The 57,671-nt window shown below is 46.2% G+C and carries 53 protein-coding genes and 1 pseudogene (1 of these 54 running past the window's edge); 30 read left to right on the top strand and 24 right to left on the bottom strand.

Going from position 1 to position 57,671, the window contains the following annotated elements:
* A partial coding sequence (locus AC2VDX_RS23205; protein WP_378171940.1) for an IS1 family transposase occupies positions 1-410 on the top strand: 410 nt, incomplete at its 5' end.
* On the opposite strand, the gene AC2VDX_RS23210 is transcribed toward AC2VDX_RS23205, so the two are convergent.
* Together AC2VDX_RS23210 and AC2VDX_RS23215 are read right to left on the bottom strand one after the other, a co-directional pair.
* A complete protein-coding gene (locus tag AC2VDX_RS23210) occupies positions 309-1,208 on the bottom strand; it encodes an integron integrase (RefSeq protein WP_378171938.1) in 900 nt (299 codons plus the stop codon). The two genes, AC2VDX_RS23205 and AC2VDX_RS23210, sit on opposite strands and share 102 nt — an antisense overlap.
* 267 nt (positions 1,209-1,475) lie before the next feature.
* Complete coding sequence (locus AC2VDX_RS23215) at positions 1,476-2,060, bottom strand: TetR/AcrR family transcriptional regulator (protein WP_378171936.1); 585 nt, start codon at positions 2,058-2,060, stop codon at positions 1,476-1,478.
* 124 nt (positions 2,061-2,184) lie between these two features.
* Here AC2VDX_RS23215 and AC2VDX_RS23220 point away from each other — a divergent pair, with 124 nt between their 5' ends.
* Together AC2VDX_RS23220 and AC2VDX_RS23225 are read left to right on the top strand one after the other, a co-directional pair.
* Positions 2,185-2,661, top strand: a complete 477-nt coding sequence (locus AC2VDX_RS23220; protein ID WP_378171934.1) for a GNAT family N-acetyltransferase — start codon at positions 2,185-2,187, stop codon at positions 2,659-2,661.
* A gap of 218 nt (positions 2,662-2,879) precedes the next feature.
* Positions 2,880-3,362, top strand: coding sequence for an AAC(3)-I family aminoglycoside N-acetyltransferase (locus AC2VDX_RS23225; protein WP_378171932.1), 483 nt, complete (start codon positions 2,880-2,882; stop codon positions 3,360-3,362).
* A 114-nt stretch (positions 3,363-3,476) separates the two neighbouring features.
* Here AC2VDX_RS23225 and AC2VDX_RS23230 read toward each other — a convergent pair whose 3' ends face one another.
* Positions 3,477-3,626, bottom strand: a complete 150-nt coding sequence (locus AC2VDX_RS23230; protein WP_378171930.1) for a hypothetical protein — start codon at positions 3,624-3,626, stop codon at positions 3,477-3,479.
* Between the two features lie 626 nt (positions 3,627-4,252).
* Here AC2VDX_RS23230 and AC2VDX_RS23235 point away from each other — a divergent pair.
* Complete coding sequence (locus AC2VDX_RS23235) at positions 4,253-4,450, top strand: DNA-binding protein (protein ID WP_378171929.1); 198 nt, start codon at positions 4,253-4,255, stop codon at positions 4,448-4,450.
* Positions 4,447-4,833 carry a type II toxin-antitoxin system death-on-curing family toxin gene (locus AC2VDX_RS23240; RefSeq protein WP_378171946.1) on the top strand — a complete coding sequence of 129 codons (387 nt, stop codon included), beginning with the start codon at positions 4,447-4,449 and terminating at the stop codon, positions 4,831-4,833. The genes AC2VDX_RS23235 and AC2VDX_RS23240 overlap by 4 nt, the downstream gene beginning before the upstream one ends.
* 112 nt (positions 4,834-4,945) lie before the next feature.
* Here the strand turns inward: AC2VDX_RS23240 and AC2VDX_RS23245 are convergent, their stop codons facing one another.
* The gene (locus AC2VDX_RS23245) at positions 4,946-5,101 is read right to left on the bottom strand and encodes a hypothetical protein (RefSeq protein ID WP_378171948.1); all 156 of its coding nucleotides are present in this window, start codon (positions 5,099-5,101) and stop codon (positions 4,946-4,948) included.
* Between AC2VDX_RS23245 and AC2VDX_RS23250 the strand changes: the two are divergent.
* Positions 5,077-5,595, top strand: a pseudogene (locus AC2VDX_RS23250) (IS630 family transposase); the annotation flags it as partial. The gene AC2VDX_RS23245 and the pseudogene AC2VDX_RS23250 overlap by 25 nt on opposite strands.
* Positions 5,596-6,076: 481 nt before the next feature.
* Here the strand turns inward: AC2VDX_RS23250 and AC2VDX_RS23255 are convergent.
* Positions 6,077-6,556 (bottom strand): hypothetical protein, encoded by a 480-nt coding sequence (locus AC2VDX_RS23255; RefSeq protein ID WP_378171927.1) that lies wholly within the window; start codon positions 6,554-6,556, stop codon positions 6,077-6,079.
* Between the two features lie 157 nt (positions 6,557-6,713).
* Here AC2VDX_RS23255 and AC2VDX_RS23260 point away from each other — a divergent pair, with 157 nt between their 5' ends.
* From AC2VDX_RS23260 to AC2VDX_RS23280, 5 genes are all read left to right on the top strand, one after another.
* Positions 6,714-7,298, top strand: coding sequence for a thioredoxin family protein (locus AC2VDX_RS23260; RefSeq protein WP_378171925.1), 585 nt, complete (start codon positions 6,714-6,716; stop codon positions 7,296-7,298).
* Between the two features lie 111 nt (positions 7,299-7,409).
* Positions 7,410-8,378 carry a molybdopterin-dependent oxidoreductase gene (locus tag AC2VDX_RS23265; protein WP_378171923.1) on the top strand — a complete coding sequence of 323 codons (969 nt, stop codon included), beginning with the start codon at positions 7,410-7,412 and terminating at the stop codon, positions 8,376-8,378.
* Positions 8,379-8,642: 264 nt separating this feature from the next.
* Entirely contained in the window at positions 8,643-10,061 is a 1,419-nt protein-coding gene (locus AC2VDX_RS23270; RefSeq protein ID WP_378171921.1) for an adenylate/guanylate cyclase domain-containing protein, read from the top strand.
* Positions 10,062-10,970: 909 nt separating this feature from the next.
* The gene (locus AC2VDX_RS23275; protein WP_378171919.1) at positions 10,971-12,596 is read left to right on the top strand and encodes a ferredoxin--nitrite reductase; all 1,626 of its coding nucleotides are present in this window, start codon (positions 10,971-10,973) and stop codon (positions 12,594-12,596) included.
* Positions 12,597-12,674: 78 nt separating this feature from the next.
* The gene (locus AC2VDX_RS23280; protein WP_378171917.1) at positions 12,675-14,921 is read left to right on the top strand and encodes a molybdopterin oxidoreductase family protein; all 2,247 of its coding nucleotides are present in this window, start codon (positions 12,675-12,677) and stop codon (positions 14,919-14,921) included.
* Positions 14,922-14,980: 59 nt separating this feature from the next.
* On the opposite strand, the gene AC2VDX_RS23285 is transcribed toward AC2VDX_RS23280, so the two are convergent.
* Positions 14,981-15,214: a hypothetical protein gene (locus tag AC2VDX_RS23285; RefSeq protein WP_378171916.1), complete on the bottom strand. Its 234-nt coding sequence runs from the start codon at positions 15,212-15,214 to the stop codon at positions 14,981-14,983.
* A gap of 996 nt (positions 15,215-16,210) precedes the next feature.
* Here AC2VDX_RS23285 and AC2VDX_RS23290 point away from each other — a divergent pair.
* From AC2VDX_RS23290 to AC2VDX_RS23320, 7 genes are all read left to right on the top strand, one after another.
* Positions 16,211-17,713, top strand: a complete 1,503-nt coding sequence (locus tag AC2VDX_RS23290) for a NarK family nitrate/nitrite MFS transporter (RefSeq protein WP_378171914.1) — start codon at positions 16,211-16,213, stop codon at positions 17,711-17,713.
* 394 nt (positions 17,714-18,107) lie between these two features.
* Complete coding sequence (locus AC2VDX_RS23295; RefSeq protein ID WP_378171912.1) at positions 18,108-19,490, top strand: chloride channel protein; 1,383 nt, start codon at positions 18,108-18,110, stop codon at positions 19,488-19,490.
* Between the two features lie 153 nt (positions 19,491-19,643).
* A complete protein-coding gene (locus AC2VDX_RS23300; protein ID WP_378171910.1) occupies positions 19,644-20,114 on the top strand; it encodes a nitrate reductase associated protein in 471 nt (156 codons plus the stop codon).
* A gap of 155 nt (positions 20,115-20,269) precedes the next feature.
* Entirely contained in the window at positions 20,270-21,199 is a 930-nt protein-coding gene (locus AC2VDX_RS23305; protein WP_378171908.1) for a peptidoglycan recognition protein family protein, read from the top strand.
* A 344-nt stretch (positions 21,200-21,543) separates the two neighbouring features.
* Positions 21,544-22,428, top strand: a complete 885-nt coding sequence (locus AC2VDX_RS23310; RefSeq protein WP_378171944.1) for a TIGR02587 family membrane protein — start codon at positions 21,544-21,546, stop codon at positions 22,426-22,428.
* The gene (locus AC2VDX_RS23315) at positions 22,425-22,853 is read left to right on the top strand and encodes a TIGR02588 family protein (RefSeq protein ID WP_378171906.1); all 429 of its coding nucleotides are present in this window, start codon (positions 22,425-22,427) and stop codon (positions 22,851-22,853) included. Before AC2VDX_RS23310 ends, AC2VDX_RS23315 begins: the two co-directional genes overlap by 4 nt.
* Before the next feature lie 84 nt (positions 22,854-22,937).
* Entirely contained in the window at positions 22,938-23,537 is a 600-nt protein-coding gene (locus tag AC2VDX_RS23320) for a DJ-1/PfpI family protein (protein ID WP_378171904.1), read from the top strand.
* A gap of 225 nt (positions 23,538-23,762) precedes the next feature.
* Here the strand turns inward: AC2VDX_RS23320 and AC2VDX_RS23325 are convergent, their stop codons facing one another.
* Positions 23,763-24,152, bottom strand: a complete 390-nt coding sequence (locus AC2VDX_RS23325; RefSeq protein ID WP_378171903.1) for a hypothetical protein — start codon at positions 24,150-24,152, stop codon at positions 23,763-23,765.
* A gap of 392 nt (positions 24,153-24,544) precedes the next feature.
* Here AC2VDX_RS23325 and AC2VDX_RS23330 point away from each other — a divergent pair, with 392 nt between their 5' ends.
* Positions 24,545-26,083, top strand: coding sequence for an FAD-dependent oxidoreductase (locus AC2VDX_RS23330; RefSeq protein WP_378171901.1), 1,539 nt, complete (start codon positions 24,545-24,547; stop codon positions 26,081-26,083).
* 131 nt (positions 26,084-26,214) lie between these two features.
* Positions 26,215-27,075, top strand: coding sequence for an SDR family oxidoreductase (locus AC2VDX_RS23335; RefSeq protein WP_378171900.1), 861 nt, complete (start codon positions 26,215-26,217; stop codon positions 27,073-27,075).
* Positions 27,076-27,568: 493 nt separating this feature from the next.
* Here AC2VDX_RS23335 and AC2VDX_RS23340 read toward each other — a convergent pair whose 3' ends face one another.
* Both AC2VDX_RS23340 and AC2VDX_RS23345 read right to left on the bottom strand, forming a co-directional pair.
* A complete protein-coding gene (locus AC2VDX_RS23340) occupies positions 27,569-28,615 on the bottom strand; it encodes a hemerythrin domain-containing protein (protein ID WP_378171898.1) in 1,047 nt (348 codons plus the stop codon).
* A 543-nt stretch (positions 28,616-29,158) separates the two neighbouring features.
* Entirely contained in the window at positions 29,159-30,196 is a 1,038-nt protein-coding gene (locus tag AC2VDX_RS23345; protein ID WP_378171896.1) for a hemerythrin domain-containing protein, read from the bottom strand.
* A gap of 458 nt (positions 30,197-30,654) precedes the next feature.
* On the opposite strand from AC2VDX_RS23345, the gene AC2VDX_RS23350 reads away from it, so the two are divergent.
* Positions 30,655-31,401 (top strand): LmeA family phospholipid-binding protein, encoded by a 747-nt coding sequence (locus AC2VDX_RS23350; RefSeq protein WP_378171895.1) that lies wholly within the window; start codon positions 30,655-30,657, stop codon positions 31,399-31,401.
* 119 nt (positions 31,402-31,520) lie between these two features.
* The gene (locus AC2VDX_RS23355; RefSeq protein ID WP_378171893.1) at positions 31,521-32,039 is read left to right on the top strand and encodes a DUF2231 domain-containing protein; all 519 of its coding nucleotides are present in this window, start codon (positions 31,521-31,523) and stop codon (positions 32,037-32,039) included.
* 110 nt (positions 32,040-32,149) lie between these two features.
* On the opposite strand, the gene AC2VDX_RS23360 is transcribed toward AC2VDX_RS23355, so the two are convergent.
* Positions 32,150-32,551: a hypothetical protein gene (locus tag AC2VDX_RS23360; protein ID WP_378171891.1), complete on the bottom strand. Its 402-nt coding sequence runs from the start codon at positions 32,549-32,551 to the stop codon at positions 32,150-32,152.
* A 376-nt stretch (positions 32,552-32,927) separates the two neighbouring features.
* On the opposite strand from AC2VDX_RS23360, the gene AC2VDX_RS23365 reads away from it, so the two are divergent.
* Positions 32,928-33,344: a ribosomal maturation YjgA family protein gene (locus AC2VDX_RS23365; protein ID WP_378171889.1), complete on the top strand. Its 417-nt coding sequence runs from the start codon at positions 32,928-32,930 to the stop codon at positions 33,342-33,344.
* A gap of 111 nt (positions 33,345-33,455) precedes the next feature.
* Here the strand turns inward: AC2VDX_RS23365 and AC2VDX_RS23370 are convergent, their stop codons facing one another.
* Positions 33,456-33,755, bottom strand: coding sequence for a hypothetical protein (locus AC2VDX_RS23370; protein ID WP_378171887.1), 300 nt, complete (start codon positions 33,753-33,755; stop codon positions 33,456-33,458).
* 368 nt (positions 33,756-34,123) lie between these two features.
* Between AC2VDX_RS23370 and AC2VDX_RS23375 the strand changes: the two genes are divergently transcribed.
* The 3 genes from AC2VDX_RS23375 to AC2VDX_RS23385 all read left to right on the top strand — a co-directional run bounded on the left by AC2VDX_RS23375 (position 34,124) and on the right by AC2VDX_RS23385 (position 36,436).
* Complete coding sequence (locus AC2VDX_RS23375) at positions 34,124-34,348, top strand: DUF167 domain-containing protein (RefSeq protein ID WP_378171886.1); 225 nt, start codon at positions 34,124-34,126, stop codon at positions 34,346-34,348.
* Positions 34,349-34,572: 224 nt separating this feature from the next.
* Positions 34,573-34,962 (top strand): response regulator transcription factor, encoded by a 390-nt coding sequence (locus AC2VDX_RS23380; RefSeq protein WP_378171884.1) that lies wholly within the window; start codon positions 34,573-34,575, stop codon positions 34,960-34,962.
* A 19-nt stretch (positions 34,963-34,981) separates the two neighbouring features.
* A complete protein-coding gene (locus AC2VDX_RS23385) occupies positions 34,982-36,436 on the top strand; it encodes a HAMP domain-containing sensor histidine kinase (protein WP_378171882.1) in 1,455 nt (484 codons plus the stop codon).
* Positions 36,437-36,576: 140 nt separating this feature from the next.
* On the opposite strand, the gene AC2VDX_RS23390 is transcribed toward AC2VDX_RS23385, so the two are convergent.
* From AC2VDX_RS23390 to AC2VDX_RS23415, 6 genes are all read right to left on the bottom strand, one after another.
* Positions 36,577-37,026 (bottom strand): hypothetical protein, encoded by a 450-nt coding sequence (locus tag AC2VDX_RS23390; RefSeq protein ID WP_378171881.1) that lies wholly within the window; start codon positions 37,024-37,026, stop codon positions 36,577-36,579.
* Positions 37,027-37,253: 227 nt separating this feature from the next.
* A complete protein-coding gene (locus AC2VDX_RS23395) occupies positions 37,254-38,261 on the bottom strand; it encodes a hypothetical protein (protein ID WP_378171879.1) in 1,008 nt (335 codons plus the stop codon).
* Between the two features lie 364 nt (positions 38,262-38,625).
* The gene (locus tag AC2VDX_RS23400) at positions 38,626-39,168 is read right to left on the bottom strand and encodes a hypothetical protein (RefSeq protein ID WP_378171877.1); all 543 of its coding nucleotides are present in this window, start codon (positions 39,166-39,168) and stop codon (positions 38,626-38,628) included.
* 198 nt (positions 39,169-39,366) lie between these two features.
* Complete coding sequence (locus AC2VDX_RS23405) at positions 39,367-39,957, bottom strand: retron system putative HNH endonuclease (protein ID WP_378171876.1); 591 nt, start codon at positions 39,955-39,957, stop codon at positions 39,367-39,369.
* Positions 39,954-41,231 (bottom strand): AAA family ATPase, encoded by a 1,278-nt coding sequence (locus AC2VDX_RS23410; protein WP_378171874.1) that lies wholly within the window; start codon positions 41,229-41,231, stop codon positions 39,954-39,956. Before AC2VDX_RS23410 ends, AC2VDX_RS23405 begins: the two co-directional genes overlap by 4 nt.
* 8 nt (positions 41,232-41,239) lie before the next feature.
* Entirely contained in the window at positions 41,240-42,190 is a 951-nt protein-coding gene (locus AC2VDX_RS23415) for a metallophosphoesterase family protein (RefSeq protein ID WP_378171872.1), read from the bottom strand.
* 144 nt (positions 42,191-42,334) lie between these two features.
* Here AC2VDX_RS23415 and AC2VDX_RS23420 point away from each other — a divergent pair, with 144 nt between their 5' ends.
* On the top strand, positions 42,335-43,357 hold the full coding sequence (locus AC2VDX_RS23420; RefSeq protein WP_378171870.1) for a hypothetical protein: 1,023 nt from the start codon (positions 42,335-42,337) through the stop codon (positions 43,355-43,357).
* A 90-nt stretch (positions 43,358-43,447) separates the two neighbouring features.
* Here AC2VDX_RS23420 and AC2VDX_RS23425 read toward each other — a convergent pair whose 3' ends face one another.
* Complete coding sequence (locus tag AC2VDX_RS23425; RefSeq protein ID WP_378171868.1) at positions 43,448-43,603, bottom strand: hypothetical protein; 156 nt, start codon at positions 43,601-43,603, stop codon at positions 43,448-43,450.
* A 213-nt stretch (positions 43,604-43,816) separates the two neighbouring features.
* A complete protein-coding gene (locus AC2VDX_RS23430) occupies positions 43,817-44,518 on the bottom strand; it encodes an N-acetylmannosamine-6-phosphate 2-epimerase (RefSeq protein ID WP_378171866.1) in 702 nt (233 codons plus the stop codon).
* A 123-nt stretch (positions 44,519-44,641) separates the two neighbouring features.
* Here AC2VDX_RS23430 and cobN point away from each other — a divergent pair, with 123 nt between their 5' ends.
* A complete protein-coding gene (gene cobN, locus AC2VDX_RS23435; protein WP_378171864.1) occupies positions 44,642-48,814 on the top strand; it encodes a cobaltochelatase subunit CobN in 4,173 nt (1,390 codons plus the stop codon).
* 98 nt (positions 48,815-48,912) lie between these two features.
* Complete coding sequence (locus AC2VDX_RS23440) at positions 48,913-49,647, top strand: Uma2 family endonuclease (protein ID WP_378171863.1); 735 nt, start codon at positions 48,913-48,915, stop codon at positions 49,645-49,647.
* A 44-nt stretch (positions 49,648-49,691) separates the two neighbouring features.
* Here AC2VDX_RS23440 and AC2VDX_RS23445 read toward each other — a convergent pair whose 3' ends face one another.
* The 4 genes from AC2VDX_RS23445 to AC2VDX_RS23460 form a co-directional block, all read right to left on the bottom strand.
* Positions 49,692-50,009 carry an EAL domain-containing protein gene (locus AC2VDX_RS23445; protein ID WP_378171861.1) on the bottom strand — a complete coding sequence of 106 codons (318 nt, stop codon included), beginning with the start codon at positions 50,007-50,009 and terminating at the stop codon, positions 49,692-49,694.
* A gap of 62 nt (positions 50,010-50,071) precedes the next feature.
* Entirely contained in the window at positions 50,072-51,874 is a 1,803-nt protein-coding gene (locus tag AC2VDX_RS23450) for an ATP-binding protein (RefSeq protein WP_378171859.1), read from the bottom strand.
* An 11-nt stretch (positions 51,875-51,885) separates the two neighbouring features.
* A complete protein-coding gene (locus AC2VDX_RS23455) occupies positions 51,886-52,782 on the bottom strand; it encodes a phosphate/phosphite/phosphonate ABC transporter substrate-binding protein (protein ID WP_378171858.1) in 897 nt (298 codons plus the stop codon).
* Positions 52,783-53,375: 593 nt separating this feature from the next.
* Positions 53,376-56,072, bottom strand: coding sequence for a PAS domain S-box protein (locus AC2VDX_RS23460; protein WP_378171856.1), 2,697 nt, complete (start codon positions 56,070-56,072; stop codon positions 53,376-53,378).
* Positions 56,073-56,866: 794 nt separating this feature from the next.
* Between AC2VDX_RS23460 and AC2VDX_RS23465 the strand changes: the two genes are divergently transcribed.
* Complete coding sequence (locus AC2VDX_RS23465) at positions 56,867-57,367, top strand: DUF4149 domain-containing protein (RefSeq protein WP_378171855.1); 501 nt, start codon at positions 56,867-56,869, stop codon at positions 57,365-57,367.
* A 95-nt stretch (positions 57,368-57,462) separates the two neighbouring features.
* Here the strand turns inward: AC2VDX_RS23465 and AC2VDX_RS23470 are convergent, their stop codons facing one another.
* Positions 57,463-57,671, bottom strand: partial view of a DnaJ C-terminal domain-containing protein gene (locus AC2VDX_RS23470; protein ID WP_378171853.1) — the final stretch only. The gene runs 784 nt beyond the window's last position; 209 of the gene's 993 nt are visible here — the last part of the coding sequence; the start codon falls outside the window, past its right edge — the gene reads right to left on this strand; it ends in the stop codon at positions 57,463-57,465.

Raw genomic sequence — 57,671 nt, forward strand, 5'->3', positions numbered from 1 at the left:
CCTGGCTATGGACAGCAGTAGACCACTTTAAACCAGGTATTTTAGGATGGGTTTTAGGCGACCATAGCGCCAAAACTTTTGAACCACTATGGGGTCTTGTTAGTAAATGGAAATGCTATTTTTATGTGACAGATGGGTGGAAAGTTTACCCGAATTTTATTCCGGAGGTCGATCAAATTATTAGCAAAACCTATATGACAAGAGTTGAGGGTGAAAATACAAGACTTAGACATTATTTGGCTCGGCTCAAACGAAAAACTCTTTGTTATTCTAAGTCTGAACAAATGCTACGACATTCAATTCGATTACTAATTCATTATCTCAGATTTGGAGATGTTCCAATTCCCTATCAAAATCAAAGAAATCATTTTCGGCTCCCCTCTCGCATTCTCGCTCGCATCATACCCTAATTCAGCAACGCCCTTTGTGCCCCGCACTGCTTGCTTGACTGCTTTTTGCACACTGCTCTCATGTAGGTGATGCCGACACATCAAATCACCACGCGGATCTTTGGCGATCTGGCTAGAGGGGAACACAAACTGCCATACCCAGTCTCGATTTGCATTCGGATACTTGCGATCTAAGGCATAGGGCAACGGCACGGCTCCAAAGCCTCGCCCTAAGTCTTGCTGATGTTGCCGCTTGACCCTAACGAGATGATCGCGCAGTTCCTCACTCACGCTGATAGGTAGCATCGTGACACGGCTTTTACTGCCCTTGCCATCTCGCACCAGAATCTGATGTTGAGCAAAATCGACATCCTTAACCCGCAAACGTAGCCCTTCACACAACCGTAATCCACCGCCATAAAGCAATTTCACCACCAACTGCTGAACGCCGCCGATGTTTTGAATGACTGCCCTTGCCTCTTGTGGGGTCAGAACTGTGGGGAGATATTGAGTGCGTTTTGCCCGAATCGCATTGACCTCAGCCACCTCTAAGTTCAACACTTCTCGGTAGAGAAACAGAATGGCGTTGAGAGCTTGATTCTGAGTGGAAGCAGCAACCTGCTGTTGGACTGCCAGGTCGGTCAGAAATGCCTCAATCTCTGCTCGTCCCATCTCACGCGGATGACGCTTTTCATGAAAGAGGATATATCGTTTTACCCACTGCACGTAGGTTTCTTCCGTCCGGTAGGCATAATGCTTAAGCCGAATCACGTCACGCAGTTGGTCTAAGAGCTTTTTCGGGCGAGGTTCCGTCACCATCCAGGCACAATACTAAATATGTGCTTGATGATACTCGTTGTTTTATCCGTACACATCTGAAGATATGAGGAAAGTTTCCTCAGATCCACCCAGATCGGCGTATTATGAAGAAACTTTCCTCAGATCCACCTGATTTAGGAGGATCGCAAGAAAAAATCTGCCTATCCACCTGTTTTGGGGTGGATCTGAGGGAAAAATCTGTCTAATAACAAGTTAGCTAGCTTCGTTGACATGTGGTGGCACTAGTTTAAAACTTATCGTCAGTGTTCAGGATGATGCCAGTAAGATATTGATATGTCGCCGCACAAGGTATTGCTGTTGCTCTGCCGAGAATTGTTCAGGACAGATGACAATCCCAGTGCCAATACCATCCACTAGCGCGACAAGTGCATTGGCTTCGAGGGTTAGATCAAGATCGGCTCGCAGCAGATTAGCGGTTTGTAAGTCAGCTAACGCTTGAGTAAGCATTTGTCGTAAACAGTCATAACGTTTTCGATGTTTCTGAACTAAATGCTCGCGCCCGATCGAATAGCCCAAAAACGCCACCCAAACCTTCCAATCGTCTTTGTCGCGGTTCTCCAGAGGGAGGGCTGTAAAAAGCATTGCTTCTAGCCTGTCAATGCCTTGCTCCTTCTGAGTACAGCCTTTCATTTCGTCTAGAACGTTTTCAAACACTCGTTCTAGGGCAAATAAGATCAGGGCTTCTTTATCTCGAAAGTAATGGGTCACAACTCCAGTTGAGGAGCCAAGCTCCTGCGCGATCGCTCGCATACTAGTGCGATCCAATCCTTCCCGAATAATTACCCGCCATGCCGCATTAGCGACTTCAATGCGGCGATCGTCAAAATTCATAGCGCGTCCCTAGTTTGCAGCGATATCAAACAATCATCTTGACATTTATCATAACAGTTGTTATGTTTTTACCGTAACATAACAACTGTTGTAATTTTTCTCCTTTACACTGCTGGAGTTCGCGATGATCCGACCAATCCTGCCCGATGATGCAGAGGCGCTGATTGCCTTAGCTGGCTCTATGGAACTCTTTTCGTTAGACGAACTAGAGGAGTTGCGTCAGATGTTGACCGCTTCGTTAAGCAAAGATGGAGACATCCATCCATTCTGGCTTACAGACGATGATGACGGACTTGTGGCATTAGCCTACTGCGAACCGGAACGCATGACGAACGGAACCTGGAACCTGCAACTGATTGCCGTCCACCCAACCCATCAAAGGCAAGGACGCGGTGCGAAACTGCTACGCTTTGTAGAGCAGACTTTGGCAGACCGAGGTGCAAGGCTCTTATTGGTTGAGACGCTGGGCACGCCAGATTTTGAGTATGCACAAGCGTTCTATCACAAAAACGGTTACGAAAAGGAAGCGCGTATACGCGAGTTCTACGCGGAAGGTGCAGACAAGATCGTTTTCCGCAAAGCACTGTCTAGCCAGGGGTAATGAGCTTTTGCACTAGACTAGCTATCGCCGCCAACTGGGAGCCATCTTTATGCAATTGCTCAATTCAGATTGCGTCTAATGCCAGCCAGCTAACACGGCGTTGGAGCGGCAAACGGAGTTTTTGCGCTTCGTTTCAAATCTCTTCGTCGCCGCTCAACTGTGTCGTTATCCATCGTAGATTGCACACTTCCATACTAGATTTGCATTCAGACTAAGCTATGTCATTTTCACGCCCATTTAGTATTCGCTTGCTTAAGTCTGAAGACTTAGCGCTGATGGAATCCATGATGACGACCTTCGGCAAGGCGTTCGACGATGTAGAAACCTATACAGCGTCTCGTCCAAGTAATGCCTATCTTCAGCGGTTGCTCAGCAGCGATTACTTCATTGCGCTTATAGCGATGAAGAATGGCTCGGTAGTGGGTGGAATCGCTGCGTACGAACTCCAGAAGTTTGAGCAGGAGCGCAGTGAAATCTATATTTATGATCTGGCTGTTGCACAAGCGCATCGGCGCGAAGGCATCGCGACAGCGTTGATTCAAGAACTCAAGAAGATTGCAGCGGCACGTTCATCCTATGTCATATTCGTGCAGGCAGACATCGGAGATGAGCCAGCGATTGCGCTCTACACGAAGCTGGGAGTTCGTGAAGAAGTGCTGCACTTCGATATCGCAGTTGCAGGCGATGATAGCATTGCATAACAACCCCAATGCACACCGACCGCCGAGAGGTTATCGGTTGAAATTCGAGGTTGTCTGTGGCGGGTGATTGGGGACGTTATGCTTATCCTGAAAAGTCCTCTCAGGATGAGAAAGTTATAACTGGTTTGTATCCAGGGAGATTACCTGATCGGGTGCCAGAATACCTCCGGCTGTAATCACTTCCAGTCTTCCAGTTTCCTGGGGATACTGTGTCTTGACTTTGGCGCTCTCTATCTGAATATCTGCTCTGATCCAGGTAGTCAATGCAGATCAACGAACTGGAATGTGTGCAAACATCAACGTTCTCAATTCAAACGTGACTCGCGAGAGAGAGTTTAGGAGAATCGTGACCGATAGAATCAGAGCAGGAAAGACGTATCGGGTCTGTCTTGTAGCTGACAACACGCCGACGGGTGCAGGGCGTTGGGTCACTTGCCAAGATCTTAGAGCTTTTGTCCCATCGTCTGGGCAATCGATCGTCATTAACTTACAACAGGCATCGCTACGATTCTTACGCCCTAATCCCTAATTGCAGTGCGATCGCATATCGCGTAGGGTGAGGAGAGCGATAGCGTAACGCACCATCCCAAAAGCTAGCCTAACTTATATTACTCACCCACAACGTTGTTCGGGATGACAGGCATTTGATGGAGCCGTTCTCAAACGGCACACCAAGCGTAAAGCTCTTTTAATAGCTTGAGCAATTAGATGCTGCCAGTGCGACGAGCAATGAATTTTCCTCATTGCTCGTTTCCTGGTAGAATGCTGACCAAAACTCAATTTAACTTTGACTATTAGCTGTTTTTGCTTCCGGGTTGGGAGTATACAAAGAACTTTCAGTCCATTGTAAATGTTAAACTTTACTCAAAACTACTAGGAGTGAGATCGCTATGGCTTCTATTATGATTGACCTTTCAGATAGCCAATTTCAAAAACTACAAGATTTGGCAAGAGTGCATGGAATTGTGCTTGAAGTTCTATTAAAGGCTAGCTTAGAGGATTGGCTCAATTCTCAAAAGAGCGAATTTGTTGATGCAGCTAATCAGGTGCTGACGAAGAACACTGAACTGTACCGACGCTTAGCATAATGCGCTTTTTGACGTTAATCGAGGTGTTAGAACTGCATCGTAGAGTCATTGAGCAATCTGGTGGAGCATTAGGTATCCGAGATGTGGGTTTGTTGGAGTCAGCGATCTCGCAACCTCGAATGACCTTTGGTGGGGAAGAATTGTACGCAGATTTGCTTGAAAAGGCAGCAGTAATAGGGTTTTCCATCATCATGAATCATCCGTTTGTGGATGGGAACAAGCGTACAGGTCATGCTGCGGCAGAGACTTTTCTTGTCCTGAATGGAATGGAAATTAATGCCTCTGTGGATGAGCAAGAGCGTGTGGTGTTGGCGATCGCATCGGGTGAGTTAGGGCGCGAAGCATTTACAGAGTGGTTGCAACAGCACACAACCGCCAGCTAACAAGTCGATGAAGCGGACGGTTGAGAGACCCTAGTGGAGTGGTCGAGGCTATTTGCCGCCGCTTATCTTAGTCGTTATGCTCATCCTGGGAACTTCTCTCAAGATGAGAACGTTATAACAACTTTATATCCAGAGAGATTACCTGATCGGGTGCCAGAATACCTCCGACTGCGATCGCTTCCAGTTTCCTGGGGATGCTGAGTCTTGACTTTGGCGATCGCCCGATTTGCAGAAGGAGGCTTACGGGATGAAGAAAAACGACAGGCATTTTTAACGCAGTTATCCACACTAGCTCCTGAGAAGATTGTTTACCTCTCCGGAGTCGGGGGATGGATAGTCGAGATCAGTATGATTATGGTTGAAATGATCAAGGGCAACGCTTCCATGCCCCTACATCGAGGCGTGAAGGGCGGATAAATATGATTGCCGCCTTGTGCAACCAAAATTTGATAGCTCCCTTCACTATTGAAGGGGCGTGTAATCGAACAGTATTTGAAACCTGGTTGGAAAATTGTTTGCTTCCCTCACTCACAATTGGACAGGTTGTGGTGATGGATAATGCCACTTTCCACAGAGGTGGGCGCATCTCGGAACTGCCACTCGAATGCCGGCTGTAAACTGCTATATTTACCCCCTTATTCACCAGACCTTAACAAAATTGAGCAATGTTGGTCTTGGTTAAAAAGTCGCATCCGCAAAAAACTGGAGCAGTTTGATTGTCTACGAGATGCCATTGAAGATGTGCTTCGCACAGTGTCCTAACCGCCTTGGCGGTTGCTATATAATAATTCTGGATTTTATTTAATCCACATTCCTAAACATACTGCTAAGGGTTAATTGCTAATACCTAGTTTCCCTTAAACCCTGAACAATTACCCATTACTCCTCTTTTACCTGTGCCTTTGTTGATTTCTGCCTAAGTGCTGATCAATAGAATATAAACTCAGTTCCTCTTTTAGGGATAAGGGGAAATTTTTTGTTTTCAACCCTAGACTTCACTCAGTTTTTTATGATATGATGAGTTTGACGAGGAAGAACTATCATTAAATATTTATTTGGCACAGATTTCGATTATTTAATAATAGCACCAAACCCAAGAAATTTGTAGTAGTTTCGACACCATTTCCTAAATTTCAGTTACTTGCGCGTAGTTTATCGCGATCGCTCGCAGCAATAGCCATTGATAGTAGCCCCAGGCTCTGATCCTGGGGCGTATATTTGCTTTAATAGACACTTAAAGCTCTCAGCTGCGTTTTTTTCGGGTTCGTCGCCGCAGTTTCTGTGCCAGCGACGCGGCTTCCCGTTCAGCTTTGTATAGATCGATAGATCGAGCCGTCAGCACTAACGATCCATCGAGCTTTTGTCCTACGTAGGGTACACTCGTTACTTTATACTCGCAAATGTCAGCATTGCCCCGAAGGGATTTCAAGTCTGTATTGACTTGAGCTGAGATTGCCTTGAGTTCCTGTATTGCTGCCTCTAGCTCCGCTGAAAGCCGATTGATTTGGGTTGCTTGCGCCTCTAGGTGTTTTAATTTTTCATTCAGATGTTCCTGTAGCAGTTCCTGGTAGGTCTTAACCCGTAGTGACGGAATTAACCTGCCTGAGTCGGCTGTCTTTAGAGGTCGCAGAAGGCGCTTGTTGGCATCACACCTTACAGCTTGGCGGTTTAGTTCGCCGCGTTTTGTCTGGACTACTTTGAGGCTGGCTTGCAGTTTTGTCATGTCGATGGCTGGATGGCTACCTAACGACTGGGATGCGGAACGCAATTAGTACAATTGTACTATATCAAGAGCGATCGCTACTGGCGCTGGTTTTTTTTTCAGTGGTAGAGCAATATAAGTGGGAGCACAGTCTACCAAAACGTAAGGAGTGCATACAATGGCGCGAACCGCCTCAACCATGTTGGCTCTGGGAACTACAGCCCCAGATTTCCAGTTGCCGGATGTGGTATCTGGTCAAACCATTTCCCTTGCCACGTTTGCCGATAAGCAGGCATTGCTGGTCATGTTCATCTGCAAGCATTGCCCCTTTGTGAAACACATCCAGGGAGAACTCGTGCAGCTTGGCAAGGATTATGTAGGACAAGAGATGGGAATTGTGGCAATTAGCGCCAACGATGCCAGCAACTATCCAGATGACGCCCCCAACTCACTCAAAGCAATGGCGAATCAGCTGGGATTCACCTTTCCTTTGTGCTACGACGAAACTCAAGAAACTGCTAAAGCTTATACCGCTGCTTGTACGCCAGACTTTTTCCTATTTGATGCCAACCAAAGTTTGGTTTATCGCGGTCAATTAGATGACAGTCGCCCCGGTAACGATCGACCAGTCAACGGCAAGGATTTACGAGCCGCGATGGATGCAGTGTTAGCAGGTCAATCAATCCCCTCAGACCAGAAGCCTAGCATCGGCTGCAACATTAAGTGGAAGCCGGGGAATGAACCGACGTATTTTCCTGATTAATCGCAGCAACAGGGACTTGTGGAAGGATGCAGCACCAAGGTTTAAGGTTATAAAAATGAAATGATATCTTCCCCAATCCCTCTTACCTGCTGCCTCTTCCTGCTTGCCTTCATGAGCGGATGTCAAAATCAGAAACCAACCAATGCCCAGATGGAGGAGTGGAGAAATGAGGCGATGCAAAAAAACGCCGCAATGGTTGCCGCTCATACAAACAATCGACAGCGGCAACAGTGGAATCTAGAAATTCAGGGGAAAACGACGGCGGGAAAATCCGTGCGATTGACCATGCAAGAACTAGACGCGATCGCCACCACCCATATACGGACGCGATCGCCCCATAATACAAGCAACAACCCCGATCGGATTTTTGACTTCCGTGGTGTTGCTGTCTCTAAACTGCTCGACAAGTTCGGCATCACTGATAGTACGGAAGTGACGCTTGTATCCTTCGATGCCTACCGAGCCACCGTCAGCATTGCAGATTTGCGTGCGTACCCGATTATCATTGCTTTAGAGCGCAATGGGATGCCCATTTCCCGCAGCGAAGGCGGCCCGCTTTCCCTAGTATTTCCCTACACCGAGTACCCGCAGCTTGAGCAAAAATATCCCGACCGTTTTTGGGCATTTTACGTGACCAACCTGATCGTCGGTACAGAGGCAGTGCGACTGCGCGTTGGCGAAACCCCGCTTGATGCCAAAACCATCAGCCAACTGCCACAAGTCACCATCGAAGAAGCTGTTGGCTACCCGATTGGCTGGCCTATTGGCAAAGTCAAGCTCGCGGGTGTGCGCGTGCGGGACGTTCTGGCAGCTGCCGGTGTCACACTACCAGAAAACGGTATGGTTGTCATTCGGGGAAAAGCGCCCGTCTCCCGCAATGCCCTGAATCCAATTCGTTTGACAGCCAACGAAGTGCGAGACTGCGATATTTTGTTGGCCACGCACTGGGGTAACGAACGCGACCCGATTCCTGCCAAAATGGGTGGTCCGGTGACGCTAGCTTTCCCCAGCAATTGTCAAGCTAGGTACGAGAATCAGCGCTGGCTGACTTTTGTAGAACAACTTGAGGTTAGCAAATAATAGAAGTATGGCTAATGAGAGTTTTGAGTTTTGAGTTAAAACAGGACTTACGCAAAGCTTATACATATAGCGTTTTTTCGGGTTCAATCCCCCTGTGGTTGCCCTCATAGATGTGGTGCTATGCAGCGTAAGTCCTGTTAAAAGAAAATTTTTTCATTCAAAACTAAAAATTTAAAACTTAAAACTTTTTACCAATTACTAAGTACCCATTACCAATTAGCCATTATGAAAGTTGCCGCGTTCCGCTCAATTCACACACGAATTATGACCGCCACGACACTCTTGATTGTGGCGATTGTCGGTTCTGTGTTGTGGCTGTGGGCGAAGAACGAGAGACAACTCTACCGCGATCATAAGCGGCGTGAAATCCAGCAGCTAGCGATCGCCTTATCCAATACCTGGACGAACGAACTTGAAGACCAAAATTGGGGTCAGATTCGGCTCGGTTTCAATCTGCTACTGAAGCGCAACCCAGACTTTATGTACATTCTGATCTCCGATGTGCGCTTGTCAAATCAAATCGTCGCCGCCAGCGAAAGCGCACTTCAGGAACAGTATATTCCCGATATTGTGCCTGTGCCAGTAACAAACTCGGCGCTGGCAGTGTATGAAGATACCCGCGTTGTCGAGACATTCCTGCTGCGCGACATTACCTTCAACCGCAAGGTGCGGGCACGTCGGGGGGAAACTGCCATCGAAGTTGCTGCCGCAATTCGCAACTCTTCCGGGCAAAAAATCGGGACGTTGCGGATAGGAATGTCACTGCGGCAGGTGAATCAAGCGGTAGCGATCGCTGTAGAAAAAGCGCTTTTGGTGGGTGTTTTTGCCCTCTCCTTCGGTCTTTTCGGTTCCTACCTGTTGGCGAGGGAGCTAAGTAGTCCCGTGCGGCGGTTACAATTGAGTGCTGCCAAAATTGCCGCTGGCGATTTACACCATCGGGCTGAAATTTACCGCAAAGATGAAATTGGCGCTTTAGCGATCGCTTTCAATGATATGTCGGCAGCGCTACAAAGTTTATTTAATCGGCTACAAAAAACCATCGAGTCATTTCATCGATTCGTGCCAGAGAAATTTCTCCTAGTGATTGCACCCGACGGCATCGAGAACATCCAAGTCGGCTTTGCCTCGACGCGCATTATTACAATCCTATTTGCCGATATTCGTGGCTACACGGCAATGTCAGAACAAATGACGCCTTTAGAAACCTTTTCATTTTTGAATGACTACCTCGCCTGCATGGGACAAGTGATTGACAAGTCCGGCGGCTTCATTGACAAGTATATCGGCGACGCGATTATGGCGCTCTTCGACGATGAGGCGACAGACAATGCATTGCACGCGGCATTAGCAATGCGACAGCGACTTAAAGTACTTAATGAAGAGCGATCGCACCAAGGTTTGCCAATCATCGACATCGGCATCGGCATCCATCGAGGCGAGGTAGTCATGGGTACCGTTGGATTTAGCTCCCGCATGGAGTCTACAGTCATTGGGGATGCCGTAAACGTAGCAGCTCGTGTCGAGAGCCTCACCAAAAACTACGACAGCACCATCCTCGTCACCAAGCCAATCGTCGAAGCGCTGCGCCACCCCGACACTTTCCCCCTGCGCTTAGTCGATAAGTTTGTTCGGGTTAAAGGCAAAGAAGAGCCAGTGGCGATTTACGAACTTGACGCAGTATAGGTTTCCCCTATAAAATTCTCTCTTCTCTTACTCTCTCTGCGCTCTTGGCGTCCTTGGCGGTTCGTTTCCCCCAAATTAACCAAGACTGCTATATATCCCCAAGAATGACTGAGAATTTAAAAATTCTTAATGCCTGCGCTAGATCGACGATTCTGAGAATTCTGACCCGATAAGGCAGCACTCAAGAATCTTCAACCAGACAAACCGATTAAAAAGTTTAAAAATGTATCAAATACGGCAGTTTTTTCAACAAATTTGTGATTAACTTACTTATAGAAATCCTACTAATTACTTCAGTATTCTAGGAGAACCTCATCCCGTCTCAGGCAAACCCCTAGAGCTGGCCCAGAGGGTCTGGGGGTGAGGTTCCAAATGATGAGTATTTCAACCTGATTGACGGAAAAAACTCCTGAAACATGAATAAAAATCGTAGGTTGGGTAGAGCGATAGCGAAACCCAACAAACTTCACCAGTGCTGGGTAACGTTGCCTCAAAGAGAGCCTACAGATCCGAGATTTCTCAGTCAATCAGCTATTTCAAGGGATTTGCTTGTAGATAAATCCCTTCATAAATCTTACACGCTAAAGCTTACAGCCATTTCTAAGAATACCAACTAGGAAAACGACAACCTGGGAAATATAAGTTATAAGCAAGTGTGAGTTGAAAGTTAATCTTCAGCGCCCATTAAAATCCTGTTTGGCAAGTAACCATAAACATAGACTTTTAGAATTCTAAATATTTCAAAAGAAAGGTTTTATTGGCAATAGGCAGCTTCTGTAACAAAGTCTACCGTTTCAATTTAAAAAAGCGCCTAACTTAGCAGAAAAAGCAGTATTTAACAGCCAGAGCAATAGCTGTGCGGTTACACGTGCAATTGCGCCAGATACAGGTACGCAAGGAGGAAAAGCCGTGACTAACGTAACCACGCCTACAGAAGCAATAAAGGCAACCAAGCCTACGGACAAACTAAACAAGATTGAAAAAGCCAAAGCTGCAAAACATCCCCTATTGCTGAAGCAAGAACTGGAGCATTTTGCACAAATTGGCTGGGAGGCGATGGACGAGTTTGAACGGAACCAAGGGCTGAAGTGGTTGGGTTTTTTCCATCGCACGGTGACACCCGGCAAGTTTATGATGCGAATGCGGATACCCAACGGCATTTTGACCAGCACTCAAATGCAAGTACTAGCTGAAATCGTGCAACGCTACTGCACGGGTTCGGGATTTCAAAACCAAGGAAACGCCGACATTACCACCCGGCAAAATTTCCAATTGCGGGGGATTCGGATTGAGGATATCCCAGAGATATTCAACCGTTTGTTAAAAGCCGGTCTGACTTGCATTCAATCGGGAATGGACAACGTTCGGAACATCACGGGTTCGCCAGTTGCAGGCATTGATGCGGCTGAATTGATTGATACGCGGGGGATCGTCCGCAACCTTCAGGACATGATTACCAATAACGGTGAGGGCAATCTCGAACTCAGCAACCTACCCCGAAAATTTAACATTGCCGTTGCTGGGGGTCGGGACAACTCCGTTCATGCCGAAATCAACGACCTTGGCTTTATCCCCGCTTACAAAAACCATACCATTGGATTTAATGTCATCGTCGGCGGCTACTTTGCACCCAATCAATATGTAGAAGCCATTCCCCTTGATGTTTGGGTTCCTCCTGAAGAGGTTGTCCCTTTGAGTAAGGCAATGCTGGAGGTTTTCCGGGATAACGGTCCCCGCGAGAATCGGCTAAAGTGCCGGATCATGTACCTGATTGAGGGTTGGGGCATTGAAAAGTTTCGGGCGGAGGTCGAAAAACAACTAGGGCATTCGCTGGAATCGGCGGCTGAAAAAGATGAAATTGACTGGGACAAGCGCGACCATATTGGCGTTTATCCCCAAAAGCAATCGGGACTGAACTACGTCGGTTTGCACGTCCCTGTCGGTCGCTTGTATGCCCATGAAATGTGTGAACTTGCCCGAATGGCGGAAGTTTATGGCAGCGGGGAGATTCGTCTGACTGTCGAACAAAATTTGATTATTCCCAATATCCCCGACACGCGCTTACGTCCCTTCTTAGAAGAACCACTGCTTCAAGAACGGTTGTCTATCGATCCAGAAATCTTGAACCGGGGGCTAGTTTCTTGTACGGGTAGCGAGTTCTGCGGCTTTGCGATCATCGAAACGAAAAACCGGGCGCTTGCCTTAATTCAGGAACTGGAGGAAGAGTTAATTCAACCGCATCCGGTTCGGATTCACTGGACAGGTTGCCCAAATTCCTGCGGTCAACCGCAAGTTGCAGATATTGGCTTCATCGGTACGAAGACGCGCAAAGATGGTCAAACCGTAGAAGCGGTCGATATTTGGATGGGTGGCAAGGTAGGGAAAGATGCACACCTTGGCAAAGAGATTATGAAAAAGGTTCCCTGCGAGGATCTCAAGTCAGTAGTGCGAGACTTGCTGATCGAACATTTTGGGGCAATTCCCAAGCAGCCACAAGAAAAGCTAGACGCAGAGAAAGTTGCCGTTAGTCCTTAGTCATTCGTCACTTGCTAATTACTAATGACCGATGACTGATGGCTGATGACCGATGACCTATGACTAATGACGAATGCCATGAGTGACTCAACAAAAACCCTCTGCCCCTACTGTGGCGTTGGCTGTGGCTTAGAAGTTTCGCCGCCTGCGGCTGCAAATCGGGAGACAAATCGAGATAGCCAAGGAAATCCGATCTGGAAAGTGCGGGGCGATCGCTCTCATCCCTCCAGTCAAGGTATGGTATGTGTCAAAGGAGCTACGGTTACAGAATCGATTGATAAAAACCGTCTCCTCTACCCGATGATGCGCGACTCTCTGGATGCACCCTTCCGTCGCGCTTCTTGGGAGGAAGCCTTAGATGCAATTGTCAGTCGCATTGGTTCCGTCCTGAACTCCACTGGCCCAGACGCCCTATGTCTATATGGTTCCGGTCAGTTCCTCACAGAAGACTACTACCTTGCCCAAAAGCTTTTTAAAGGAATCTTGGGCACGAATAACTTCGATACCAACTCGCGCCTGTGTATGTCTTCTGCCACGGCGGGGTATTTTTACAGCCTGGGTTCGGATGGTCCGCCTTGTTGCTACGAAGATTTAGAACTAACCGACTGTGCTTTTATCATCGGTAGCAACACAGCAGAGTGTCACCCGATTATCTTCAATCGACTGCGGAAACACCATAAACAGAACCATCACGTCAAAATGATTGTGGTCGATCCGCGTCGCACCACGACAGCCGAAGCCGCCGATTTGCATCTAGCAATTCGACCTGGTACCGATATCGATTTACTCAATGGCATCGCTCATTTGCTTCTACGATGGGGCAAGATGGATGTTGATTTTATTGAGGATTGCACCGCAGGCTTTCCCACCTACGCTGAGGTTATTCAACACTATCCACCGGAAGTTGTCGCCGAACGCTGCGACATTTCCCTGGATGACCTGATAAAAGTTGCCAAAATGTGGGCTGAGTCTAAGTGCGTCCTCTCCATGTGGACGATGGGTTTGAACCAATCTTCCGAAGGGACTGCCAAAGTATCCAGCTTGATCAACTTGCACCTGATGACGGGTCAAATTGGCAAACCCGGAAGCGGCCCTTTTTCCCTGACGGGTCAACCCAACGCGATGGGGGGACGGGAAGTCGGGGGTCTGGCTCATTTGTTGCCCGGATATCGTTTAGTGAAGGATCGCCAGCAGCGAACCGAAGTCGAGCAGTTTTGGAAGCTTCCCGCTGGGAAGATTTCGCCCGTTCCGGGTCGCAGCGCTTGGGAAATTATCACCGGATTAGAGACGGGAGAGGTAGAGTTTCTCTGGATTGCGGCGACTAACCCGGCAGTGAGTATGCCCGATTTGGAACGAACGAAAGCAGCGCTGAAGCGATCGCCTTTTACGGTCTATCAAGACGCCTACTATCCCACGGAAACTGCTGCCTTTGCTCACGTTTTACTTCCGGCGGCGCAGTGGGGCGAAAAAACTGGGACGATGACAAATTCTGAACGAGTCGTCACCCTGTGTCCAGCTTTCCGCAAACCCCTGGGGGAAGCGAGGGCAGATTGGGAAATCTTTGCAGAAGTGGGTCGTCGGTTGGGATATCCCGAACAGTTTGCTTTTACTCACTCATCGGAAATTTATGATGAATTTGTGCAGCTAACACGCGATCGCCTCTGCGACCAAACTGGCATCAGTCACGAACGTCTGACAAAAGAAGGTCCCATTCAATGGCCCGAACCCATTAAAAATGAAAAATTAAAAATTAAAAATGAACCGGAAAAATCTTCCCTCAGCACTCCTAAAAGGCTTTACACCGACTTGCGCTTCTCGACGCCGGATGGACGGGCGCGTTTTGTTGCCAAGCATTCGCGGGGACTCGCAGAACCCCCCGATCCCAGCTTCCCCTTTGTGCTGACGACGGGCAGACTTTACGGACACTGGCACACGCAAACTCGTACCGGACGGATTGCCAAAATCCGCCAAATGCATCCGCAACCATTCATTGAGATTCATCCCCGCGATGCTGCGAATTTAGCGATTCAGGAGAATGACTGGGTGGAAGTGCGAAGTCGTCGCGGCACTTCTCGATTCCCAGCCAAGGTCACTAAGACCATTTCTCCCGGTACGGTCTTTGTCCCCATCCACTGGGGCGATCTTTGGGCGGATGGTGCCGAAGCGAATGCCCTAACTCACCCCGCATCCTGTCCCGACTCCCTGCAACCCGAACTGAAAGCTTGTGCCGTGCAACTGGTGCCGATTGCTGCCCATCTGATGTCTGAGGAGTATTTGCTTACCAAAACTCAATCCAAAGCTTTGTCCTCACCGCTGTCTGTTTGAAGCGATCGCCAAAGCTTTGGTTTTCTCTCACCTGCAATCTGCAAGTTTCTACCAGAAGTTTACTGTTTTGGGGCAACCCGAACCCTATCCACTTTTTCTCCAAAAACGCTCCACAAGCCTGCCTCTCCCAGCGCGGTTGGCGTCTGGGATTGGAGGTTGGCAAAAGTTGAACTATAAACAATCGGAATCAACCCAAACATCAAAGATACCACCGTAACCAGAAGCACCAGCATCAATGGGTTAGAGGGTTCTTGCCGCGCTATCAATACTTCGGGGCGTTCTTGCGTTTTCATTACCAAAACCTTTTGATTAATTTCTAAAAATTGTGCTTTTCTTTAAATCTAGCAAATATTCTGTAGCTTAATATACAAAATTCTTCTTTTACAAAAGTTTAAAATAGCCTGAACTCAATTTCCTTGGCGTTAACGGCTTTAAGTCAATGTTGCAACTATCGGCAGGAAGAGATCGGATTCATCGAGTTGGCATAACCCGATTAGGGACGCAACAGCAATCTGTGTCTAGAGATGGGGCAATGTCATGAAATGCTCAAAGAGTATCAAAACTCTAATTTTGCTAGAGATTCTGAGCATCCGACCAAATAACGCGATCGCATTCTAAGCTCATTTAATTTTTTTAAGCCCTGACAATCTAATCGCTCAAAGACTATCCGCGAAATCTATTAATAAATTCTTACTTAGTAAGATGTGCAGATGTTAACAGGCAGCTTCTAGAGCGTGTGACAAAAAAAACAACAGAAAAATAAACCTAGAAATCCCAACAGAGCGAGGCAGTTTTCATAAAAATTTCCCATAGCTCCCTTTCATCAAAGGGGAGTTATTTGCCTTAAGAAATTGAACGGTTATAACTCAGTAAATACTCAAGAATAAGCACTCCATTACACATTTTGCATTCAAATTATGCAAATTTTGCAATATAGAAGAAAGAATACTTCATAATACAGATACAATACCTAACAAGATAGAGATTTCAAAAAGAAATCTGCCTTTTGTAACAAATTCTACCAACTCAGATTATTCAGTTCATTAATCTAAGAAAAGCGCTCATTGCTAAAAAAAAGTAACGGTCAGCAGCTCGGCTCAATAAAGTGAGATTTTATGTTTGAACACTTTCAAGCAAAAAATAAACCTAACCCCGTGGCAATTGTCTAATTCCGTAAATTTTTTCTCCTGGGATTTATCTCCACGATTGAATCTATAAAATTTACGCCAACCCCCAAGAATAGCTCCGCGCTTTGATGCATACTTTACTTGAAAAAAAGAGGTTCTGAAATGTCCGGATTATGGTCATTTAGCGGTCGATACCGCATCTTACACCTGACCTGGTTTGCTTTCTTTTTAACCTTTGTCGTTTGGTTCAACTTCGCCCCTTTTGCCACAGCGGTGAAAGCAGATTTAGGTTTAAATGAAGCCCAACTCAGAACTCTCGCCATCTGTAACGTTGCACTCACCGTTCCGGCTCGGATTATTATCGGCATGATTCTGGATCGCTATGGTCCTCGGATTACCTATTCATGGCTTTTGATTTATGCGGCGATTCCTTGTCTGATGTTTGCCTTTGCACAGAATTTTTCCCAATTAGTTTTAAGCCGCCTAGCGCTGAGCATTGTCGGGTGTGGATTTGTTATTGGCATTCGGATGGTGGCGGAATGGTTTCCCCCGAAAGAAATTGGCTTAGCAGAAGGCATTTATGGCGGATGGGGCAACTTTGGCTCGGCGGGTGCAGCGTTTACCCTACCGACAATTGCGGCAGCAGCAGCCTTTTTAGGGGCGGGTCAAGTTAACTGGCGGTTTGCGATCGCGCTCACCGGAATTGTTGCCGCTATCTACGGAGTCGTTTATTACTTCAACGTCCAAGATACTCCTCCTGGCAAGGTTTACGAGCGTCCCCAAAGCAGCGCCGGAATGGAAGTCACTACCCAGAAAGACTTCTGGTTTCTGCTGCTATCAAACATTCCCTTAGTCGGCGTTTTGGGTCTAATTGCTTGGCGCTTAAATCAAGTCAAATTCCTTAATGTCACTCAATTGTACGTAACCTGGTTTCTGCTGCTGTGCTTGTATGCATTCCAAGCTTATAACTGTTGGAAAGCAAATAAAGGCTTGATGACTGGTAAAAAGCGATACGCCTCTGAAGATCGCTATCAATTTGGTCAAGTCGTCAATTTAGAAATCGCTTATCTTGCCTGTTTTGGCTCAGAGCTAGCCGTTGTTTCCATGCTCCCAACGTTTTTTCAAAGAGGCTTTGGATTGACAGAGGCTCTAGCCGCAGGAGTTGCCGGAACTTATGCTTTTATGAACTTAGCGGCTCGTCCCGGAGGCGGCTTAATTTCTGACAAGATTGGCAGCCGGAAGTGGACTCTGGCGGCAACACTTGCTGGTATGGGAGTCGGCTATTTAGTGTTTAGCGGTCTGGGTGGAAATATCCCCTTAGTTGGGGTAGTGATTATGACCATGATTGCTTCCTTCTTTGTCATGGCAGCAGAAGGTGCGACCTTTGCGATCGTTCCCCTGATTAAGCGGCGCGTAACGGGCCAGATTGCTGGGAATGTGGGTGCTTATGGCAACGTCGGAGCGGTCATTTACCTCACCGTCTATAGCTTTTTACCTCAGGATGCTGCGGGCGATCGCATCTTTTTCCAGATGCTGGGAATTGTTGGCTTAATTTCAGCTAGTATTTGTGCCTTTCTGCTCAAAGAACCGGAAGGCTCTCATGAAGGTGAAGAAATCGGAATAGCATCGTCAAAAGCTCCCGTTTTCTCGCGCGAACGAGAATAAAGTTAATCTTGACAAAAGTGCTAATTGGTAATAGATAAAGTGTCAGCACTTATACCCAATCAGGTTTAATGACTGACTTTTTCTAAAGCCAGCTTGGTAGGGGTGGGATTGAAACTCACCCCTACATTTTTATAGCGTGTAGGCAGGGGTTTATCGATGTGTTTGGCTACTCATGGATAGCGCCATGTGCAACTTTTTCTTAGCCCCCAATTTATCGGTGGTTGGGGGCTAAGAGATGTAAAGCTTCAGCAGGTGGGATGCTCCCTTACCAATTTAGGTAGATTCTTCGTATTCTCGCTGGAGAAAGTTGTTTTGAATACATATAGACGGGTGATTTGGGATTAAGTTAACCTTGCTTTCCCACTCACACTGCTAGTGACTTTGAGGAGATTTTATGTCATCTCCCGATCGAACAACCGCCAGCAACGAACATAACGTATACGCTGATACATTACCAAACAATTTCAACGATACTAGCGAACTTACCTATCAGCAAATCATTCTCTGTTCCGCAGTCATTGGAATTGCTGGAGGATTAGTTGCAACGGTTTATTACTACGTGCTGGAAGCCAGCCTGCATTTTGTTTGGCACACGCTTCCTGATGTTTTGAATCCTTACTTTTCTACCGGATTTCCCGCCTGGAATTACGTGTGGATTGCTACCACAATTGGGGGATTTTTTGTCGGTCTCACGCTGCACTTCATGGGTCTTCCCGGTGAAGTTTCTTTGGTCGTTGATAAAGTACACGATCCAGGACGAATTTCTCTGCGCCAAACCCCGGCAATGATTGTTGCCTCCCTGTTTTCGATTACAGCCGGTGGCAGTGCTGGTCCTGAAGCCCCGCTGGTGCAAATCAATGGCAGTTTTGGCGGCTGGCTGGGTCAAAAGCTCAATCTGACTCTGGCGACAACCCGCGTGCTGACTTTCTGCGGCATGAGTGCGGCACTTGGTGCATTCTTCGGTGCGCCTTTGGGTGGCGCACTCTTCGCCCTAGAAATTCCCCATCGTCGGGGACTGGAATACTACGAAGCGCTCATCCCTGCCGTGCTTTCGGCAATCTTAAGCTTTTTTGTATTTCGATTTAACACGGGGTTGACGATTGGTGGGATGTATCACTTTGCCGCAACTCCTAAGCTTTCGCTGATGAATTTGGGCGAAGGCGCACTGCTAGGGGCGCTAGGGGCGCTGATTGCGATGATCTTTATTGTTCTGTTCCGTAGTATTGGGTACTTGATTGGGTACATCGAACATCACACGATTGCGCTTGCTACTTTGGGAGGGTTAGCGATTGGACTGATTGCTTTAGTGTTTCCTCAAACGCTATTTTTTGGCGAAAAGGAAATTCATACGATTGTCGAAACAGGTTCGACGTTTGGGGTGACAATGTTGCTAGCGATCGCGTTTGCGAAGATGCTAGCGGTTAGTTTCACCCTCCACTCCGGTTTCCGGGGAGGATTCATCTTTCCGCTGTTTTACATTGGTGCGGCAGTTGGCTTGGCGATTTCTCTAGCTTTTCCCCAAATCCACCCGACAATCGGTATGATCTGCATGATGGCGGCAGTCAACGTGGCGGTGACAAAAACACCAATCAGTACCACTGTGATTCTCAGCGTGCTTTCAGACACAGCGATGGTGCCCGTTCTGGTGATTGCCAGTTTTGTCAGTTTCCTGTTGACTACCCAAGTATCGTTGATTCAAACACAGCGATCGCGGACGCCCAGCGGGTTGCAAACCAGCCCGATGCCGCTATATGCCGCTGCTCGTGACTTTCCATAAATCAGCCCTTGAATCCTGCCGACATTGAAAGCTTTTCACCCTCGCGGTAATGCTCCTAGTAGTCGCATTTTATGCCTTTAGGAGCTTTTTACTTGGAGAAGTCATTCATCAAAATTTTTGTTGTTTTTAATGTATTAATTGCCCAAAAAATTAATGAAACCTGACGAATCTACAGATAATTTCTTTCAATTTGAAGCCGACTTTGTAGAGTCCCTGCGTTGCATTCCTATGCAAGTGCGGATGAAATTAGACACTTGCGGCGTCAAACTAAAATTGCCTCACTGGCACCAATTTAGCCAAGCGGAACGGCAAACCCTGGTAGAGATGCCCTGTACCACAACAGATGAAGCTCAAGCCTACCGGCAATTACTGCACCAATTAGTTGTAGAACACACGGGCGTCCCTCCGAGTGACCTTCCTATAGAACCTCACCCAGACTGGATGGATGCCACAAAAGTACCCGCTAGCATTCAGGAAAAGGTAGCGGAATTTGGAGCAATACTGACACCTCAACAATGGGCAGAACTCACTCCAGCCCAGCGCTTTGCCCTAATCAAACTCAGCCGCCCCAGTCACGAAAACCAGAACTTTTTACCAGCACTCCAAGAATTTCACTTAATCTGAGCTATCAAGAAATGTGAAAAAAATTGCTGCTTACCTTGCTGCGGCATAGTTATTAGGTTACAAACGATGCTGGCAGTGCTAGAGAAAGCGTTTGTACCCTTGTCCCATCGCGCTGATCGTTCATCTGCCAGTCAACTTTAGAGGACATATTCAAGATGCCTTTCACCGCTAGCGTTATTTCATGCCAAGAGTGGGGTGCCAGACCCCCCAAACAGTGGTCAGAGGAAACCACACCCAAATACGTCGTCATTCACCATACCGATACGCCCAATCCCCCCAGCGATATCTCGAAAGGAACTGTGGATGGAGCGAAAAAATTTGCCAAAAGTGTCCAGAATACCCACATGGATGTTTTCGGCTGGTGGGATTCCGGTCACAATTTTTTGAATACAACTGGGGGCATTCTCTTAGAAGGAAGAAATGGTACTTTAGCAAAAATTAAACGAGGTTTGTGTATTCGCTCGTCTCATGCTGGCAATTCTCTAGGCAACGAATCGCCGGGAATTGAAAATGAAGGCAGGTTCATGACCCATCAGATGGGCGAAAAACAATGGAATAGTTTAGTTGATTTATGCGCTTCGATTTGCAGTTCCTGCAAGATTTCTCCTGACAATATCAAAGGGCATCGAGATTTTTCTGCCACTGATTGCCCTGGTGATTGGCTATACGCTCAACTGCCGCGTTTGCGTCAAGCCGTTCGTCAAAAGTTGGGTGAAATCGGTGTTCCGACGGACGATGGTTCTTTAAGGGTGGGATCGAGAGGCGAAAAAGTTAAACAATTGCAGCAGTTGTTGAAAGACAAAGGCTTTAATCCGGGTCCCATTGATGGTAGTTTTGGTACGGGCACAGAAGCGGCTGTGATTGCTTTTCAGAAATCCCAAGGGTTAAAGGCGGATGGAGTTGTGGGAACAACTACCTGGAATGCGCTGACCAACCCCACACAAGTACCTCCAGTTAATCTGGTGAATATGTGCAAATACTACCAAGGGTTGCCTCATCAAGATGATGCGCTGGAGTGGCTTCAGACGCAGATTCCTAAAGCAACTCTAGATGAGTTTGGGAAAAGATGGCGCAAGCCAACTTAGAAATCGGGGAGAAAAGTCAGGAGTTAAGAAAACAAACTATTGAGAATTTTCTCTTCCTCCTGGCTTTTGTCGGCTTCGACAGCAATCCTTGCAGCAGTTGTCAAATTCTTTTTTCTCTTTCTGGAGCGCCCTGGGCGTTCTGGAGCAGTTCGTTTCTTCACAAATCAAATAGGACTGCTATCGGATGATTTACGTTATTTGAGAGTTAGGGTTTGATAACATTTAATTTAAGAGATAAGTTGACGAACGGCTTACCGCCAGCTCCATCTGTTGTTGCTCCCGGCTTTTTTGCCGGAGAATGACTTTTGGCTCGGCATCAGCGGATGAAAAGCCGATGCCCCTTAATGACGATGAAACGCGCTCGAAAACATAAACCCGAAAAAATTTGGTTGAAAGAATGCGATGACCTAATTCGGGGTGCCGCTGGTGGGTTTTTATTTGGAATTCCACTGCTGTACACGATGGAAGTCTGGTGGATTGGGTCGTTCACCGAACCGCCGGTGATGCTAGCAGCGATCGCTGCCACGTTTGTCGTCGTTTTCCTGCTCAATCGCACGGAAGGCTTCCGCAAAACGAAGGACATTCGACAGAGTGAAGCCGTGATGGATACCATTGAAGCGATCGCTATCGGGATTGTCTGCGCGACTTGTATCCTAGTTTTGTTGCGGGAAATTACTCTAGATACATCTTTGGGTGAAGCGCTGGGAAAAGTAATCTTCGAGAGTGTACCGTTTGCTTTGGGTGTGGCGCTGGCGCGTTCTCTTTTAAGTGGCGATCGCTATCAGTCTTCTAATAGCCAGGACAATCCCTCATCGGCAAACGAAACAACCATCAATGCTACTTTTACAGACATCGGCGCTACTTTGATTGGTGCGACCCTGATCGCTTTTAACATTGCGCCAACTGACGAAGTTTCTATGCTAGCCGCCGCCTCGTCTCCCCCGTGGTTGCTGGCGATTATGGTAGCCTCAGTGTTGATTTCCTATGGCATCGTCTTTCAGGCTGGCTTTACTAATCAACAACAACGTATGCAGCAGCAAGGGATCTTCCAACGCCCTCTCAGTGAAACTGTTTTTTCCTATTTAGTCTCGATCCTGGCATCTGCCTTGATGTTGTGGTTCTTTCAGCAACTTAGCTTTGACGATCCGTGGCAAATGTGGTTGAGCTACACGTTGATACTAGGGCTACCAGCAACAGTTGGCGGTGCCGCAGGAAGGCTGGTAGCATGAGTCAAGCTCATCAAGACCCCGATTCAGCCGAACAGCAACAGCGATCGCCGCGATCGCCTGCGGAATGGGTTTCCTTTGCGATCGCTACGTGTATTGTGGCGCTATTGGTGGGACTGGTGCTGTATGACTGGGTAACGCAGAAAAATCAACCCCCGATTCTATCAGTCACCACTAAAGAAAGAGAGATTCGTCAAAACCAACAGCAATTCTATATTCCCTTTGAAGTTACTAACATTGGCGGAAAAACTGCTGAGTCAGTCCAAATTATCGCTGAGTTGCGCGTTAATGGGAAAGTTGAGGAAACTGGCGAACAACAGATCGACTTTCTCTCTGGTGGCGAAAAGGAGGAGGGGGCGTTTGTGTTTAGCCGCAATCCCCGCGATGGCGAGTTAGTCGTGCGAGTATCTAGCTACAAGTTACCTTAACTATTAAATTTCTTAGCGTTTTTTGCGTCTTTGTGTTGCAAATTCTTTATAACCAAACTAGGAAAGTAGATTTGGTATTAAAAAATGGCTGCCAAAAAAATCTTGATGCTCGTCGGTGACTTTGTTGAAGACTACGAAGTAATGGTTCCTTTCCAGGCATTACAAATGGTTGGGCATACTGTCCATGCGATTTGCCCCGATAAGAAAGCTGGGCAAACTGTTCGTACAGCAGTCCACGACTTTGAAGGCGACCAAACTTATAGTGAAAAACCCGGTCACAACTTCACCTTAAACGCCACCTTTGATGAAGTGGAAGCGACAGAATACGACGCCTTAATAGTTCCTGGTGGACGTGCCCCAGAATATATCCGTTTGAACGAGAAAGTATTAGAAATCACGCGCCACTTTGCCGAAGCAAATAAGCCGATTGCCGCAATTTGTCACGGGTTGCAAGTTTTGGCAGCGGCGGGAGTGCTGGAAGGCAAAAGTTGCACGGCTTATCCCGCTTGCGGCCCGGATGTTAACCGTGCGGGTGGACTTTACGTGCATATTCCGCCAGACGAGGCAATGGCTGACGGTAACTTAGTAACGGCACCCGCTTGGCCTGCTCATCCTAACTGGTTGGCAGAATTTTTGAAATTGTTAGGAACGAAGATCGAGCATCAAGAGATGGTTGCGGTTTAACTATCCTAACCTTATCGAAGTTAGATAATTTACTTGTCTTAGCTAGGACTTACGCAGAGATCCCCCTTGCATCCCCCGATAAATTGGGGGACTGGAAAAGTCCCCCCCTTTTTAAGAGGGGGTTGGGGTGGGGGGATCTCTTGGGATTGAGCATCAATAACCGAGAAGTATTGTATTAGAAACCCGGTTTCTCAATCAAAAACGTTCTTTTTTACTTAAAAAAAACTACTGAATCGACTGTTCTCTTGTCTCGGTATCCAGCTTATCTACTCGATTACGCAAACGTTCCAGCTCTAATTTATAGGTTTCTAATTGACTTTTTGTAACCGTTAAACCTTCTTGAGGAACTCGATTTGTAACAGAATTATTAATCAGTTGTTCGACTTGATTTAAGCAGGCATTCAAACCAGCGGCAAATTCATACCGAGTTAAAGGTTGATTGCCTTGATAAGTGCGATCGCTATTTCCACTTAGACACCCATAACGCTCTGTTGGAGGTGGCACAGTTTGAGAATTTGGAATAACTTCCTGTGCAACTGCACTGTTTGCTAGCAGCAAAGCCATTCCCAAAACGACTGGACTATATAAAAGTACATTCTTAAAAAAATTAGACATTTTTAATTCCTTGCACTTAGCTTGCAAAAATATAACTTTAAGTCTGCTGAAATAGAGACTTTTCTTTTATATATTATAGGAATAACAATAAACAAGCTATGTATAGATAAATGGCACTGACTTAAGGCTTGTAGGTTGGGTTGAGCAGGGCGAAACCCAACACCTTCCTTGATTTTTGTTGGGTTTCGTGACCTCAACCATTCCCTACGATAGGACTTTTTTTTTATATCTTATTGTAATAAAAATCAACTGGCTATGTGTAGATTGCTGCTGGGGAAAGTGCCAGTTGACTTACTTCTAATTACAGATACCAGATTCTGACTTTAGACGTTATCCCAGTAACAGGGGAAGCGCTACGTATAAAAATTTATACTGTTTAAGGAGAACGCTGAATGAATTTACCAGGAACCTCGGTCTCTGTTTGGCTCGACACCACAGAAGGGACAAAATACCCGCAATTGACAAGTGATATCAGCGTCGATGTCGCTATTGTAGGCGGCGGCATCACTGGCTTAACCGCCGCGTTGCTATTGAAACAGGCTGGATTAAGGGTTGCAGTGATTGAGGCATCGCAGATTGGCAGCGGTGTCACCGGCTATACCACTGCCCACCTCACCGAAGCGGCCGACGAACGCTACAAAGACCTAATTTCCTCCTTGGGTGACACGGATGCCAAGCTGGTAGCAGAATCCAGCCGTGCGGCGATTGAACGCATTGCTAAGTTTGTGGCAGAAGAGAAGATTGATTGTGATTTTCAGCGAGTGCCGGGATATCTTTACACTGAAAAATCCCAGGATGTGTCTGAAATTGAGTCAGAGGCGGAAGCTGCTAGCAAGTTGGTGATTCCGGCTGCTTTGACAAAGGACGTGCCACTGCCATTTCCGGTAAAAGCGGCGGTGATGTTCCCCAATCAAGCGCAGTTCAACCCGATTCCCTATCTCCAAGGACTTGCGAAGGCGATTGACGGCGGTGGCAGTTTTATTTTTGAGCAGTCATCTGTTGTCGATATCACCGGCGACAAGCCGAGTCGAGTTTCTACCGAACAGGGCACGGTAACGGCTCTAGATGTGATTATTGCTACTCATACGCCGATTCATAACCTGAACAGCCTCCCCGACTTGTATGTAATGTCCACGAAAATTGCCCCGTATCGCTCTTACGTTATCGGAGTGAGATTGCGATCGCCTTTACCGGAAGGACTGTTTTGGGACACCGAGGAGCCGTATCACTATACACGCAGCTACAAAGACCTGCTGATTGTTGGCGGTGAAGACCACAAGACGGGCGAGGATGTAGATAATCAGGCGTGTTTCGAGCGGTTGGAAGCGTATGTGCGCGATCGCTTTGATGTGCAATCAATCGATTATCGCTGGTCAGCTCAATTGTACGAGCCAGTCGATGGTCTACCCTATATCGGGACAACCGCAGCTAATTCTAATATCTACGTTGCCACCGGCTATTCTGGCAACGGCATGACCTTCGGCACCGTTGGCGGGATGCTGACAAGCGACTTGATTCTGGGACGGACGAATCCCTGGAGCGAACTTTACGACCCCAATCGGGCGAACATTATAGCCAGCGCCCAGCGGTTTGTGACGGAGAATTTGGGCGTCGCCAAGCACTTTGTGGTCGATCGGCTTTTCAAGTCGGAGGGCAATGAACCCTCTGACGTGCCACCAGGCGAAGGCAAAATTCTTGACATCGACGGTAAGAAATATGCCGTCTACCGCGACGAAACAGATTATCTCTGCTCGCTTTCTCCGGTGTGTACCCACGCTGGATGCATTGTTGACTGGAACAACGCCGAAAAAACTTGGGATTGCCCTTGCCACGGTGGACGTTTCAGCCCTACGGGTGAGGTACTAAATGGCCCGCCGATTACCGATCTAGATCAAAAAGAACTGCCTAGTCAATTTACAACGAAAAGTTAACTTCATAACTTTTCTTTTCCCCCTCCAGATTGATTAAGTCAATCTGAGGGGTTGTTAGCGTGTTGGGTGAATAGAAACAATAAATCCTCCTCTGGATTTTCAATTTTTTAGACACGTTTAAAAACACACTTATGCAAGCAGAGCAAAAGCTACAGCCACCGCAACATCAGAACCATCAACCGGGTATTGAATCAGAAATGACGCCAAGACCCAAGGCAGACGATCGTAAATATCAAGGTAGCGACAAATTACGCGATAAAGTGGCGCTGATTACCGGCGGTGATAGCGGCATTGGTCGCGCAGTTGCCATCTTTTTTGCTAAAGAAGGAGCTGACGTGGCAATCGTGTATCTGAACGAACACGATGACGCCCAAGAAACTAAACGGCTGGTAGAAGAAGAAGGTCGCAAATGTCTGACGATTCCTGGTGACATTGGCGACGAAAAATTCTGTCAGCAAGCCGTACAAAATACGGTTACGGAGTTCGGGAAACTCGATATTCTCGTTAACAATGCTGCCGAACAACATCCTCAGCAAAGCATCGAAGACATTAGTGCCGCACAGCTTGAGCGCACGTTCCGGACTAACATTTTCTCAATGTTTTTCTTGACAAAAGCTGCACTCAAGCACCTAAAAGAAGGCAGCGCGATTATCAACACCACTTCGGTGACAGCTTATAAAGGGAATCAGCAGCTGCTCGATTATTCGTCTACTAAAGGGGCAATTGTTGCTTTTACGCGATCGCTCTCGCAATCTTTGGTTGAAAAGGGAATTCGCGTCAATGGCGTGGCACCTGGCCCCATCTGGACGCCACTCATTCCCTCCACTTTCCCAGAGGACAAAGTTGCCTCTTTTGGTAAACAAGTGCCGATGCAACGGGCTGGACAGCCAGAAGAAATTGCGCCTAGTTACGTCTTTTTGGCGTCAGATGACTCTTCTTATATGTCCGGTCAGATTTTGCATCCCAACGGCGGCGAAGTCGTCAACGCTTAAGGCTGAAATGACTCCCCATTCTTCTTGAAAGCAACAGAAACCCATTTTCCAACCAGAAAACGGGTTTCTTGATATAGCAATCCTATTTAAGTTGTGCACGAGTATTTGCTTTAGTAGAGACGCGATTAATCGCGTCTCTACAGGGGTTTGCGAATCATTTAGGACTGCTATAGATGCTGGAAGTTAGCGATCGCATCGGGATGCTCCCGATTTTTTTTTGATTAACTCAGCGCAGTAGGTTGGGTTGTAGCTTGCTTCCGCGTAGCGGTAGGACAGTCAAACCCAACAAATGTTTATGGGTGTTGGGTTTCGTTCCTCAACCATTCCCTACGCAAGTTTTGGATTTTTAGCTTCTTCGTGAACCGTATTGCCTTAAAGCCAAATTTGAGGACGAGACTAGGGTAATAAGAAAGCTCCCACCACTTAAGTGGCAGGAGTGCAGATGTCAGTTAAGTTTCAAGAGGTATGGAGTACAGATTGAACGCGCTTGCGACTACTTCATCGAAGCCGCCATTTCTTGCTGAATTTTGCTCTTGGCAGCTTTGAATTCGGTAGACATTTGCTCTTTTTGCTCGCTGCTGCAATTTTTGTCAATGGCTGCGAACATCGTGCTTTCTTCTTGACGGATGTGATCGCCAACTGCATCCATCAACTGCTTAATTTTTGATTTGAACTCGTCGGTAGAAGAGGGGTTGATAGCTTTAATTTCATCCAACATCCGCTCCATTTCGGCTTGCTCATCATACAGCTCTTGAGTATTGTCGTCGCCGTAGAAAGAGCGAACTCTGGGGTAGACCACTTCTTCTTCGGCTTTAGCGTGTGCCAATAAATCTTTGTAGAGCTGCCCAAAATATTCTTGGAGTTTTTGAGGATCGTTAGTAGCCCCAATTTCCGTAAAGATGGTATTGACCTTGCTATGATCCAGGCGGATGAGCGTCTGGATGTTCATATCTTGCTTATCGGTGTTTTGGGTAACGGCGCTACCAAACACACCTGACAAGGCTGCAACAGCATCTTGAACTCGTGCCCACAGTCCCTGATCTGCGTCTTTTCCAGTGAGTTCGCGGACACCCACGAGTTCTAGCATTCCTTTGAGTTGTTCCTGGTGAGCGCGGTTCTCAAAGTTAACAGTATTTAAAGGTCCAATCGCCAATTCAATATCAGCACCCACGACTTGGGCAGCTTTGTGAACCACAATTCCGTTCATCACCTGACCGTGCTTGAGCAGTTCGTGCTGAAGTAATTTCTGGTAGAAAGACAGCTTATCACCAGACATTAGTTCTTCGGTCTTCTTAACAAATTCTTTGACCGTATCGTGAGCTTCAGCAGGATTGCCATACTGAACAATTACTGTTTCTAGAATGCCCAGGTTTTTCTGGTCGTCATTGAGCATATGCTGCAAGCGATCGCGCACATCTTGATCGGGACTGGCACCGATCAGTGTTTGCTCGTTAGAAATGATTAAATTTTGCGTCGCTCTCATGTCTGCCAATTTTTGAGCGATCGCTATGCGCTTTGTATCGTCAAGTGTTGATACCATTTTTGTTTCTCCTCTGAAATATTATGCAATTTGGATCTTTCTTAACAATCTCACAAGCTCTTAAGCTAATTCATCTTTCTCTCGACTGAATCCTAAAGTATTGTTTATAGATAGGATGAACATTTTTAATTGTTAGCCTTCTATTTATTTAATCTAATTATTGAAAATTCTACTTTTGATAGGTACCAAAATTACTATTTTTGGCTATATTTCATGGATTCATAAAAGCAAGTTTCCCTAAAATATAGCCGTAAATGATTCGTGACGGCGAGATCCGCGACTTCTCCAAGAAGTCGCGGATCTGAAACGCTGGTATCTCTCCACTAAAATAGGATGACATACTTTATTTATTCGATAGAAACCGTAAAATTACGCACTCTAGAAAGATTAACCAGTTAAAACATTAAATCTAGGAGGCTAACTTCTACACCATCCTAGATTTAATTTCTTTGTTACCCCGATGGGAATTAGCGATCGCCTTGATTAAATCTAGGGAGGCTATCTTCTAAGCCTCCCCACAGATTTAATTCTGTTCCGACACTACTACTTGCTAGAAGCTGCCATCTGGTCTTGTAGCTGGCTCTTAACGGATTTAAACTCGCTTGCCATTTGTTGTTGTTGCTCGCTGCTGAAGTTATCGCGCAGCTTAGGCAGCATATCGTTTTCTTCCTGATTAATGTGATGGTTAATGGCGTCTTTTAGCTGCCGAACTTTAGCTTTGAACTCAGAGGAAGAGGGACTCATCGACTTAATTTCGTCCAGCATCCGAGCTTGCTCAGCTTGCTCATCATACAGATCCTGCGTGTCCTGATAATAGGAACGCACTGCTGGATAAACAACTTGTTCTTCGGCTTTAGCGTGAGCCATCAAGTCTTTGTAAAGTTGACCGAAGTATTCTTGGATCTTTTGAGCATCGTTAGAATTCTCAATTTCCATAAACAAGGTTTTAGCCTTGCTATGATCCATGCGAAGAATCTCACCGATGGTCATATCGGAGCGATCGGAAGTTTGGGTGACAGCACTACCAAATACCCCAGATAATGCGGCAACGGCATCTTGAACCCGTGCCCACAGTCCTTGATCCGCTTCTTGTCCGGTTAGTTCGCGAACACCCAGAATTTCCAACATACCTTTGAGTTGCTCTTGGTGAGCGCGGTTCTCAAAGTTAATGGTATTCAAGGGAGTAATAGCAGCTTCAACGTCAGCGCCAACCACTTGAGCAGCTTTGTGAACGAGTAGACCAGCCATTGTTTGCTTATGCTTAAGCAATTCATGCTGAGATACTTTTTCAAACAAAGTCAGTTCAGAACCTTCCATTAGTTTCTGAACTTCATCAATCATTTTGGTTGTTGTTTCCTTGGGTTCGGATTTGACACCATACTGAACAATCACAGTGTCGAGAACGCCGAGGTTTTTTTGATCGTCATTGAGCATATCTTGTATGCGCTTGCGAAGATCATCATCCGCGATCGCAGAGATGAACTTTTGCTCGTTAGCAATTAGCAAGTTTTGCAGCGCTTTCATGTCTGCCAACTTCGTGCCAATCGCCATGCGCTTGGTGTCATCTAGTGTCGTTACCATTCTTTGTTCTCCACTGAATAATCACAGGATCGGAATCTATCTCGAAGATAGTCATCCAACTTCAGTGGATTCATCTCTCTTTTGACTGATCCCCCTAATCTAACCGAGAAAGAACGCCAAATTATCATTTGCTCTATCCAAAGATAGAAAAGCTTCGATGTTTCAGGATTTTTGTTTTTTAGGTTGCTCTAGAATATTGTTTTTTGGATTAGATGTCATCTATCGGAAATCAGATTTGAAAAGTTCAAATAGCCTGAACGTTAGTCACGAGGAATTAGTGGGTTTAGTTTATTAAAGATAGCTTTTTACCCCTATCTGAAGAATGAAATATTGGCTTTGAGTTTGTGTATAGCCGATCACTTTGTCTCCATTCCACCATCAGGCAGATACACTTCTTAACACAAGTCGCTAGATTGACTCAATAACAGACTCAACAAGACAAGGGCAGGAGATACGGAGTGACGACTAATAAGGATGCTTCTTTGGGGCAGCAGGCACTTAACAAAGCAGCTGAAATAGGATTATCTAGCCAACTCGATGAAGTGGAAGAATTAGAGGTAGATGTCCAGACCGATCCACTTAAAGTGGTTCAGGGACAGCTGGATTCAGTCACCATTGAAGGCGAAGGTTTGGTGATGAACAAAGACCTCCGGATGGAGGAAATGAAGATGGAAATGACTGGCATCTCCATCAATCCCCTCAGCGCTGCTTTTGGTAAAATTGAATTAACCAAACCCACTGACGCAAGTACCCGCGTTGTGTTGACGGAAGCAGACATCAACCGAGCATTCAACTCGGAATTTGTCGGCAGTAAGCTACAAAATATGCAGGTGCCAGTCAATGGGCAACCGATGACCATTGACACCAAAAAGGTAGATTTCCGCCTACCAGGTGAGAACAAAGTTGCATTGAGTGCCAACGTGCTGCTGGGCGAAACCGGAGAAACCAAGCAAATTGCCTTTACGGCAGTGCCCCGAATTGGTGCAAACGGGCAGAAGGTCAATCTGGAAGACGTTGAATATACCGAAGGCAAAGAACTATCCCCTGAACTGACGGCGGCGCTGTTGGAAAAGGCAAGCGAACTGTTGAACCTGAGCAACTTCGATCTGCAAGGAATGTCGCTTCGCATCAAACAATTAAATTTAGAATCAGGAAAAATGACGCTTTTGGCGGAAGCGCGCGTGGAGCAAATTCCTTCAGGCTAGTGATGAGCGGTTCGCGGTTCGCGTTTAGTCGAGTGGGTTACGATCGACAACTCAAAGCTAAAGCTAACAGCGATCGCCTGCTTTCACTTGTATAACTCATAGAATCCATAGAGAAGAACATGACACAAACTCCCAATCTCCCGCCGCTGATTGAAAGTGATGAGAGCGATTATCAAGATAGCGGGGTGACAAGTACAGTAGCGATCGCAGGACATCCCCTGCATCCATTGATCGTCACCTTTCCAATTGCTTTTCTGACCACGGCAGCAGCAGCCGATCTCGCCTACTGGTGGACTAAGGATCTCTTCTGGGCACAAGCCTCTATCTGGCTAATCGGCATTGGCTTGGCAAGCGGCGTGCTGGCAGCCCTGACTGGCATGATGGACTTCCTGAGAATTGAACGAGTCCGCAAGCGCAGCGCTGGCTGGGCGCACATGGTACTGAATGTCGCCGCCTTAGGGCTGACAATTGCCAACTTTGCACTGCGTTGGGGCAACACCTCAGGAGCCATAGTGCCTACGGGACTTACAATCTCAATTATTGTGGCGATCCTTCTCGGTTTGTCGGGTTGGTACGGAGCCGAGCTAATCTATCGGCATAAAGTTGCTGTGATCGGCTACGGCGATTCAAATAGATAGAAAAAATAAGCAGGCGACATCCACATCGCCTGCCAACTAATTTAAAAATCTCTCCTACGCCTGGGTAGCTTAGCTAAAAGGTAGAAGCAGCAAAAGCTAAATTTTTGATGTTATATCACTCCTGGCCCCTGATGACGCTTATCACCTTCCATCGTCAGCTTCCCTTCCTCATCATCCTTTAATTCTGAGAGGGCTTCAGCGCGTTCGGCAGCCTCGGCTTCTTCTTTTGCTCTCAAGTCTCCAGGTTCATCCACATACATTTCGGGTTCTACCGCATAGTTATTTAAAAGACCTTCTTTGTCTACCGTGTAGCCATCTGTAGTGTCGATACTTCCATCGTTTGTTTGATCGTTAGTGGGGGATTTTTTCTCATCAGTTTTCTGTGGAGTTGTTTTAAATGCATTCCCCTCTCTTTCTCTACGTGCTGCGGTTTCCGCAGGTACAATCCCCCGATCGTAGTTATCCTCACCAACTCGTTGACTGCTGTCTGTGCTATCTGGTTGATTATTCATGAGTATTTTCTCCCAACATATCAGCTTTAGAAAATAAGACTATAATTTTTTGTATACCTTTATACTCTACCTTGAGTATTAGATTGCCAAAGTATAAAAAATATATATAATATTGCGAAATAAGTTACGACTAGCATATAAATTCATCCCTTAGTTAAGGAAGAAAAATTGAACTCTTCTCTCTGCTAGATAATTCAGTTGAATGAAGACATCAGCCAGCTCGTTGGCGCAACTTTAGTTTAAATCAGGACTTATGCAAAGCTTATACATATAGCGTTCTTGTCGGTTCAATCCCCCTGTGGTTGCCCTCAGATGTGGTGATGTGCGGCGAGTCCTATAAATGTATAGAGTACAGAACTGCTTGGAAGTATAGCCAATGCTTCGAGACGCCAACTACATCAAACGGATTATCCTCTCGCTACTGATTATTGTGCCGCTGGGATTGCTATCGAAGAGATACACCGGCTTTGGTCGCAGCTGGGTCAATGATTTCTCAGGTGATATTTTATACGAAATATTCTGGTGTTTATTCGTATTTTTGCTGATTCCGAGTCGCAAAGCGATGAACCAAATTCCAATTTGGGTATTCGGCATCACCTGCACGATCGAATTTCTGCAACTGTGGCACCAACCTGTTTTGGACTCGATTCGCTCTACTTTTCTGGGCAAACTATTGCTCGGAACCACGTTTTCTGGGTGGGATTTCCCTCATTATCTGCTCGGTTGCATCATCGGCTGGTTATGGTTACGGCAAATTGTCAGGGTTGACAAAGCTAAAACCACGATTAGATAATATAACTAGGTAAGGTGATTAGATAATCGGTAATTTTCAGTAGTTCTTAGCCTTTGGTTTGTGGCTAATGACGAATGACTGATTAACCCGAACGGGATGCCCTAACTTGATTTAATTTTTTAACTTTTCTCGCCAGTTTTTCAGCCTCGATCTGTTTTCTTTCAGCATCAAGCTCAGGGCGATTAGCCGCTCGGATAGTACGATCAGCTCTTCGCTCGTGGCTATTAGCTCCTGACTTTCGTCGATTAGCTTAGATGATTTGGTGAGCAGGTAATCTGTTCTGGTTGTTAGTTGTTGTTGGTATATCTCAGAATCTTGCTTTTCTAATTCCGCCAAATCTAAAGAATTTTGGGTAATTTGAAACCGGGGCTGTCTTTGCCACTTCCTGTTGCTAGTCTTATATTTTGCCATGATGTGAATCCAGTCGATGGAGGTGGCTGGTGTGGTGTTGTACAAGAGCGAATTTGGACCTACCAGTGGATTTCAAAAATCGAGCGCTCAAAATTTAGAACGAGTTGTGCTATCGACTTACCTATTGGATTAATTGTTATCGTCAAACCCGATTGACAATCAGCTAAATTTGTGAATTTGGCGTTGCCCTTCAAAAAATAAGATATTAGATACTAATGAGACTAACTTCTATCTCCAGAAGGAAGCTAATATAAACTATATCTGTAACTTTGAATACCCAAAAACCGGCGTTGAGCGATCGCGTGGGTTAGAAAATTTATTGCCAACCCCGATAATGGCTGCAACGACATCATTATCACCCCAATCCCATGAAGAAACAAGTAAAAGTTAAACCTAATTCAAAAAACCAAAGCATCGAGGAAGCTGAGGACGGTAGCCTCACGGTACATTTGAAATCGCCACCTGTGGATGGTAAGGCGAATGAAGAGTTAATTCAAATACTCTCTAAAAAATTTAATGTATCAAAATCAAGAATTATTATCAAATCGGGTTTATCGTCAAGAAATAAGCTGGTTGAAATAGATGACGGTTGAGCATAATTTTAAAATATAGCAGTTTATGGGTAAGGGTGTTGCTCCGACTTCAAGCGATCGCTGTCCCAATTTTCCCTTTCTACTCATCCCCCTTGCCTTGAAATAAGCAAAAATTTAATTTTAGAAACTATCTATAGGTAGATTTAAAAATATCAAACCCAAAACCTAAAATTCAAAAGGGAATAACTCAACCTGGTACACTTGAACGAAAAGGTCAACTCAGCATGACACACGTCTTACTGATCGATGATGAAGAGGCATTACGTGCCAGTCTCAGCTACGCCTTAATTAAAGAAGGCTATCAGGTAACAACTGCTGCGGATGGGCAGACTGCCCTCAAGTTGTTCCACAAGCAAGTGCCAGACGTGATTATTTTAGACTTGATGCTACCGGGCATTGATGGGATGGAACTCTGCTGGCGCATCCGAGCATTTTCTAATATCCCGATTTTGATGCTGACAGCCAAAGACCAAGACATTGACAAAGTTTGGGGATTAGAAGCGGGTGCAGATGACTATATCACCAAACCCTTCAACACTCGCGAACTCCTCGCACGGATAAAAGCTGTCCTCCGGGGTCGCGCTGTTGGTCAACAGTCTCTACAGGAAGATTAAAAAAATTGAAGTTGCACCTTTGAAAAACTTAAGGGGTTGGTTAGCAATTCATATCCGATGGAATTCGATTTACCGGAAACTGTTAGTTACCTACCTAGCACTCACCGCACTAGGAACTTCCATTCTGGCAAGCTATATTCTGTTTTCTTTCCATGCCTATTTCATGAGGACGAGACAGGCTGATTTAGATGCCTGGACGACAGCCCTCAGCGAGAGCGTAGCTGACGCCTTGGAGGAAAAGGATCTCAATCGGGTGCGAGTGCTAGTACAACGCTACGGTTCACCGGAAGCAGTCACCCTGCGCGTCTTTGCACCTGATGGTCGCCTGCTATTCACCTCCGCCCCCCGGCTAGATCGGCAAGTCCCCAACTGGTTGGCTGTTGCTGGCGTGAGGGAAGCGCTGCAAAATCAGCCGACGCAAGGAGTGGCGAAAGGGATTCTCTCCAACGATGACCGAGTGTATGCAGCACGACCGATATTGCGGAATGGTCGTCTGCTCGGTGTGCTGCGGATGTCGATCACTTTAGAACAGTTTCAGCGTCAGTTTCGCCGCATCATTTTCACCGTTCTCGGAACGCTCTTCGTGACGCTCTTGCTTTGTGCGCTGATTAGCGAAAGCCTTGCCCGTAATATTGCTAGACCGATTCAGGCGATGTGCCACTTTGCAATTGAAGTGGGTGGAGGTCATTTAGGTGAGAAGCTGAACATTCGTCAAGATGATGAAGTGGGTCAATTAGCCAGTGAATTGAATCGCATGAGCGAACGGCTGGCTTCCCTAGATAAGGAGCGGCGGGCATTTCTAGCGAATGTGTCCCACGAACTGCGGACTCCTGTCAGCAACGTCTATGTCACGCTAGAGGCGCTCGCCAACGGAGCTGCTGAGGAACCGGAGTTACGCGATCGCTTCATCCAGACTGCACAGGATGAAACCATGCGCCTGTCCAGGCTAATTAAGGATCTGCTGGATTTGGGACGACTCGAAGCAGGCGTAACGCCACTAGAACAGCAGCCGCTAAAGCTGCGAGACTTGATCGAACGGGCGGTACGAGCAATGGAATCCCGTATGCTAGCCAAGGAAGTAAGTATCAGCGTGGAGGTTGCTGATGTTCAAATACAAGGCGATCCAGAACGACTATTGCAAGCTTTTCTGAATATATTGGACAACGCCATTAAGTTCTCAGTTGCAGAGTCTAAAGTTTTTGTCTCAGGCAATGTAGAAGGTGCCCAGGTTTCAGTAAAAATTCGAGATCGGGGAACCGGAATTAGGGAGAGCGATTTGCCCCGCATTTTTGAGCAATTTTATACAGCAGATCCCTCGCGCAAAGGCAGCGGAACGGGTTTGGGGTTAGCGATCGCGCGGCGAATTGTGGAAGCACACGGCGGCACAATTACCGCTACTAGCACTCCGGATCAGGGCGCAACTTTCAGCATTCGCCTTCCCCTCGACACCGCCGCAGAGAAACGAAAGAGTTAAGCTGGTGTTTCGTTTCTCTGTTCTGACTTCTCTTCACAGAAGTAGAATTGCCACCAGCCAATCAATGTACATCGCTCCTTTAGATTCAATGCAATGAGCGGAACAATGTACATTGACCTTTCTTTCCTAATAACTAATCTCTAGTTACTAAAGGCATCCTTGATGCTATCAACAGTACGTTCAACAACATTCTTTGTGTTATCTACTGCTTTCTCAGTCCGAGCCGCATCTTCATTTGCTCTTTTCTCAATTCGCGCCGCATCTCTGTTGGCTTTGCGCTCAACGAAACTACCATTGCCATCCGTTGCGTCCTCGACTCGCTCGGCATTTTTATTTGCAGTTTCTTTTACCTTGTCTTTGGCATCTTCGATGAAATTCTTGGCTCGTCCAGTATCTTCATGGACTTTTCCTTTAACCTGATCGCTCGTGCCTGCCGATGCGATCAAGTTTGCAGTAGGAGCAGCCATTGCTGAGGTGTTTGAGAAAAATGCACCCTGCCAAACAAAGGCGATCGCTGACACACAAAACAGCGTTGTAGCCAGCCAGCGTCCTACAGTCGAAAGCCGTTTCGTAAAATAATTCAGTTTCATAGAACACAATCTCATTAGGTTTAGCATCCTATATTTACTTCATCTGGCTTATCAGCTAAACCAATCTCTAGATAGATGTTTTCCAATCATAAATTCTTAGAAGAATTCACTCTTTTGATAGATTGAAAAAATGCCATGCAGCTTGCACAGTTTAAACTTGATGTAGCAACAACCTAATAATTCTACTTTTATTAGGCTACAGTACAAGCTCAATGCCTGAATTTATTTCATTTGTGAGAAGGAGTGCCACCGTCTGCGGGTGGAGTCGGCTCAGATGCTAATTGAGAAGCAGTACTACCATTTGCGGATGTAGCGGTTTCAGTATCTTTTTTAGCTTGCCACAAAAGTGTTTTTATCTTCTCTAAATGTTCAAATGGCAAAACTGTACCCTTAATAATCTTTAGTTTAGTAGTACCGCTAGGACTTTCTGAGTGTTTTCGGACTTCCTGCACCAGCTCTTTAAAAACCTCAATCGCCTCGTCTACTTTAGGATTTACTCCTTTAATTTGATTCAAATGTTTACTGACTTCCTCGAAGTCTCTGGGGTCTAAAGTCGCATCTTTGGTAAACTTCAGCTCAGTCAATCCTCTGGGACTTTCTGAATGCTTCCGCACTTCCTGCACTAGCTTGTCAAAATCTTTAATCGCTTCATCAATAGGTTGTTGCGGCTTTATAGTTCTTGCACCCATCTCGTCTATCCCAGTTTGAAGTACCGCGACCAATAGTCGATCCTGTAGAGCGCGAAAGATCAAAGTACCTGCGGAACCAGCAACTGCTGAGGTTGCTAACAGGACAAAAGCCGTTTCTGGTCGGACAACCGCTATAGCAGGGGGTGCAGCAAGGGCACCAATTAGCAATCGCGCCACCACGCCTAAATCAATCACATTTCTAGCATGAGCATAGGCAAACTTTACCGCCAAATCATCATCGGTCGGCTTATGCGGTAACTCAATATTTCCCTGTAGATTAAGCAGTTCGTAGACTAATCCACCAAGGCTTCCAGCAGCGAGGATTACCCCAAGCATCATCCAAAATTTGCAGTCAGCTAAATTAGGAGTTTCTAAAATTTCTTTGACATTTATCTCCCAATTTTTGGGTTCGCTTTGATTAAAATTTGGAATAGGACTGGATGTAGGTAGTATTGAACTTGGGGAAATGCGTTGACTGTAGGCTGCTGTAGCAGTCAGGCTAGTACTTAGAAGAAAACCTGAAATGATAATGTTTATGCGCTTCATCTTTTAGTTACTTACTTGTACTATAAAAAAATTAAATCCTGTTCAAAATATGGTTCCAGTTAAAAAAACTGCTATAGCAATCCTATTTGAATTGTGAGATGTCAGCGGTTCAGATCCCTGACAACTCCTACGAAGTTGGGGATCTCGCCTTCAGGAATCATTTAGAACTGCTATATATCAATCTTAATTCATTCATGAACTCTTCTCTCTTTCCTTCGTGTCCTAAACGAAGAGAGCGCAGCCTACGCCAACGCGCCTAAAGCGAAGAGAGCGCATCCCTCTCGCGCATCCGCGCCGCTACGCGAACGCGAACGTTAGTTTGTAACAAAAGAAGATTTCACAACTCATCTAAGACTGCTATACCTCAAATCTTATCCGTTGTTTTAGAAATCATCAGGGTGGCAATGTAGGCTGATTTTCGAGTTTGTGAACCACTAATGGGAGCTGGCTGAAGGTCTACAAACTTAATATTATAGTTGCCAGCAAAGTTTTGAACTGCTAATGCTGGACTTCCACCACCACTAATTAAAACAAAATCCCCTATATTTTGACTATCTTTCCAAATATTTACCACAATTTTTGCTCGTCCCGCCCAAATACACTGGACATTAATAGGACAGCGTGAATTTTCTGTAACTTCAGTAAATCTTACCCAAATATTTTCAGCGCGTAAGATAGCTGTCTCGTTCAAACCTATGTTAAACTCGCTATTTAATTGAGTAATAATTAACTTGTCGCCTTGTTGAGCGAGTGATTGGGAAGGCGGCGAGGTAATCTGAGCAGATTGGACAGGTTTACTGGGTGGTTGAGTGTCTTTTTGTGCTAAGGATAGTGATTGAATACTGAAACCAATTGCACAAGCCAAGACAAGAAGTAATAATCTAATTTGGAGATTCTGCAATTTCATAATTTTTGTTGTTTTTTATATTTTTTAATAGAATGAAATATTTTGTCTTGTTGGGAGATTAAAAAGTTAAGGGTTCGCAGTGAAATAGGCTAATGCTGTAGATGCGATCGCGTACTTCCTCCTATCCATTAATCTAGCTCAATATTAAGGATAGTACGCCTTAAGGATATACGCGATCGCAGCACAAAACTCTTCGTATTACCCGTTGGCATCAGGTTGCTCGAAGCCTTGGAGCAGCTTTTGTTTCTCCTCATCTGTGAGCGAGTCAATGTCTTCTAAGATGACCTCAATCGCTGCACGACGCATTGCATTCAGCTTAGGAATATCGAGTCCAAGCTGATCAATTGTTGTCTGGGCAGCAGATTTTTTCTCTGGAGCCTCTGTTGCTATAATCTGTCCATCATCGGTATACCTGAAAAACTCAGCACAGTTCGCATCCAGAGGCGAAACTATCAGATGCTCGTCGTACCAATCATCTTTCTTGCTCCCACAGTGCAGGGGTTCTTTACGTTCTCTTTCTCGTTGGCATGAAGCCAATAGATTCGTGTACTCTAGTGCTAAGTTTGGATAAGTTTTCCTGGGCTTTAGATGCTCGACATGGCTGGTGTCTCTGGTAATTCTCCTCCCGCAGTAGCAACAGATATAACCCTGTTCCCGCAGCAAAGCATCATGCACCATTGGTTTCTGTGGTGTACTGAGGTTATCCCAAGCGGGTATCCAATCCTCGTTCCTCTGCTCTTTCCATTCCGAGAAGCCTGTCGGTTCCTCACCCTTTTGGATGTATCTCACCGACTCAAAATCTCCTTGCGTCGGATGGACACACTCGCCTTGACTAACTCAGGCTCCGACTCTCCGATTTCATCAACGATTTGTTGGCGCAATTGCCTAGCACCGTCAAGATCCCCCTTGTCGATGAGTCGAAATAACTCTAAAAGATGATCCTTAATTTCCTGCGGACGTGCTGGAGTATCCATGAGGTCTTCTAGAATACGATTGCTGTCTCTCCCATAAGAACTTTCTGGACGTTTGGCAACAACACCTTCAGTGGTCACTGAGCCTTGCCGAAGTGATGTTGCCTCTAGAATATAGATTCCATTAGGTTTAACTTCGCTAATTACCTGTGGTGAATGGGTTGTAACGATGAACTGACAATTAGGAAATGTTCTTGTTAGTGCTGGAATAATTTTGCGTTGCCATTTCGGGTGAAGGTGTAGTTCAATTTCGTCAATCAGAACAACGCCCTCCCCTTGGAGTGGATTTTCTAAAGATGGGTTTGCGATCGCTAACCGTATTGCCAAATCTCCCACCATTGCCAATAAGCATTTCTCGCCATCTGATAGTTGATTGACAGTGAGTTCCTGACCTTGTTTTGTTACAGTCATTCGCAAAGGCGATCTTCTCACCCGCAATTTTGAGAAGTCTGGTGCTACAGAAGCGATCGCAAGTCTCACTGCTTCCAACTGGCGATCGCGATAATCAGGGTTATCCCGCCGTTCTTCGTTCTCCACATCTTCCAAAGCCCTAAACCATTGGAAGAAGTTGCTGAAGTTGATTTGCTTCAGAGTTATTGCTTGCTCATAAGCATCTATTGGCTTAAAGTATGCTTCTGGAAAAATCTCCAGAGGAGTCTCAATAACAGTACGATCGACTCCGTAGTACACTGCTAAAGGTATGTTGGCATTACTGTTAGTTTCCAATTGCTGGCGTATGTTATCAACAAGCGCTGGTAACTGACTCAGCTCGCTGCTTGCTTTTTTACTGCTTCCTGTGCGGACTGAGGTGAGAGACCATGTTACTTGCTGCCAATCAAGTTGAATTGTAATCTCCTTGTGTGTCTCTTGGTGTGTATTTGTAATGTCTTGGTCACTGAAAAGACGTTCAGTGCTTGAGGGGAATCGAATACTTGCTACAAAACCATACAAAAGAATGGCAAGACAATCGAGAATACTTGATTTTCCCACTCCGTTGATACCGATGAGTACGTTTGGCTCATCTGTTTGGAAATCTAGCGTCATGTCGCTGATTCCCCGAAATGAAGTCATTTTCAAGCGCTTGACTTTCATAGTTTGAATCAGGCTGATTGTAGAGGAATGATGCCTTGGTCGAAAATGCGGTTATCGGTGCCGATACCGCTAATGATTATTCTGTCTGGATACACATTAAATGCGGCAAAACTCAGCTGACTAGCAGAATGTGCCGTCCATTCTGAACTATCCACCGGGCGGAGTCCTGCACCTGCTCCACAGATGAGATAGGTAGTACCATTGATGGACTGAGTGCGCTCATAATGGTGGTCGTGACCGTTGATGTAAAGTTGCACTCCGTACTTTTTAAATAGCGGCGTCAAGGTTTGTATAAAGGGTTGATTGACCCCATATGCACCCGATGAATAAATCTGGTGATGACCAAACACAACTTTCCAAGGCGCATCGCTACTGCTGAGTTCTTTTTCTAACCATTTTAGTTGCGATTTCCAGTCAGCATTATCATTAGTATCTAAAGCAAAAAATTGTACGGGGTTGCGGCGAAATGTGTAGTAGCGTCGTCCCTGCATATTAAAGCCTGGATAGCGCACTTGGGGGTCACCATTATCGGTGCGGATGTCGTGGTTGCCTAGACAAGCTTGAAATTTTACTCCGCGCTGCAATAAAACTTGATACGGACGCTCAAAAACATCAACAATTTTCTCGATTTCACCGTTGTTATAAATATTGTCACCAGCAAGAATTGCCAAATCGAAGGGTTTTAGCGCGTGGTAACGAGCCATTGCCGCCGCCACAGCATACTGGCTTGTCGAGCCGGTGCCGGTATCAGCTACGGAGACAAAGCGCAGGAGAGGGGATTGTGATGAACTAACGGTTGTCGATTTGGAGCCTAAGTTGGAGGGAGAGGGTTTTAAAGCCTCTGCTGAGTTGATATCCTGACTCTGAGCGATTTGGCTGCGGAATTTTCTGACCAAAAAAGCTAAGCCGAAGCCACTGAGGCTACTTAAAATTAGAAAGTCACGGCGTTTAAGGGGCATGGATTACTTGATTAAGAGTTACGTAAGTTGGGCGCAAGTCGATTAAAGCAGAATAGCAAAGTGGTAGATTAGGGCTGTGAAGGCAGCATTCGGTAAAAATTTACCGTAATTGCACCTATTTGCACTGCCCTCAGGGGAAATTCGATGTCAGAAGATCAACCGAAACAGCCAAAAGCAGCCAAACCAGCATCCCAAACGCCGACGCCCACGGGGGCAAAAAGCCAATCGGGAAAAGCCCTCCAGCAAATTTGGGCTAGATTCCAACCCGTTCTGAAAGTGCAAAGCCTTAAAACTCTGCGTGGCACAATTCAGGTGCTGGAAGGGGTTGTCGAAAAACTGGAGGCAGAACCTACCGTACAGTTACCCTCAAGGACTCCTTCTCCTCCGGAAAAGGTGGTATTTCAACCTACTGAGGGGGTGACAACGCAGACAAAAGAAGTGACGACAGAAGCACCAGCACTGGCTACAGAGACGCCAGCCCTAGAGACAGCTGCGGACACGCCAACACCTGAGACACCGCCTGCTGAGGTGGTGCCTGTGCCAGCGACGCCGAGTCCTCTAGAGAGGTTCCGTCAGAGTTGGATGCGCTTTGTGATGTTGTGGAATGCGACGCTGGCGAGAATCCGCTCAATTCTGCCAGAAACAATCAATCAAAAGCTGTCTGATACGGCTTTGTCGGGAGCGATCGCAGGCGTTCTTCTCGTAGTACTCTGGACAACAGCCGCCCTGATACCTGGGAAGTCTCCTACTGACGTGGCGATTCCGACTTCACAAATCACCACTCCACCAGAATTAAAAGCGCCTGAAGCACCGGAACTCGTGGAAACTGCCACGCCGCCTCCCCCAGTGCTAACTCCAGAGCAAAACCTGATTGCGTCTATCCAAAATCGAGTCGCTGAAATTACCAGCCAATATGAAAATGGGCTGATTCAGTCGATTGAAGCTAACTTTCCAGGCAGCTTGCTAATCGTGAAGCTAGGAGATGCTTGGTACAATCTCCCTGTCTCCAAGCAGGACAAATTAGCTGCTGAAATGCTGCAACGTGCTAGAGAACTCGACTTCAGCAAGCTACAACTAGCCGATTCTCAAGGCAACCTGCTAGCGCGTAGCCCAGTCGTGGGAAACACGATAGTGATTGTGAAGCGGCGTCTACTAGCGGCGAGTTAGTTGTTGCGTCGGTGCCGCCAAATCCAGATAAAATACTTTTTTTGGTCATACCTTCGAGGCATCGAGGGTATTTTTGTTTTTTGTGCTTAACTACCGATTTCCCGCACGCACCGATTGCGCCGGATTTTTAAAGTCCAAACTTTGGGTTGGCAGCATCCAGGTAATCAGCAATCCCTGAAACGCACCCACTGCAACCAACGCCCATAAAAATCCTGTTTTCCTGATGACTCGTGGTAAAGCGTGCATAATAATTACCTTAGGTAGCGCCCTAGCACATTTACAATTTTTTAGACCACCAAGATAACTAGAGCGATCTTTTAGTGCCTCTACCTAAAGTAGTATATCCCAGTAACTACCTACGTGCTTAGACTAAATCTATAAACCAACTTCTGTTTCCGGGATAGTACTGATAATTAAGTAGTTAAAGTTGTAATTTTTACAATATTTTTTAGCTAAAACTTATGAATTATCGCTATTTTGGAAAGCAGCACGGTACATTTTGACGTTGTAATCTATACCTGTAATCGCGGTACCAACGACAACAGCATAAGCTCCCAGTTCCAAAGCGTGTTTAGCCTGCTGCGGTGAGGCAATGCCACCTTCACAAATCGCTGGAACGCCTATCTGCTCTACTATTTGGGCGAGAAGATCGAAGCCAGGAGGGACAAAATTTTTCGTTTGGGCAGTGTAACCATAGAGCGTAGTCCCTACAATATCAGCACCAGCGGCAGCAGCAGCGATCGCACTCTCTATCGTATCCACATCAGCCATCACCGGCTTGCCTAATTCATCGTGAATCCGGGTAATGAGTGTTTCTACCGTTTCCGCGCCTGGGCGATCGCGTAAAGTAGCATCAATAGCGATAATGTCCGCACCGGCTTGAGCGATCGCTTCCGCGTGTTCAAACTGCGGCGTAATATATACTTCGTACCCCGGTATCTGTTGTTTCCACAGCCCGATAATCGGGGAAGCTACCCGTTCCCGTACTGCCTGCACATGAGCAGGTGTATCAATTCTGACACCGACAGCTCCATTCAGGATAGCTGCTTGCGCGATCGCGGCAATCACCGACGGCTCATGTAGAGGCGAGTCAGTCGGAGCCTGACAAGATACAATCAGACCTTGACTCAGAGCGTTCAATCGTTGTGAATTTTGGTTCATGGTTCATCGTCAAATGCCATGAACATTGAACAACGAACTATGAGCTTTGAGCAATCAACTTTCAGCTAAGTGTGAGAAATTCATACCTTGGCAAGAGCCAATCTAAAATCTAAAATCGCTATTATGCATCGTCTAGCCGCTACTCCTGGGGGATGGAATCCTGACGCTGAAGGTGTCATTTTTATCGAGCAAACCCCTGCTCCCATCGTCCTTCTCACCGCAGCTGACACCGATATTCAAACTCTCGCCGCCGCCATATCCAAATTGCCAGAGGGATTTCCAGCGCTACGAGTCGTCAATCTCTTGCAGTTGCAGCAACAGCTCAGTATTGATACTTACGCTGAGGAAGTGCTAGAGCAGGCGCAGGTAATTATTCTACGGCTACTGGGAGGACGTTCCTACTGGTCTTACGGGTTAGAAGTGGTACGCGAGACAGTGCAACGAACTGGTGCAGCATTGATTGTCTTGCCAGGAGACGATCGCCCCGATCCTGATTTAATCAGTCATTCTACCGTTTCTCTATCAGTAGTTAACCAGTTGTGGCGCTACCTCATCGAAGGCGGAGGGGAAAATTTCGCCAATGCCCTAAAATTTATTGCAGATGTTTGTCTAGAAGGTAGCTACAATCCCCCAGCACCGCAAGAAGTTCCTCGCGTGGGGCTTTATCAATGGGAAATGGAGAATGAGGAAGGAAATACTGATTTTCTATTTCCAATTAAGAAAAACCTAACCCCCCAGCCCCCTTCCCTACGAGGGCAGGGGGAGAATGACTCCCCTTTCCGGCAAGGAGAGGGGTTGGGGGAGAGGTTAGCTAAGAAAAACCTAACCCCCCAGCCCCCTTCCCTACGAGGGCAGGGGGAGAATGACTCTCCTTTCCTTGCCACAGAGGGGTTGGGGGAGAGGTTAGAGGCGAAAGTTGGTATTTTGTTCTATCGCGCCCATTATTTAGCTGGAAATACGGCTGTAATTGATGCTCTTTGCCAAGCTTTAGCTGCACGCAAATTAGAACCTGTCCCTGTTTTTGTCTCTTCCCTGCGAGATCCGGATGTGCAAGCAGAAGTGTTGCAACTACTCCAACCCAAAGATGCAGAACCCATACAAGTTTTGCTCAGTACCACCAGCTTTGCGATTAGCTCATTACCAATCGCTAATGGTCAATTAGCGATTAGCAATGAGCCATTAGCACTCAGCACTTTAGATGTACCAGTGTTGCAGGTAATCCTCAGCGGTGGCACGGTGGAACAGTGGGAATCTGGGTTTCAGGGGCTATCGCCACGCGATATGGCGATGAATGTAGCGCTGCCAGAAGTGGATGGGCGGATTATTAGCCGTGCGGTTTCGTTTAAGGCGGTGCAAACTCGGAATCCTCAGTTGGAAACGGATGTGGTGATTTATGAGCCGGTACGCGATCGCATTGAGTTCGTCGCTGACTTAGCCTCTAATTGGGTAAAACTACGCCAAACTCCACCATCAAAGAGGCGAATTGCCCTGATTTTGGCTAATTATCCCAACCGAGATGGGCGTCTTGCCAATGGTGTTGGGTTGGATACGCCAGCAAGTTGTGTGGAAATACTCAAGGCGTTGCAGTTGGCTGGGTATCAGGTTGAAAATATTCCGGCAACTGGAGATGAATTGATTGGGCTTTTAACGGCTGGGGTGACGAACGATCCGGAGGGGCAATTGCGCCCAGTACGGCAATTTGTCTGTGAGGAAGAATATCAGCAGTATTTTGCGACGTTGCAAGTGGGAGTGCAGAAGGGAATAGGCGATCGCTGGAGTTCGGTTTTGGAGATGAACCGCCAAGACGCGATAGCGAAGCGGGGCGAAGCCCACGACACCAAGGAAGAGAGGGAAGAAGAGAGATTTTTTGCTGTTCCTGGTATTTTTCTGGGTAATGTTTTTGTGGGGATTCAACCAGCGCGGGGTTACGATATTGACCCTAGTTTGAATTATCACGCCCCGGATTTGGAACCGCCTCATCGTTATCTAGCTTTCTACTATTGGGTGCGACAACATTTTGAAGCTGATGCAATCGTTCATGTGGGGAAACATGGGAATTTGGAATGGTTGCCGGGTAAAAGTGTTGCCCTCTCTGAAAATTGTTATCCAGAGGTGGCGTTAGGGGCGTTGCCTCATCTTTATCCTTTTATTGTTAATGACCCTGGTGAAGGTTCGCAAGCCAAGCGTCGCGCCCAAGCGGTAATTATTGACCATTTAACGCCGCCGATGACTCGCGCTGAACTTTATGGTTCTTTGCAACAATTGGAAGGTTTAATTGATGAGTATTATGAAGCTCAGAGTTTAGATCCGTCGCGCCTGCCAGTAATAAGCGATCGCATCACTCAATTAATATTGCAAGAAAACTTACAGCAAGATTTAGGGTGGCAAGAGCAAGCAGACTCTTTAACTCAAAACTCAAAAGTAAGCATTCAAAACTCTCTTCTCTCCCATGCTGATGGGTATCTGTGCGAATTGAAAGAAGCTCAAATTCGAGATGGGTTGCACATTTTTGGGCAATGTCCGCAGGGGCGACAACTCAGGGATTTGATAGTGGCGATCGCTCGTCATCCCGGTACTCATCGTATCGGCTTAACTCGCGCTCTAGCCCAAGATTGGGGTTTAGATTTCGACCCCTTGACAGCCGATCCCGCTTTCCCCCTCCCTGTCGGCGGTGAGGGTTGGCGTGGGGTGACATCCTGCCGCACTGTCGGAGATGCAGTTGAGGCATTAGAACAACAAGCAGCTAACTTGGTGGAATATTTACTCATCGCCCCCCCCCCTGTCATTCCTTCTTGCCCCCTCCCCGTTAACGGGGAGGGCTGGGGTGGGGTAGACGTAGGCGATCTTACGCAAAGAGAAATGGAGTGGATACGCAACTCCCTCCTTCCTTCCCTGCAACAAACCACCCAAGAAATCGCCAATCTATTGCGAGGCTTAGATGGGCGCTTTGTCCCCAGCGGTGCCTCTGGCGCACCGACACGGGGACGCCCGGATGTTCTGCCTACGGGTCGCAATTTTTACTCAGTTGATATTCGGGCTATTCCCACAGAAACGGCTTGGCTGGTCGGACGCAAAGCAGCAGAAGCCTTAATTGAACGATATACGCAAGAAAATGGCGAGTATCCTAAAACACTAGGACTATCCGTATGGGGAACTTCCACCATGCGGACTGGCGGCGATGATTTGGCAGAAGCGCTGGCATTGTTGGGAGTGCAACCCGTGTGGGATAGTCCCTCGCGGCGGGTGGTAGATTTTGAAATTTTGCCAATATCTGTCTTAAATCGTCCCCGCGTCGATGTCACGCTGAGAATCTCTGGCTTTTTCCGCGATGCTTTTCCTAACTTAATCGATCTATTCGATCAAGCGGTGACAGCTGTAGCGGCGCTGGATGAACCGCCAGAACAAAACCCTTTAGCAGCGCAAGTTAAACAAGAAACCGAGTTATGGCAAGCATCTGGGTTAAATCAGGAACAGGCAGAAATGCGATCGCGCTATCGCATCTTTGGTTCTAAACCCGGTGCCTACGGTGCTGGATTGCAAGGCTTAATCGAAGCCCAAAACTGGACAGATGACCAAGATTTAGCCCGTGCCTACATCAACTGGAGTAGTTACGCCTACACTAGCACCGTAGATCCCCCCAATCCCCCCTTAAAAAGGGAGGCGCACGAAGACATTTCTTCTCCTCCCCTTAGCAAAGGAGGTTTAGGGGGAATCTCCGCCCCAGAAGCCTTTGAGCAGCGTCTACGCCAGATGCAAATCGTGTTGCACAATCAAGATAACCGAGAACACGACTTACTAGATTCAGATGATTACTATCAATTTCAAGGCGGTTTAACAGCAGCCGTAAGGGCGTTGAGTGGCAAAAATCCTCAAACTTATTTTGGGGATAATTCCCTTCCTGAAAACCCCAAAGTGCGGCAACTGCGCGAAGAAATTGCGCGAGTATATCGTTCCCGTGTCGTAAATCCAAAATGGATTGCCGGAGTCATGCGTCACGGTTACAAAGGTGCATTTGAAATGGCAGCAACCGTAGATTATCTCTTCGCCTACGATGCCACAGCAAATTGTGTGGAAGATTTCATGTATCAAGGAGTTGCAGAGGCGTACTTATTCGACCAATCTGTGCAAGATTTCATCCAGCAGAAGAATCCTTGGGCATTGCGAGATATGGCAGAACGGTTGCTAGAAGCCAATCAGCGGGGATTGTGGCAAAACGTCGATCGAGAAATGGTGGATAAGTTGAGAAACTTAGTTCACCAAGCCGAAGCCGTTATCGAATCTACAACACCAATTTAATAAAAAAAGCTGACGCTAAAGCCCCCCAATTGAGCGGGGGGTTGGGGAATCGTCTTTGAGTAATTAAACTTGAAATAATACAAGCGCGGGGATTGGCAATGTCAGAACCGATGACCTTAGCAGAATTAGCCGACGGGATAACAATTCCTCCCACACAAGATGAACTGCCCTACGATGATGGTGAGACGATGGAAAGCCAGCGCCATGTTTTGCAAATGCAGCTGCTGATCAACACTTTATTGCTGTTGTGGGCAGAGCGCCAGGATGTTTTCGTTGGTGGCAATATGTTTGTGTACTACAGCCTGGAACAAGTACGCAACAAAGACTTTAATGGGCCAGATGTATTTGTGGTGCTAGATGTACCGAGGCGAGAACGCAAGAGTTGGGTGATTTGGGAAGAAGGCAAAGGGCCAGATTTGGTAATTGAATTATTATCAGACAGCACCGCCCAGCAGGATAAAAATGAGAAGAAGCAAGTTTATCAAAATCGCTTGCGAGTCCCGAATTATTTCTGGTTCGACCCTTTTAGCGGTGAGTGGGCGGGTTTTGCCTTGCAAGATGGTATCTATGTAGAAATTCAACCCGATGCCCAAAATCGACTTATTAGCCAGCAGCTAGGATTAGCATTGGTACGCCGGGAGGGAATTTACCAGGGAATAACTGCCCGTTGGTTACGCTGGGAAACCCTAGAAGGTGACTTGTTGCCAACACCTGAAGAATTGGCACAACAGGAACGACAACGAGCAGATGAAGCTCAGCGGCAGGCAGTAGAGTTAGAGGCAAAACTAGCTCGTTATCGGGAACGGTTTGGAGAACTACCTGACTTGGAATGATTTGGTGACAAAAAGGCGATCGCTCTCCTACTCATCCAAAGCTATCATCGAATCGGCTCCTTCTCTGAAAGTCTCAAGCTACAGGAACATTTAGAAACGGATACACAACTAGAATGCTTGGCTATCTTTGAGAAAGATTTTTCGAGTATTTTGGTAATATCCTCAGCCGCTTGGGGTCGCCAGCAAAAGTAATCTTGCATCTGTTCGCATTGGAGATTTTGCAATAAATCTTTTTGCGCTTCTGTTTCCACGCCTTCCGCAACCAGTCTCAAATTGAGTACCTTTCCTAACGCTGCGATCGCTGTACTAATGGCTGCATTATTGGAGTCTTTTGTCAATTCTCGAACGAAGGATTTGTCCAATTTTTAGCAATAACTTCGTTAAGCTTCGCTAACGCATCCCTTAAACTATAAGAGGACAACCCTTAAGAAATTGCCATAGGTTTTGACCGATTTGACCTCTCTCGCTCAGTTGCAGTAGAGCCTCTCTGGCTTTGACGCATCGGGATTTCAATCCAAAACTCTGCTCCCTGTCCCGTTTCGGAAATGCACCGAAGCATTCCTGAATGCTTCTCTACTACAATTTGATAGCTAATTGATAGTCCCAGTCCCGTTCCTTGACCAACTGGCTTGGTAGTAAAAAATGGATCGAATAGCCGTTTTCTTACCTCTTGGGTCATGCCTAGTCCATTATCAGAAATTCGCACAGCGACACGGTCGGGGTGCAAAACTTGAGTGCTAATCCTAATCCTAGGGGATTGTTCGTGGTTCATGGTTGATTGTTCATTGCCATGAACGATGAAACATGAACCATGAACTGCTTCCAGAGCATCAATAGCATTGCTGATAATATTCATAAATACCTGATTCATCTGACCCGCATAACACTCAACTAAAGGCAAATTCCCGTATTCTTTAACCACCTCAATGGCGGGATGCTCCGGCTTAGCTTTCAATCGATTTTGCAAGATTAAAAGAGTGCTATCTATCCCCTCGTGAATATCAACTGCCTTCATGTCTGCCTCGTCGAGGCGAGAGAAATTCCGCAAAGAAAGGACAATTTGACGGATACGCTCAGTGCCAATTTTCATCGAAGATAGGATTTTATCTAAATCTGCAATAATAAAATCAATCTCAACAGTTTCGGTCTGTTCTTTGATCTCGGTAATTGGGTTAGGATAGTGTTTTTGGTAAAGCTGCACCAGTCTCAGCAAATTTTGCGTGTATTCGCTCACATAAACAAGGTTGCCGTGGATAAAGTTAACTGGGTTATTAATTTCATGAGCCACACCAGCAACCATTTGACCAAGGCTAGACATCTTTTCGGTTTGAATAAGCTGGGCTTGGGTTTGTTGCAAGTTTTGCAAAGCTTGCTGAAGTTCGGTTTCTGCCTGCTTGCGTTCGGAAATTTCAATTTCTAAGTTTTGGTTTAACGCAATCAGTTCAGCAGTCCGATCAATTACTTTTTGCTCTAAAAAATGGTAAGATTCTGCAAGTTTCTCTGCCATTTGGTTAAACTCGCAAGAAAGTTTTTCGATTTCATCTCCTGTCTGAATATTTAGGCGATAATCTAAATTGCCTGTACCAATTTTTGTGGCTCCCAATTGGAGTTTTTTTATAGATAAAATGACTGGGATTAATATTAAGTTCATTTGAACGCTAAAAATTAGAAGAATCAGACCTGTAGTGGCATATCCAATGATGTGGGTAGTCTGTTTGAATTTATTTGATTCTTGGCTTGCTAGGGTATACTGCTGCTGAACGCTACTAACCAGAGAATCTAAAGAGAAATCAATATCTTCTTTAAAAGAATTGATCGTTCTGAAATCCTGCTGAGTCTCTTTAAGGGTAGAAGGTGTATCGCGCAGCTCTGTGGCTAAGCGGACAAGAAAACTGTGGCGACGGCGAACAACTGTCAGTTCTGAATTTTCCGACATCAGACTTTCTAAGTCATCCAAGTTAATGATAAAATCAGACATCGCCTTGTGATATTTTGCCATGTCTGAGGGGTCGCGGTTGAGGATGAGATAGTTCCTCAGTGCGGCGATCTGATCTCTTAAAGAAACTTTTAGATTCAAGACTATACGGTCAGCTTGAGCGGCTCTTTCTCGGCTGGTTTCGGTAGATTTTTCCACTTGGTTGAGCCAGTATTCGCTCCCAACTGTGAGAGATAAAATTAGTCCTACTACGGCAATAGAAGAACCAATAAACTTAGTTAATATTTTCATTACATTCGGCTTTATTTCAACTTAAGACGCTCTTGGAGCTTTCTAATCGGTGTATAGTCTCGATCTTCTACCAGAGTATATCCAGCCGACTGAGAACCGCTAGGGTCTAGCAGTCCTTCTGGAGAATTGACAAATGCCTTCTTGAGGTCGATTATCAGGTGGGATGGAAGCTTACTAGAGACGACAATGGGCGAAAGAGGAATTGGGTCAGATTCCCAGATAATTTTGTATTTTGAAGGATCGATATTTCCCTCTTTTTGTTGCTGGAGATACGACCGTTTATCATCTGCGATCGCATCCACGTTTCCAGCTAATAAAGCTGCTTTTGCCTTGTCGTGGCTACCCGCATACTTGACTGTAGCAAAGTCGCGTTCGGGGTTAATACCAATGTCTTGAAAGTGAGCTAAAGGCACTAAATAACCCGAAGTCGAGGATTTACTCACAAAGGCAAATCGCTTACCTTTTAAATCTTTAAGAGTTTTGATACCACTGGCATTATTAACAACGATCGCGCTTGTGTACCAAGGTCGTCCAGTTGTTCTTTCAATCGGCGCAACAATTGGCTGAACTTGAGGATCTCGAAGATGTGCCTTCACATACGACAGGGGTCCCAGAAAAGCCATTTCCACCTTCCCTGTCACCAGTAAATCTATAGATGTGTCGTAGTCTTTTGTAATCTGGAATTTAACAGGTTTTCCTAATGTCTTGCTTAGATAGTCAGCTAGTGGCTGAAGTTGCTTTTCCTGTTCTGCTGAAACTTGCCACGGAATCACCGCCATATTTAGGGTTGTTAGTTCGTCCCCTGTATTGCTACTATCACTCGCTGGCTGAGGATCGGTGCTTGGTGAGGTGGCTCTGGTGTTTTCGCTTGGCTGAGTACAGGCTACACAACTGTACGTAACTGTCAAGGCTAGGATGAAGCAAGTCACTGCTCGTCTGTAGGAACGATTCCGTGTCCAAGATAGATGTTGTTGCATTTTGTTTAAGGTTATGTTTACCTTTTAAATTTTTGCTGCGTCTAGAGAATAATGCCACTTTCCAAAATCATGAAAACAAAACTTTTTGAAATATAATCTTTTCGCATCCTAAATTAAGTGGTACTATGAAAGATCAGGATTTAAATTTTTAGTTCGCTGATTTAGATTCATGCTTTCACTCAATCCTCATTCTTAAGAGGATTGTAGAAAATAAACACTGTGTTTTTACGGGTTTTTAAGCTTTTCTTTCTCAAACCCAAAAACCAGTTTTAAGCGATCGCTCATCTATCCACCCACAGCCGCTCCTAAAGCGGAGAATTAATGGGAAAATAACTTCAAAGCCCTGCTTTCCAAGGATTACAGCACTAACCAGGATTGCCTTGAAAATCCCTTCCGTCGTTTGTAATCGGGGCTAGCTGACTGACAAATCTTTCCGTGTAGGGAATGGTTGAGGTGCAGGAAACCCAACAGCAGCCAGTGTTCCGCCCTAGTTACTCAGTCCTGAGTCCTCAGCCCTGTTTTGGTCAATTGCCTTGCTTTAGACTTTGTTTCACCGGAATCTCCACAACGAACTCGGTTCCCTCTCCCGGTGCCGACACGCAACCTATCGACCCTCCATGTTTTTCTGTGACAATCTGATAGCTGATTGCCAATCCTAGCCCGGTGCCCTGACCGATTGGCTTGGTGGTGAAAAACGGGTCAAAAAGTCGTGCCTTGATGTTCTCACCGATGCCAGGACCGTTATCTGCAATTCGCACAACAATTTTGTTCGCGTTCAAAACTTCAGTGCAAATCTGGATTGTCGGTAATGGGGAATTGGGAATGGGGAATTGGCTATCAGAACTTTTTCCCCCAGAACCCATTAGCTTTTGACTTTTAGAGATTACCCCTTCCAGAGCATCTATGGCATTGCTCAAGATATTCATAAACACCTGATTGAGTTGTCCGGCATAACACTCTACTTCTGGGAGCGTGCCATATTTCCTAATTACTGTAATCCCTGGAGAATCTGGTTTAGCTTTCAGCCGATTCTGCAAGATTAACAGCGTGCTATCAATACCCTCGTGGATATCAACCGGCTTCATTTCTGCTTCATCCAGGCGGGAGAAGGTTCGCAGAGAGAGGACAATCTGGCGGATGCGGTCAGCGCCTAGCTTCATCGAAGCGACCATTCTAGGAAGGTCTTCGAGGACAAACTCAATGTCTAAAGCCTCAACTTCCTCTTGAATCTCTGGCGCAGGATTGGGATAGTATCGCTGGTAGACTTTCATTAGATTGAGCAGGTCTTGCGTATACTGCTCGGTGTGGATGAGATTGCCGTAGATAAAGTTAACGGGGTTATTAATTTCATGCGCCACCCCGGCGACCAGTTGACCCAAACTGGACATTTTTTCAGTCTGAATTAATTGGGATTGGGTCTTTTTGAGTTCGTGCAAAGTTTGCTGCAACTGTTGGGCTTTTTCTCGTTCCTTCGCTTCCGACTGGCGCAAGGCATCAAGAGCTTGCTTGCGATCGCTAATATCATTGTTAATTTCTAGTCTGGCGGACACCTGACCAAATTCATCTAATTGCAGCGTCCATCGGCTCGCTACGGTGATTTGAGTGCCATCACGCTTGGTGTGGATCAATTCGCCCTCCCAATTCCCTTCACGCAGGCATATCTCTAGAACTTCCTCTCTTGGTAGGGGAAAGGCAGTTTGCAAGAAGGTGTGGATGTACTGACCTAGTGTTTCTGCTTTTGTCCAACCATATAGCCGTTCAGCGCCCTGATTCCAATAGCTAATATTGTCATTCAAATCCCGAATGATAATCGCGTCACTGGCTAAGTCAAGCATCTCCATGTTCTGCCGCAAGGCTTTCTCCGCCTGCTTGCGTTCGGTGACATCTTCAATCGTACTGAGGATACCAATGACTTTCCCCATCGCATCATGAATGGGAACTTTGTTAATATCCACCCATAATTCTTCATCGTTTGGCTGAATCAATCGTTCGATGCGATGCAGTTCCGGGGTATCCGTTGCCATCACGCGACGGTCGTCTTTGCGGTATTTTTCTGCAATTTCTTGCGACCACAAATCATGGTCTGTCTTGCCGATAATGTTCTCTGGATTGCTAATTCCGGTGATTTGACAAGAAATCTTATTACAGCCTAAGTAGACGGAGTTTCTATCCTTCCAGAAGATATATTGGGGAATATTATCTAAAATCAGTTGCAGCAGTTCTGCGCCCTTGCGAATTTCCTCAGCGGCTTTGCGCTCGGTGATATCATTGCCAAATTGAATTACATCAACCAATCTGTCTTGCTCGTCAAACCGCTTCAGAACATTCCAATTGATAATCCGTTTTTCTCGATTCTGGATGGTCAAAACTGTTTCATAGTCGCTCACGCCTCCCTGCTTCAGCGCGGATAATAACTGCTCGACGCCGCTGTACTCGTCGTCAGCATAAAAGATTTCCCACCAGTTGCGTCTAATTAATTCTTCGGCGCGGTAGCCAGTCACCCGCTCAACAGCAGGATTGACAAATGTAATCGCCCCATCAAGCTTTAGCCCGACAACCAATGCTGGTGTAGTCTGAATAATAAATGATGTATAGTCGCGTTCTTTGTGAAGTTCATTCTCTGTCCGATAGCGATCGCTCATCTCCCCATAAATAAGCCTGTAAACCCACAAAACAATCATAAAATTTAGGAATACACCGCTTAAAAATGTAATCAGAGAGTCACGAGCCTGGTTTTTCGCTTGTTTGTACCGCTCCTTCAACAACTGCTTTTGATCATTTTCCAAGTCATTGACGAGCTGGCGGATATTATCCATCACCGCCTTGCCTTCATTCGTCTTCACCAACTGCTGTGCGGCTTCAAATCCTTGGTTTTCTCGTAATTCGATTGACTGCTTCAATTCAGCAAATTTACTTGCAATCAAAGACTCCAAGGTATCGATTTTCTGCTGTTGATTGAGGTTATTTTCAGTCAATCGCTTGAGAAACTCAACTTGTTGATTAATCGCTAGTGTTGCCCTGTAGTAGGGTTGTAGATAAGTCTTGTCTCCGGTGATCAGGTAGCCACGCTGTCCAGTTTCAGCGTCCTTGATTCGGGAAAACACATCATCAAGCTGATTAATGATCGTAAAGGTGTCGTCTACTGAGTTATTTGCTTGCACAAGTTGGGCGATACTCCGGTACGAAATCCCACCAATGGTAATCAGTAGGACGGTTGCCACTCCTAGCCCTCCTGCAACCTTGTAGAAGAATTTCCGATGCAAGTGCTTTGCTGAGCTGCCCTCAGTGGCTGCGTACACTAGATCAGCTTCATTTTTAGGCAAGATAGCTTTCATTATGGTGTGTTTCGATTGACTGAGGTTTAGGGTGAACGATAACAAGTAGCAACTTCCAGACTTAGAAAGCGAAGTTTGATTGTATTTCTCGCATCAGTGAAGAAAAGCCTGTAGTGTTCTCCAGATGAGCATCTTAGTTGGGCAAGGGCATCCACAAAAGACTCTGTAAATCTGATTCCATCCTTGTCTTAAAGGTATATTTACCTAATAAAGTTCATCCTTTAGACAGATGTTTTTTATTAATTTTATTTGCAAACACAAGTTGACCGATATCGGAAGAACGAGGCAAATGTTAAGCCTGTTTGCGATCTTGAGTCCAAAAAACTTTTAGAGCAGCGTCATCAAACTCTGTTGCGGCGCAATTTCAACTTAAAAAACGTCTAGACGGAAATCTTGGTTTCAGGGTTTCACACATCTTAAACGGGTCTGGAGCGCGATCGCCTTCTTTGGAGGCGGTGATGATTCAGCGACTCGCACCCGTTTTCGCTCGCAAGCGATCGCGCTTTACCAAGCCGATAGTGCATCCTGACTTTGCCACTGAGGAATTTACTGAAATTCTGAGAATTTAACTAAATGTAAATTTATAACATCAAAACTGCGAAAAATTGAAAAAATACTTCATATCATTTCTAAAAACAATTCGATAAGCTGAAAGAAGACAGAAAGTTGAGGACAATTATATGACCGCTTTTTCTAGCGCTGGATTAAAGCAACCAGCATGGCAAACAACCGTCACCTTGACGTTAGCTTTCTGGCTTAGCGGCAGTCTGCTTTTGGACTGGGTAATTATGCCCAGTTTGTTTGCAACAGGGATGATGACTCAACCTGGATTTGCAACAGCTGGCTATTCAATTTTCTGGATTTTTAATCGGATTGAATTATTATGTGCAGCCTTAGTGTTAACGGGGCTGTTGGTTCTTCACCGCACTCATACTACTTCCAAGCTGGGAGGGCAGAGAGTAATTTTCTTATCCCTGTTCCTGCTGACAATTGCCATTATTGATACATATTTCTTAACCCCACAAATGAGCGCGATGGGGCTACAGCTCAATCTTTTTGAACCCGCTGTTGGTATTCCTGCCGGGATGAATCAAATGCACGAGGGCTACTGGACATTAGAAGCGTTGAAGTTGATTGCTAGCGGTACGTTGTTGGGTTTGTGCTATCGCGATCGCGCTTAAACAGCAGTATTTCAATTGCAGCCCAGAATCCGTCAGACTTCAGTCTGCGGCTATACAAGAAATTAGCCCTGCTAGCGCGGGCTAATTTTTTAGCGTTATGGCAAATCGAGACGGGGCTTAAAAGTTTCGATTTGCCGCAGCTTTTCGTAGAGTTCCCGTTCTTGGGAAGTCACCGTTTTGGGAACCACAACCTGAATTTCGACTAACTGATCGCCGCGATCGCCTCTACCTGTCGGGTAGCCTTTCCCAGCAAGGCGCAGGCGCTTCCCGTGTCCGACACCGCTAGGAAGCGTCATTTTCACCA

Source organism: Coleofasciculus sp. H7-1 (assembly GCF_057473865.1).

Bases quoted from the DNA above. Each gene is read 5' to 3' on its own strand.
- AC2VDX_RS23300 (WP_378171910.1), top strand. From the start codon at position 19,644: ATGAAACCTGACGAATCTACAGATAATTTCTTTCAATTTGAAGCCGAC.
- AC2VDX_RS23290 (WP_378171914.1), top strand. From the start codon at position 16,211: ATGTCCGGATTATGGTCATTTAGCGGTCGATACCGCATCTTACACCTG.
- AC2VDX_RS23215 (WP_378171936.1), bottom strand. From the start codon at position 2,060: ATGAATTTTGACGATCGCCGCATTGAAGTCGCTAATGCGGCATGGCGG.
- AC2VDX_RS23285 (WP_378171916.1), bottom strand. From the start codon at position 15,214: ATGAAAACGCAAGAACGCCCCGAAGTATTGATAGCGCGGCAAGAACCC.
- AC2VDX_RS23335 (WP_378171900.1), top strand. From the start codon at position 26,215: ATGCAAGCAGAGCAAAAGCTACAGCCACCGCAACATCAGAACCATCAA.
- AC2VDX_RS23425 (WP_378171868.1), bottom strand. From the start codon at position 43,603: ATGCACGCTTTACCACGAGTCATCAGGAAAACAGGATTTTTATGGGCG.
- AC2VDX_RS23220 (WP_378171934.1), top strand. From the start codon at position 2,185: ATGATCCGACCAATCCTGCCCGATGATGCAGAGGCGCTGATTGCCTTA.
- AC2VDX_RS23355 (WP_378171893.1), top strand. From the start codon at position 31,521: ATGACACAAACTCCCAATCTCCCGCCGCTGATTGAAAGTGATGAGAGC.
- AC2VDX_RS23365 (WP_378171889.1), top strand. From the start codon at position 32,928: ATGCTTCGAGACGCCAACTACATCAAACGGATTATCCTCTCGCTACTG.
- AC2VDX_RS23315 (WP_378171906.1), top strand. From the start codon at position 22,425: ATGAGTCAAGCTCATCAAGACCCCGATTCAGCCGAACAGCAACAGCGA.
- AC2VDX_RS23245 (WP_378171948.1), bottom strand. From the start codon at position 5,101: ATGCCTGTCGTTTTTCTTCATCCCGTAAGCCTCCTTCTGCAAATCGGG.
- AC2VDX_RS23225 (WP_378171932.1), top strand. From the start codon at position 2,880: ATGTCATTTTCACGCCCATTTAGTATTCGCTTGCTTAAGTCTGAAGAC.
- AC2VDX_RS23330 (WP_378171901.1), top strand. From the start codon at position 24,545: ATGAATTTACCAGGAACCTCGGTCTCTGTTTGGCTCGACACCACAGAA.
- AC2VDX_RS23390 (WP_378171881.1), bottom strand. From the start codon at position 37,026: ATGAAACTGAATTATTTTACGAAACGGCTTTCGACTGTAGGACGCTGG.
- AC2VDX_RS23360 (WP_378171891.1), bottom strand. From the start codon at position 32,551: ATGAATAATCAACCAGATAGCACAGACAGCAGTCAACGAGTTGGTGAG.
- AC2VDX_RS23265 (WP_378171923.1), top strand. From the start codon at position 7,410: ATGAGCGGATGTCAAAATCAGAAACCAACCAATGCCCAGATGGAGGAG.
- AC2VDX_RS23310 (WP_378171944.1), top strand. From the start codon at position 21,544: ATGACGATGAAACGCGCTCGAAAACATAAACCCGAAAAAATTTGGTTG.
- AC2VDX_RS23370 (WP_378171887.1), bottom strand. From the start codon at position 33,755: ATGGCAAAATATAAGACTAGCAACAGGAAGTGGCAAAGACAGCCCCGG.
- AC2VDX_RS23400 (WP_378171877.1), bottom strand. From the start codon at position 39,168: ATGAAATTGCAGAATCTCCAAATTAGATTATTACTTCTTGTCTTGGCT.
- AC2VDX_RS23325 (WP_378171903.1), bottom strand. From the start codon at position 24,152: ATGTCTAATTTTTTTAAGAATGTACTTTTATATAGTCCAGTCGTTTTG.
- AC2VDX_RS23345 (WP_378171896.1), bottom strand. From the start codon at position 30,196: ATGGTAACGACACTAGATGACACCAAGCGCATGGCGATTGGCACGAAG.
- cobN (WP_378171864.1), top strand. From the start codon at position 44,642: ATGCATCGTCTAGCCGCTACTCCTGGGGGATGGAATCCTGACGCTGAA.
- AC2VDX_RS23395 (WP_378171879.1), bottom strand. From the start codon at position 38,261: ATGAAGCGCATAAACATTATCATTTCAGGTTTTCTTCTAAGTACTAGC.
- AC2VDX_RS23430 (WP_378171866.1), bottom strand. From the start codon at position 44,518: ATGAACCAAAATTCACAACGATTGAACGCTCTGAGTCAAGGTCTGATT.
- AC2VDX_RS23440 (WP_378171863.1), top strand. From the start codon at position 48,913: ATGTCAGAACCGATGACCTTAGCAGAATTAGCCGACGGGATAACAATT.
- AC2VDX_RS23375 (WP_378171886.1), top strand. From the start codon at position 34,124: ATGAAGAAACAAGTAAAAGTTAAACCTAATTCAAAAAACCAAAGCATC.
- AC2VDX_RS23235 (WP_378171929.1), top strand. From the start codon at position 4,253: ATGGCTTCTATTATGATTGACCTTTCAGATAGCCAATTTCAAAAACTA.
- AC2VDX_RS23255 (WP_378171927.1), bottom strand. From the start codon at position 6,556: ATGACAAAACTGCAAGCCAGCCTCAAAGTAGTCCAGACAAAACGCGGC.
- AC2VDX_RS23320 (WP_378171904.1), top strand. From the start codon at position 22,938: ATGGCTGCCAAAAAAATCTTGATGCTCGTCGGTGACTTTGTTGAAGAC.
- AC2VDX_RS23415 (WP_378171872.1), bottom strand. From the start codon at position 42,190: ATGCCCCTTAAACGCCGTGACTTTCTAATTTTAAGTAGCCTCAGTGGC.
- AC2VDX_RS23340 (WP_378171898.1), bottom strand. From the start codon at position 28,615: ATGGTATCAACACTTGACGATACAAAGCGCATAGCGATCGCTCAAAAA.
- AC2VDX_RS23305 (WP_378171908.1), top strand. From the start codon at position 20,270: ATGCCTTTCACCGCTAGCGTTATTTCATGCCAAGAGTGGGGTGCCAGA.
- AC2VDX_RS23210 (WP_378171938.1), bottom strand. From the start codon at position 1,208: ATGGTGACGGAACCTCGCCCGAAAAAGCTCTTAGACCAACTGCGTGAC.
- AC2VDX_RS23295 (WP_378171912.1), top strand. From the start codon at position 18,108: ATGTCATCTCCCGATCGAACAACCGCCAGCAACGAACATAACGTATAC.
- AC2VDX_RS23270 (WP_378171921.1), top strand. From the start codon at position 8,643: ATGACCGCCACGACACTCTTGATTGTGGCGATTGTCGGTTCTGTGTTG.
- AC2VDX_RS23465 (WP_378171855.1), top strand. From the start codon at position 56,867: ATGACCGCTTTTTCTAGCGCTGGATTAAAGCAACCAGCATGGCAAACA.
- AC2VDX_RS23280 (WP_378171917.1), top strand. From the start codon at position 12,675: ATGAGTGACTCAACAAAAACCCTCTGCCCCTACTGTGGCGTTGGCTGT.
- AC2VDX_RS23420 (WP_378171870.1), top strand. From the start codon at position 42,335: ATGTCAGAAGATCAACCGAAACAGCCAAAAGCAGCCAAACCAGCATCC.
- AC2VDX_RS23380 (WP_378171884.1), top strand. From the start codon at position 34,573: ATGACACACGTCTTACTGATCGATGATGAAGAGGCATTACGTGCCAGT.
- AC2VDX_RS23410 (WP_378171874.1), bottom strand. From the start codon at position 41,231: ATGAAAGTCAAGCGCTTGAAAATGACTTCATTTCGGGGAATCAGCGAC.
- AC2VDX_RS23450 (WP_378171859.1), bottom strand. From the start codon at position 51,874: ATGAAAATATTAACTAAGTTTATTGGTTCTTCTATTGCCGTAGTAGGA.
- AC2VDX_RS23260 (WP_378171925.1), top strand. From the start codon at position 6,714: ATGGCGCGAACCGCCTCAACCATGTTGGCTCTGGGAACTACAGCCCCA.